Source organism: Allobosea massiliensis (assembly GCF_042655245.1).
In the GTDB taxonomy this organism is placed as follows: domain Bacteria; phylum Pseudomonadota; class Alphaproteobacteria; order Rhizobiales; family Beijerinckiaceae; genus Allobosea; species Allobosea massiliensis.
The window spans coordinates 1-56512 of the sequence record NZ_JBHSLU010000046.1 but is presented as its reverse complement, the minus strand read 5'-3'; the positions used below and the strand labels follow the sequence as shown (position 1 = coordinate 56512).

50 protein-coding genes and 2 tRNA genes (1 of these 52 cut by a window edge) are annotated in these 56512 nt (G+C 68.0%); 21 read left to right on the top strand and 31 right to left on the bottom strand.

Annotated elements, in window-relative coordinates; all coding sequences use genetic code 11:
• Window positions 1–1063: the 3' portion of a UbiH/UbiF family hydroxylase gene (locus ACFPN9_RS15220; protein ID WP_377817220.1), read on the top strand. It extends 95 nt beyond the left edge of the window; only the last 1063 of its 1158 coding nucleotides appear in the window; its start codon lies beyond the left edge, outside the window; its stop codon occupies window positions 1061–1063.
• 5 nt (window positions 1064–1068) lie between these two features.
• Here ACFPN9_RS15220 and ACFPN9_RS15215 read toward each other — a convergent pair whose 3' ends face one another.
• Together ACFPN9_RS15215 and ACFPN9_RS15210 are read right to left on the bottom strand one after the other, a co-directional pair.
• Window positions 1069–2184: a CaiB/BaiF CoA transferase family protein gene (locus ACFPN9_RS15215; protein ID WP_066718336.1), complete on the bottom strand. Its 1116-nt coding sequence runs from the start codon at window positions 2182–2184 to the stop codon at window positions 1069–1071.
• A gap of 33 nt (window positions 2185–2217) precedes the next feature.
• Window positions 2218–3189, bottom strand: a complete 972-nt coding sequence (locus ACFPN9_RS15210) for an AEC family transporter (protein ID WP_066718333.1) — start codon at window positions 3187–3189, stop codon at window positions 2218–2220.
• Window positions 3190–3449: 260 nt separating this feature from the next.
• Here ACFPN9_RS15210 and ACFPN9_RS15205 point away from each other — a divergent pair, with 260 nt between their 5' ends.
• Both ACFPN9_RS15205 and hspQ read left to right on the top strand, forming a co-directional pair.
• Window positions 3450–4499: an HpcH/HpaI aldolase/citrate lyase family protein gene (locus ACFPN9_RS15205; RefSeq protein WP_066718329.1), complete on the top strand. Its 1050-nt coding sequence runs from the start codon at window positions 3450–3452 to the stop codon at window positions 4497–4499.
• Between the two features lie 105 nt (window positions 4500–4604).
• Window positions 4605–4934, top strand: a complete 330-nt coding sequence (gene hspQ, locus ACFPN9_RS15200) for a heat shock protein HspQ (protein WP_066718326.1) — start codon at window positions 4605–4607, stop codon at window positions 4932–4934.
• Between the two features lie 84 nt (window positions 4935–5018).
• On the opposite strand, the gene ACFPN9_RS15195 is transcribed toward hspQ, so the two are convergent.
• The gene (locus ACFPN9_RS15195; RefSeq protein WP_066718324.1) at window positions 5019–5783 is read right to left on the bottom strand and encodes an invasion associated locus B family protein; all 765 of its coding nucleotides are present in this window, start codon (window positions 5781–5783) and stop codon (window positions 5019–5021) included.
• Between the two features lie 242 nt (window positions 5784–6025).
• On the opposite strand from ACFPN9_RS15195, the gene ACFPN9_RS15190 reads away from it, so the two are divergent.
• Both ACFPN9_RS15190 and ACFPN9_RS15185 read left to right on the top strand, forming a co-directional pair.
• Window positions 6026–7879 carry an extracellular solute-binding protein gene (locus ACFPN9_RS15190; RefSeq protein WP_066718321.1) on the top strand — a complete coding sequence of 618 codons (1854 nt, stop codon included), beginning with the start codon at window positions 6026–6028 and terminating at the stop codon, window positions 7877–7879.
• 11 nt (window positions 7880–7890) lie between these two features.
• The gene (locus ACFPN9_RS15185; RefSeq protein WP_066718319.1) at window positions 7891–8907 is read left to right on the top strand and encodes an AMP-binding protein; all 1017 of its coding nucleotides are present in this window, start codon (window positions 7891–7893) and stop codon (window positions 8905–8907) included.
• A 12-nt stretch (window positions 8908–8919) separates the two neighbouring features.
• On the opposite strand, the gene mfd is transcribed toward ACFPN9_RS15185, so the two are convergent.
• Together mfd and ACFPN9_RS15175 are read right to left on the bottom strand one after the other, a co-directional pair.
• Window positions 8920–12468: a transcription-repair coupling factor gene (mfd, locus tag ACFPN9_RS15180; protein ID WP_066718316.1), complete on the bottom strand. Its 3549-nt coding sequence runs from the start codon at window positions 12466–12468 to the stop codon at window positions 8920–8922.
• A gap of 119 nt (window positions 12469–12587) precedes the next feature.
• Entirely contained in the window at window positions 12588–12884 is a 297-nt protein-coding gene (locus ACFPN9_RS15175) for an FAD assembly factor SdhE (protein ID WP_066718313.1), read from the bottom strand.
• A gap of 160 nt (window positions 12885–13044) precedes the next feature.
• On the opposite strand from ACFPN9_RS15175, the gene recG reads away from it, so the two are divergent.
• Window positions 13045–15147, top strand: a complete 2103-nt coding sequence (recG, locus tag ACFPN9_RS15170; RefSeq protein ID WP_066718309.1) for an ATP-dependent DNA helicase RecG — start codon at window positions 13045–13047, stop codon at window positions 15145–15147.
• Window positions 15148–15153: 6 nt separating this feature from the next.
• On the opposite strand, the gene ACFPN9_RS15165 is transcribed toward recG, so the two are convergent.
• The 3 genes from ACFPN9_RS15165 to ACFPN9_RS15155 form a co-directional block, all read right to left on the bottom strand.
• Window positions 15154–15675, bottom strand: coding sequence for a hypothetical protein (locus tag ACFPN9_RS15165; protein WP_066718306.1), 522 nt, complete (start codon window positions 15673–15675; stop codon window positions 15154–15156).
• A 23-nt stretch (window positions 15676–15698) separates the two neighbouring features.
• The gene (locus tag ACFPN9_RS15160; RefSeq protein ID WP_066718303.1) at window positions 15699–16274 is read right to left on the bottom strand and encodes a hypothetical protein; all 576 of its coding nucleotides are present in this window, start codon (window positions 16272–16274) and stop codon (window positions 15699–15701) included.
• Between the two features lie 81 nt (window positions 16275–16355).
• Window positions 16356–17069: a DUF502 domain-containing protein gene (locus tag ACFPN9_RS15155; RefSeq protein WP_066718300.1), complete on the bottom strand. Its 714-nt coding sequence runs from the start codon at window positions 17067–17069 to the stop codon at window positions 16356–16358.
• A gap of 179 nt (window positions 17070–17248) precedes the next feature.
• Between ACFPN9_RS15155 and ACFPN9_RS15150 the strand changes: the two genes are divergently transcribed.
• Entirely contained in the window at window positions 17249–17623 is a 375-nt protein-coding gene (locus ACFPN9_RS15150) for a YbaN family protein (protein ID WP_066718296.1), read from the top strand.
• Window positions 17624–17635: 12 nt separating this feature from the next.
• On the opposite strand, the gene glmS is transcribed toward ACFPN9_RS15150, so the two are convergent.
• Together glmS and glmU are read right to left on the bottom strand one after the other, a co-directional pair.
• The gene (glmS, locus tag ACFPN9_RS15145) at window positions 17636–19462 is read right to left on the bottom strand and encodes a glutamine--fructose-6-phosphate transaminase (isomerizing) (RefSeq protein ID WP_066718293.1); all 1827 of its coding nucleotides are present in this window, start codon (window positions 19460–19462) and stop codon (window positions 17636–17638) included.
• 114 nt (window positions 19463–19576) lie between these two features.
• Window positions 19577–20941, bottom strand: a complete 1365-nt coding sequence (gene glmU / locus ACFPN9_RS15140; protein ID WP_156446456.1) for a bifunctional UDP-N-acetylglucosamine diphosphorylase/glucosamine-1-phosphate N-acetyltransferase GlmU — start codon at window positions 20939–20941, stop codon at window positions 19577–19579.
• A gap of 264 nt (window positions 20942–21205) precedes the next feature.
• On the opposite strand from glmU, the gene ACFPN9_RS15135 reads away from it, so the two are divergent.
• On the top strand, window positions 21206–22768 hold the full coding sequence (locus tag ACFPN9_RS15135) for an OpgD/OpgG family glucan biosynthesis protein (RefSeq protein WP_082734996.1): 1563 nt from the start codon (window positions 21206–21208) through the stop codon (window positions 22766–22768).
• On the top strand, window positions 22756–24939 hold the full coding sequence (gene mdoH, locus ACFPN9_RS15130; protein WP_066718288.1) for a glucans biosynthesis glucosyltransferase MdoH: 2184 nt from the start codon (window positions 22756–22758) through the stop codon (window positions 24937–24939). The genes ACFPN9_RS15135 and mdoH overlap by 13 nt, the downstream gene beginning before the upstream one ends.
• 19 nt (window positions 24940–24958) lie before the next feature.
• Here mdoH and ACFPN9_RS15125 read toward each other — a convergent pair whose 3' ends face one another.
• The 9 genes from ACFPN9_RS15125 to tpiA all read right to left on the bottom strand — a co-directional run bounded on the left by ACFPN9_RS15125 (window position 24959) and on the right by tpiA (window position 33822).
• The gene (locus ACFPN9_RS15125) at window positions 24959–25363 is read right to left on the bottom strand and encodes a DUF350 domain-containing protein (protein ID WP_066718286.1); all 405 of its coding nucleotides are present in this window, start codon (window positions 25361–25363) and stop codon (window positions 24959–24961) included.
• A gap of 43 nt (window positions 25364–25406) precedes the next feature.
• Window positions 25407–26306 (bottom strand): VOC family protein, encoded by a 900-nt coding sequence (locus ACFPN9_RS15120; protein WP_066718283.1) that lies wholly within the window; start codon window positions 26304–26306, stop codon window positions 25407–25409.
• Between the two features lie 90 nt (window positions 26307–26396).
• Complete coding sequence (locus ACFPN9_RS15115) at window positions 26397–27566, bottom strand: glutathionylspermidine synthase family protein (RefSeq protein ID WP_066718281.1); 1170 nt, start codon at window positions 27564–27566, stop codon at window positions 26397–26399.
• Between the two features lies 1 nt (window position 27567).
• Window positions 27568–28188, bottom strand: coding sequence for a DUF1190 domain-containing protein (locus ACFPN9_RS15110; protein ID WP_066718278.1), 621 nt, complete (start codon window positions 28186–28188; stop codon window positions 27568–27570).
• 10 nt (window positions 28189–28198) lie between these two features.
• Window positions 28199–28600, bottom strand: a complete 402-nt coding sequence (locus ACFPN9_RS15105) for a DUF350 domain-containing protein (RefSeq protein ID WP_066718276.1) — start codon at window positions 28598–28600, stop codon at window positions 28199–28201.
• Between the two features lie 733 nt (window positions 28601–29333).
• Window positions 29334–30308, bottom strand: coding sequence for an N-acetyl-gamma-glutamyl-phosphate reductase (gene argC, locus ACFPN9_RS15100; protein ID WP_377817219.1), 975 nt, complete (start codon window positions 30306–30308; stop codon window positions 29334–29336).
• A gap of 327 nt (window positions 30309–30635) precedes the next feature.
• Entirely contained in the window at window positions 30636–32264 is a 1629-nt protein-coding gene (locus ACFPN9_RS15095) for a CTP synthase (RefSeq protein WP_066719333.1), read from the bottom strand.
• Window positions 32265–32475: 211 nt separating this feature from the next.
• On the bottom strand, window positions 32476–32877 hold the full coding sequence (gene secG, locus ACFPN9_RS15090; protein WP_066719342.1) for a preprotein translocase subunit SecG: 402 nt from the start codon (window positions 32875–32877) through the stop codon (window positions 32476–32478).
• A gap of 183 nt (window positions 32878–33060) precedes the next feature.
• Window positions 33061–33822, bottom strand: coding sequence for a triose-phosphate isomerase (tpiA, locus tag ACFPN9_RS15085; protein ID WP_066719339.1), 762 nt, complete (start codon window positions 33820–33822; stop codon window positions 33061–33063).
• 197 nt (window positions 33823–34019) lie between these two features.
• On the opposite strand from tpiA, the gene ACFPN9_RS15080 reads away from it, so the two are divergent.
• Together ACFPN9_RS15080 and trpE are read left to right on the top strand one after the other, a co-directional pair.
• Window positions 34020–35933, top strand: a complete 1914-nt coding sequence (locus ACFPN9_RS15080; RefSeq protein ID WP_245282351.1) for a peptidylprolyl isomerase — start codon at window positions 34020–34022, stop codon at window positions 35931–35933.
• 2 nt (window positions 35934–35935) lie between these two features.
• Window positions 35936–37465: an anthranilate synthase component I gene (gene trpE, locus ACFPN9_RS15075; RefSeq protein WP_066719331.1), complete on the top strand. Its 1530-nt coding sequence runs from the start codon at window positions 35936–35938 to the stop codon at window positions 37463–37465.
• A gap of 37 nt (window positions 37466–37502) precedes the next feature.
• Here the strand turns inward: trpE and ACFPN9_RS15070 are convergent, their stop codons facing one another.
• Entirely contained in the window at window positions 37503–38093 is a 591-nt protein-coding gene (locus tag ACFPN9_RS15070) for a TIGR00645 family protein (RefSeq protein ID WP_066719329.1), read from the bottom strand.
• 243 nt (window positions 38094–38336) lie between these two features.
• Here ACFPN9_RS15070 and ACFPN9_RS15065 point away from each other — a divergent pair, with 243 nt between their 5' ends.
• The 4 genes from ACFPN9_RS15065 (at window position 38337) to xth (ending at window position 40833) form a co-directional block, all read left to right on the top strand.
• Window positions 38337–38828 carry a BA14K family protein gene (locus ACFPN9_RS15065; RefSeq protein ID WP_066719326.1) on the top strand — a complete coding sequence of 164 codons (492 nt, stop codon included), beginning with the start codon at window positions 38337–38339 and terminating at the stop codon, window positions 38826–38828.
• A gap of 107 nt (window positions 38829–38935) precedes the next feature.
• Window positions 38936–39307 (top strand): CidA/LrgA family protein, encoded by a 372-nt coding sequence (locus ACFPN9_RS15060; protein ID WP_066719323.1) that lies wholly within the window; start codon window positions 38936–38938, stop codon window positions 39305–39307.
• Window positions 39304–40032 carry an LrgB family protein gene (locus ACFPN9_RS15055; RefSeq protein WP_377817218.1) on the top strand — a complete coding sequence of 243 codons (729 nt, stop codon included), beginning with the start codon at window positions 39304–39306 and terminating at the stop codon, window positions 40030–40032. Before ACFPN9_RS15060 ends, ACFPN9_RS15055 begins: the two co-directional genes overlap by 4 nt.
• Window positions 40033–40047: 15 nt before the next feature.
• Window positions 40048–40833, top strand: a complete 786-nt coding sequence (gene xth, locus ACFPN9_RS15050) for an exodeoxyribonuclease III (RefSeq protein WP_066719318.1) — start codon at window positions 40048–40050, stop codon at window positions 40831–40833.
• Window positions 40834–40848: 15 nt separating this feature from the next.
• Here xth and ACFPN9_RS15045 read toward each other — a convergent pair whose 3' ends face one another.
• The 6 genes from ACFPN9_RS15045 to ACFPN9_RS15020 form a co-directional block, all read right to left on the bottom strand.
• Window positions 40849–41211 carry a hypothetical protein gene (locus ACFPN9_RS15045; protein ID WP_066719315.1) on the bottom strand — a complete coding sequence of 121 codons (363 nt, stop codon included), beginning with the start codon at window positions 41209–41211 and terminating at the stop codon, window positions 40849–40851.
• Window positions 41212–41291: 80 nt separating this feature from the next.
• A complete protein-coding gene (locus ACFPN9_RS15040; protein WP_245282350.1) occupies window positions 41292–42239 on the bottom strand; it encodes a tetratricopeptide repeat protein in 948 nt (315 codons plus the stop codon).
• Window positions 42226–43956, bottom strand: a complete 1731-nt coding sequence (gene ilvD / locus ACFPN9_RS15035) for a dihydroxy-acid dehydratase (RefSeq protein WP_066725726.1) — start codon at window positions 43954–43956, stop codon at window positions 42226–42228. The genes ACFPN9_RS15040 and ilvD overlap by 14 nt, the downstream gene beginning before the upstream one ends.
• Window positions 43957–44250: 294 nt before the next feature.
• The gene (locus ACFPN9_RS15030; protein ID WP_066725721.1) at window positions 44251–44832 is read right to left on the bottom strand and encodes a YqaA family protein; all 582 of its coding nucleotides are present in this window, start codon (window positions 44830–44832) and stop codon (window positions 44251–44253) included.
• A complete protein-coding gene (locus tag ACFPN9_RS15025) occupies window positions 44813–46573 on the bottom strand; it encodes an alkaline phosphatase D family protein (protein ID WP_377817217.1) in 1761 nt (586 codons plus the stop codon). Before ACFPN9_RS15025 ends, ACFPN9_RS15030 begins: the two co-directional genes overlap by 20 nt.
• A gap of 90 nt (window positions 46574–46663) precedes the next feature.
• A complete protein-coding gene (locus tag ACFPN9_RS15020) occupies window positions 46664–49531 on the bottom strand; it encodes a valine--tRNA ligase (protein ID WP_066725718.1) in 2868 nt (955 codons plus the stop codon).
• Window positions 49532–49717: 186 nt separating this feature from the next.
• Between ACFPN9_RS15020 and ACFPN9_RS15015 the strand changes: the two genes are divergently transcribed.
• Window positions 49718–50203 (top strand): pyridoxamine 5'-phosphate oxidase family protein, encoded by a 486-nt coding sequence (locus tag ACFPN9_RS15015; protein ID WP_066725717.1) that lies wholly within the window; start codon window positions 49718–49720, stop codon window positions 50201–50203.
• Window positions 50203–50433 carry a hypothetical protein gene (locus ACFPN9_RS15010; protein ID WP_066725716.1) on the top strand — a complete coding sequence of 77 codons (231 nt, stop codon included), beginning with the start codon at window positions 50203–50205 and terminating at the stop codon, window positions 50431–50433. The genes ACFPN9_RS15015 and ACFPN9_RS15010 overlap by 1 nt, the downstream gene beginning before the upstream one ends.
• A gap of 21 nt (window positions 50434–50454) precedes the next feature.
• Here ACFPN9_RS15010 and ACFPN9_RS30325 read toward each other — a convergent pair whose 3' ends face one another.
• The 3 genes from ACFPN9_RS30325 to ACFPN9_RS14995 form a co-directional block, all read right to left on the bottom strand.
• Window positions 50455–51003 (bottom strand): DUF2497 domain-containing protein, encoded by a 549-nt coding sequence (locus ACFPN9_RS30325; RefSeq protein ID WP_066725781.1) that lies wholly within the window; start codon window positions 51001–51003, stop codon window positions 50455–50457.
• Between the two features lie 206 nt (window positions 51004–51209).
• On the bottom strand, window positions 51210–52607 hold the full coding sequence (locus ACFPN9_RS15000) for a TolC family outer membrane protein (RefSeq protein ID WP_066725715.1): 1398 nt from the start codon (window positions 52605–52607) through the stop codon (window positions 51210–51212).
• A 163-nt stretch (window positions 52608–52770) separates the two neighbouring features.
• On the bottom strand, window positions 52771–53409 hold the full coding sequence (locus tag ACFPN9_RS14995) for a protein-L-isoaspartate O-methyltransferase family protein (RefSeq protein WP_066725713.1): 639 nt from the start codon (window positions 53407–53409) through the stop codon (window positions 52771–52773).
• A gap of 315 nt (window positions 53410–53724) precedes the next feature.
• On the opposite strand from ACFPN9_RS14995, the gene ACFPN9_RS14990 reads away from it, so the two are divergent.
• Complete coding sequence (locus ACFPN9_RS14990; protein WP_156446674.1) at window positions 53725–54453, top strand: hypothetical protein; 729 nt, start codon at window positions 53725–53727, stop codon at window positions 54451–54453.
• A gap of 53 nt (window positions 54454–54506) precedes the next feature.
• Here the strand turns inward: ACFPN9_RS14990 and ACFPN9_RS14985 are convergent.
• Window positions 54507–54580, bottom strand: a tRNA-Cys gene (locus tag ACFPN9_RS14985).
• A gap of 163 nt (window positions 54581–54743) precedes the next feature.
• Here ACFPN9_RS14985 and ACFPN9_RS14980 point away from each other — a divergent pair.
• Together ACFPN9_RS14980 and ACFPN9_RS14975 are read left to right on the top strand one after the other, a co-directional pair.
• A tRNA-Asn gene (locus tag ACFPN9_RS14980) sits at window positions 54744–54818 on the top strand.
• A gap of 134 nt (window positions 54819–54952) precedes the next feature.
• A complete protein-coding gene (locus ACFPN9_RS14975; RefSeq protein ID WP_377817216.1) occupies window positions 54953–55435 on the top strand; it encodes a hypothetical protein in 483 nt (160 codons plus the stop codon).
• A gap of 104 nt (window positions 55436–55539) precedes the next feature.
• Here ACFPN9_RS14975 and ACFPN9_RS14970 read toward each other — a convergent pair whose 3' ends face one another.
• Window positions 55540–55875 (bottom strand): hypothetical protein, encoded by a 336-nt coding sequence (locus ACFPN9_RS14970; protein ID WP_377817215.1) that lies wholly within the window; start codon window positions 55873–55875, stop codon window positions 55540–55542.
• Window positions 55876–56009: 134 nt separating this feature from the next.
• On the opposite strand from ACFPN9_RS14970, the gene ACFPN9_RS14965 reads away from it, so the two are divergent.
• Window positions 56010–56393, top strand: coding sequence for a DUF2513 domain-containing protein (locus tag ACFPN9_RS14965; protein ID WP_377817214.1), 384 nt, complete (start codon window positions 56010–56012; stop codon window positions 56391–56393).
• Window positions 56394–56512: the final 119 nt, after the last annotated feature.

Below are 56512 nucleotides of genomic sequence, written 5' to 3'. Positions count from 1 at the left end.
CGGCCCCATCCCGACCCATCGCGATGGCCGCACCGTCGCCCTGCTCGACGGCTCCTGGCGGCTGCTCGGCGAGCTCGGCCTGCATGACGCGCTGGCCGACAAGGCCGCACCGCTGGCCGTGATGCGCCTCGTCGACGACACCGGCAGCCTGTTCCGCCAGCCCCCGGTCGAGTTCCGCGCCTCCGAGGTCGGCCTGCCGGCCTTCGGCTGGAATGTCGAGAATGCCGAGCTGGTCGCAGCGCTGGCGGCCAGGCTCACCACCACCGCCGGTATCCGCCACGAGCCCGGCCTGGTCTCCGGCATCACGCCCGACGAGGACGGCGTCGTGCTGTCGGGCGAGGGCTTTTCGCTGCGGGCCAGGCTCGTCATCGGCGCCGACGGGCGCCGCTCGCGGGTGCGCGAGGCGGCCGGCATCGCCGGCCGCGACTGGGATTATCCGCAGAGCGCTCTGACCGCGATCTTCGCCCATGCCCGCGACCATCGCGACGTCTCGACCGAATTTCATACCCGCAAGGGTCCCTTCACCCTCGTCCCCCTGCCCGGCCGCCGATCCTCGCTGGTCTGGCTGCTCGATCCCGCCGAGGCAGACGGGGTCGCGGCGCTCGACGACGCCGCCTTCGCCCGCCGCGTCGAGCGGCAGGCGCATTCCCTGCTGGGCACGATGCGGCTCGACGGGCCGCGCGGCCGCGTGCCGATGGGCGGGCTCTCGGTCGAACGTTTCGGCGCCGATCGCATGGTCCTCGTCGGCGAGGCCGCCCATGTCTTCCCGCCGATCGGCGCGCAGGGCCTCAATCTCGGCCTGCGCGACGTGACGGCGCTGCGCGATGCGGTGGACGAAACCTCCGATCCCGGCGCGCCGGCGGCGGTCGCGGCCTATGACCGGGCCCGGCAGGCCGATGTGCGCCTGCGCACCGGCGCGGTCGACACGCTCAACCGCACGCTGCTGACCGATCTCATGCCGGCGGATCTGCTGCGCGGCGCCGGTCTCCTGGCGCTGTCCCGCATCGGCCCGTTGCGGCGGCTGGTGATGCGGCAGGGGCTCGCCGGCGGGATGGCGCGGTAGCGCCCCTACCCCAGCAGGCTCTCAGTATCCGCTCCGCTGGCCGCGACCTCGCGCAAGGCCATCGCCTGCTCGCGGAACACCGGCGCCAGCGGCAGCGGCGTCGAGACCAGCCGGCGACCGCCAGGCTCCTGGACCTGCGTGTCGAACAGCCCGCGCGCCGTCAGATGCGGATCGGCCACCGCCTCCTCCAGCGTGCGCACCACCGTGCAGCAGCAGTCACGCGGCTCCAGCGTTTCGCGCCAGTGAGCGGCGGGCCGGCCGGCGATGATCGCCGCAATGCCGGCACGCGTGGCCTCGGGATCGGCGCGGTCGTCGCGCAGGGCGGGCGCGAGCCCGATCGCCTCGCTGAAGGTGTCCCAGAATTTCGGCTCCAGCGCCCCCACCGCCAGGAACCAGCCGTCCTGCGTCGCATAGAGGCCGTAGCGCGGGCTCGCTCCGGTCAGCAGCCCCTCCCCGCCCTCCGGGTAGCTGCCGCTCGCCTGGCCCTGCGCCAGCCCGTACCAGGCGAAGGCCGGCATCGCATCAGTCATGGCGATGTCGAGATGGCAGCCCTGTCCGCTGCGCTCGCGCTGGCGCAGCGCGAGCAGGATGTTGAGCACGGCCGGCATGGTGCCACCGGCGATGTCGGCGACCAGCGGCGGCGGCAGGGGAGCCGCCGCGCCGGCCCGCAGCGACTGGCCGAGCAGCCCGCCGACCGCCTGGTAGTTGATGTCGTGCCCGGCCTCCTGCGCGCGCGGGCCGAACTGGCCGTAACCGCTGATCGAACAGTAGATCAGCCGGGGATTGATCGCCGCAAGCGCCGCAGGACCAAACCCGAGCCGCTCCATCACGCCCGGCCGGAACTGCTCGATCAGGATGTCGGCGGCCTCGATCAGCGGCGTCAGCCGCGCCAGCGCGTCCGGTGCCTTCAAATCGATCTCGACGCTCGCCTTGCCGCGGTTGAGCACGGCATAGGGGGCCGACGTCTCGCCGAAGCGCGGCGGAAAGCGGCGCATCTCCTCCCCGCCCGGCCGCTCGACGCGGATGACCCGCGCGCCGGCCTCGGCCAGGAACAGGCTCGCCATCGGCCCCGGTAGCAGGGTGGAGAAATCGAGGACCGTGAGGTCGTCCAGCGGCAGCATCGGCAATCCGGCGCGGGGCCGGCGGACCGGCGATCAGGGGAAGAGGTCGGCCGCCATCCTGCCCGTCTTCACCAGCCACAGGAAGCCCGTCAGCGACACCATCGAGACGACGGTGCCGATCAGGATGCAGGCCGAGGCGCGGTCGATGCCGACGCGGTACTGCGTCGAGATCATGAAGATGTTCAGCGCCGGCGGCAGCGCCGCCATGATCACGCCGGTGAAGATCCAGATGTCGGGGAAATTGCCGATCGCCGAGAGCAGCAGCCAGATCAGCAGCGGGTGCAGCACGAGCTTGATCGCGACCAGCACCGGCACCTCGGCCGGCAGCGTCTTCATCGGCCGCAGCGCCACGGTGACGCCGAGCAGGAAGAGCGCACAGGGCGCGGCCGCCTGCGACAGCCACAGCGTCATCTTGTCGAGCACCGAGGGCAGCTCGAAATGGGTCGCGCTGGCGAGGATGCCGAGCAGCGTCGCGACGTTGAAAGGATGCGTCGCGACCTGCCAGGCGACCTGCCGGGCGGTATCGAGCGGGCTCTTCTTCTCGACGCCCGCCAGCGCCATCAGAAAGGGGATGATCGAGAACAGCAGCAGGCTGTCGAAGACGAAGATCAGCACGAGCGGCGCGCTCGCAGCCGGCCCCAGCGCCGCCAGCAGCAGGGGCGGACCCATATAGCCGATGTTGGAATAGGAGCCGGCGACGCCCTGCATCACCGCCTGCGGCAGGTCGCCTCGCGTCGCCCGCAGGCCGACCGCAAGCGACAGCATGAAGACCAGGAAGGTCGACAGCGTCGTCGCCAGGATGAAGCGGCCATTGGCCAGTTCCGTCACCGGCTTGTCGGCGATCAGCCGGTAGAACAGCGGCGGCAGCGCGACATAGATCAGGAAGAACTGCAGCCAGACCAGCCCCGCCTCTGGCAGGCGCTTCCACCGGCCGATGACGAAGCCGAGCAGGATCAACCCGAAGAAGGGCGCGACGAGATTGGCGATGGTGGCGAGATCGGCCATGCGGTCGACAGTCCCAGCGGAGGCGCCGACCGCGAGAGGGATCGACCTGCCCGGCGCTGTTTAGCCGGTGCCGGCCCGCACGCAAGACGCAAGGACGCCGGGGCGTCCAGCGAAGGATGCGGGCAAGACTGAATACCTAGGAATAAATAGACGGATTATCGTCCTAGGCATTCTGTCTCCGCTATCTCTCCCACCCAAGGGAGGATGGACGCGCCCTTCCCGCTCCGCCACATTCGCTGCACCGCAGCAGGGAGTGCCCGATGACCACCAAGACGCCGCGCCAGTTCTTCCGGCCTCTCGCGATCGGCGCGCCCGAGCCCTTTCGGGAGCTGCCGCTGCGGCTCGAGCGGATGATCCATTTCGTGCCTCCGCATCTGGAGAAGGTTCGCGCCAAGGTCGGCGACCTCGCGCCTACCGTCGACATCGTGCTCGGCAATCTCGAGGATGCGATCCCCGTCGAGGCCAAGCAGGCGGCGCGGGACGGCTTCATCGCCATGGGCCAGGCGGTGGATTTCGGAAAGACCGGGCTGTGGACGCGGGTGAATGCGCTGAACTCGCCCTGGTTTCTCGACGACATCACCGCGATCATGGGCCAGATCGGCGGCAAGCTCGACGTCGTGATGGTGCCCAAGGTCGAGGGCCCCTGGGACATCCATTATGTCGACCAGCTGCTCGCCCAGTTCGAGGCGAAGTATTGTCTGCCCAAGCCGATCCTGATCCACGCCATCCTTGAGACGGCCGAAGGCGTCAAGAACGTCGAGACCATCGCCACCGCCTCGCCGCGCATGCACGGCATGAGCCTGGGCCCGGCCGATCTCGCCGCCTCCAGGGCGATGAAGACGACGCGCGTCGGCGGCGGTCATCCCGAATACAAGGTCATCGCCGATCCCACATCCGATGGCGCGCCGCGCGCCGTCGCGCAGCAGGACCTCTGGCACTACACGCTGGCGAAGATGGTCGATGCCTGCGCGGCGGCCGGCATCAAGCCCTTCTACGGCCCCTTCGGGGATTTTGCGGACGAGGCCGCCTGCGAGGCCCAGTTCCGCAATGCCTTCCTGCTCGGCTGCGCCGGCGCCTGGACGCTGCACCCCTCGCAGATCGCCATCGCCAAGCGCGTCTTCAGCCCGGATCCGGCCGAGGTCGCCTTCGCGAAGCGCATCCTTGAGGCGATGCCCGACGGCTCGGGCGCGGTGATGATCGACGGCAAGATGCAGGACGACGCCACCTGGAAACAGGCCAAGATCATCGTCGATCTCGCGAGGCAGGTCGCGGCGCGCGATCCGCAGCTCGCCGCGCATTACGGCATGTGATGGGGCGCAGCGCGAAAAGCGGTTGATTTCGACCTATTTGCGACGCAATTCTCACGCAAGCGCAAGGGTTCACCCTGCTCTTCCGTACCGATGGATCGATCAGAGATGCAAGCACGTTCCGCCAAGTTCAGGATCGGCCAGGTCGTCAAGCACCGGGTCTACCCGTTCCGGGGCGTGATCTTCGACGTCGACCCGGTCTTCTCCAACACCGAGGAATGGTGGCTGGCGATCCCCGAGCATTTGCGCCCGTCCAAGGACCAGCCCTTCTACCACCTCTTCGCCGAGAACGAGGAGACGGAATACGTCGCCTATGTCTCGGAGCAGAACCTCGTCATCGACGACACCGGCCGCCCCGTGCGCCATCCGCAGGCGAAGGAATTCTTCCGCCGCGACCGCAAGGGCCGCTACCAGATCGACCGCGCCGGGCTGAACTGACCGGCAAGCCGGCTCCCGAGCCCCTGAAGCGAAACAGGCCGCCCTCCCGGGCGGCCTGTCTGCTTTTGAGGCGGTGAAACCTGCTCAGGGCTTCGGCGGGGTCGCCGGAGCGGCACCCGGAGCCGGAGCGGCGCCCGGCGCCGCATTGGCCCCGCCGCCGCCGAGCCGCTGGCGCAATTCCTCCTGGCGCTTGGCCAGTTCGTCCTGGAGCTGCTTCTGCTGCTCTTCCAGCACCTTCGGGTCGATCGCCGGGCCGTCGAAGCCCTTGGCGAAATCCGTCAGCGGGATCGAGAAGGAGACCTCTCGGGCGCCCTGGTTCTGCACGCTGACGCTGAGATTGTTGCCCTTCTTCATCGCGTTGATGAAGTCGTCCTTCACCTGCGCCTCGGCGAAGCAGCCATTCGGGAAGCAGATCGCGTAGCGCCCGGCGGTCGGCTGGGCGGTGTCGACGCCGAAGCGGATGCCGGGCTGCAGCAGCAGGCCGAGCGGCATCAGGAAGCGCACGATCTTGTTGGGGTCGCCCTTGACGTCGTAGATCGCGACGGCGAGCACCGGCTGGCCCTGATCCGAGACGAAGTCGCGGGTGGTGTAGCAGATTTCCTTGTTGGCGGCCTCGTCCTTGCCGCAGACCTTGGTCCAGCTCGTCTGCGAGGGCTCCGGCTTGACCTGAACGACGGTCGGCCCGCTCGCCTGACCCTGGGCCGGCTGGGCGGGAGCCGGCTGCGCCGGGCGCGGATTGGCGGGACGCGGTTGCGCCTGCTGCGCGAAGGAGGCCATCGGCGCGAGGCCGATCGCGGTGCTGAGTGCAACGCTCAGGGCGCGAGCGGACAGGCGAAACGAAGCGGACATGGCACTTTCCTTAAATCACGCGAATTCGGGATCACGACTTCGCAAGCCGCGCGCGTCACCACCGACAGCCCCATCGCATATCCGCGCCGGCTATCGCAAGCCGTGCACTTCAGGGGCGAATGCGGCGTGAGCATGACGTATCGGCTCCGGCTTTAGCGAGTTCCGCCAAGGGATTCCAGCCCGAATAGCTGCCCGGCGCCGGCCCCGTCGTGATATCGTCGGCCCGAGAATCAGGTCGGACGATGCTTTTGCTTGACGCGGCCCGGGCGGCCTCACGCGCCGCGGCCTTTACCCTGACGGTCCTGTCGGCGCTCATCCTGGGGATGGCGGCGGCGGCGCGCGCCGAATCGCCCGCGATCGACCACGCCATTGCGATGCATGGCGAGCCAGCCCTGCCGCGCGGCTTCGCGCATCTGCCCTATGCCGATCCGAAGGCGCCCAAGGGCGGGCGCATCGTCTTCGGCCAGCAGGGCACCTTCGACAGCCTGAACCCGCTGGTCGTGCTCGGCGTCGCGCCCGACGCCGTCCCGCGCTATGTCCAGCAGAGCCTGCTCTTCCGCTCGGCCGACGAACCCTTCACAGCCTATGGGCTGCTCGCCTCGCGGGTGGAGCTGAACGAGGCCCGCACCCGGCTGGCCTTCGAGATCGACGAGCGCGCCCGCTTCTCCGACGGCACGCCGGTGACCGCGCAGGACGTGGTCTTCACCTTCGAGATGCTGAAGACGAAGGGCAAGCCCTTCCACCGCTCCAGCCTCGGCCGCGTCACCCGGGTCGAGGCCCCCTCGCCGCGCCGGGTCGAGTTCGAGCTGGGCGACGGCAGCAATCGCGAGCTGCCGCTGGTCATCGGCGCCATGCCGATCTTCGCCAAGCATGCGACAAATGCCGAGACCTTCGGCGAGACCAGCTTCAAGCCGGCGCTGGGCTCGGGCCCCTATGTCGTCTCCGATCTCGTTCCGGGCGCGACCATCACCCTGAAGCGGCGCAGCGACTTCTGGGCCGAGGATCATCCGCTGACCCGCGGCCTCTATAACGCCGACGAGATCCGCTACGATTTCTATCGCGACGCAAACGCCCTGTTCGAGGCCTTTAAGGCCGGGCTCTACGATGTCCGCATCGAGCCGGATCCAACGCGCTGGATGACCGGCTACGACATCCCCGCCGTCCGCGACGGGCGCATCGTGAGAGAAACGCTGCGCTTCGAGGCGCCCAAGGGCATGACCGGGCTCGTCTTCAACACGCGCCGCCCGCTCTTCGCCGACATCCGCGTGCGCGAGGCGCTGGCGATGATGTTCGATTTCGAATGGGTCAACCGCAATCTCTTCCACGGGGTCTATCGGCGCGCCGGCAGCTTCTTCTCGGACTCGGAGCTCTCGGCGCTCGGCCAGCCGGCGGGGCCGCGCGAGCAAGCCCTGCTCGCCGCCTTCCCCGGCGCCGTCAGGCCCGACATCCTGGCGGGCACCTGGGTCCCATCGGCCACCGACGGCTCGGGCCGCGACCGCGAGCAGGCCCGCCGTGCGCTCGATCTGCTCAACAAGACGGGCTACGGCCTCGTCGACGGCGTGCTGCGGACGATGAAGGGCGGCGATCCGCTCGCCTTCGAGATCACCGTCACCAACCGCCCGCAGGAGCGTCTGGCACTGAACTACGCCCAGTCGCTCGGCCGCCTCGGCATCCGCGTCGATGTCCGGCTGATCGACGACGTGCAGTACTGGCGCCGGCTCTCGGCCTTCGACTTCGACATGATCCAGTGGACCTGGCCGGTCTCCGCCTCCCCCGGCAACGAGCAGATCGGCCGCTGGGGCTCGGCCAATGCCGGCCGCAAGGGCTCACTGAACTATGCCGGTGTCGCCTCGCCGGCCGTCGACGCGACCCTGCAGGCGCTGTTGGCGGCCCGCGAGCGGGAGGACTTCGTCGCCGCCGCGCGCACGCTCGACCGGCTGCTGCTCTCGGGCTTCTACGTCGTGCCGCTCTACTACCTGCCGGACACCTGGATCGCCCATGGGCGCGACATCGTGCTGCCGGCGCGCAAGCCCGCCTTCTTCCTGTCCACCGAAGTCCTGGCGCGCCTCCCGGCGACGCCGGCCCCGGCCAATTGAGAGACGGCGCGATGCGGGCCGAACCGGACGAAGCCACCGCCCTGCTCGACGGCCTCCATTTCGACACGCTGCTCCAGGCGCTCGCGGCCGGGCGCGGCTATGAGCCAGCCCTGCGCGACCCGCCGGGCCGCCAGGGCTGGAGCGATGTCGTGCCGGGCTCGCTCAGCTTCGGCCAATTGCACGCCGCGACCGACCGTCTCGCCCGTCTCCTTTCGATCAACCGGGCCCAGCCCGGCGCCCGCGTCGCGATCCTGGCTCCGCTCGGCCCCGAAGCGGTGCTCTCCGTATTGGCCTGCCTGCGGGCCGGCCTCTCGCCGATGCTGATGCCGATGCACGGCAACGAGCTGGAATTGCTGCGGCTGATCGAAGCCACCGACGCGGTGATGGCGCTCGGCGTCGCCCGCGTCGGCCCACTGCGCCCGCTGCTGATGCTGCGGGAACTCGCGGTGCGCGCCTTCGGCACGCGCTTCGTCGGCGGCTTCGGCGCGGAGGTGCCGGACGGCATCGCCCCGCTCGACAGGCTGATGGACAGCGCGACCTTGCACCCGCTGCCGGAGGTCGAGCGGCGGGCCGGACTCCAGGTCGTCGACGGCGCGACGATGTCAGGCCCTGTCGAGATCAGCGAGCGCGACGTGCTCGGCAAGGCGCTGGAGATCTCCCGCCTGCTCAAGCCGATGGAATCTTCGCGGATCGTGACTACACTGGTCGGCGGCGATCTCGCTGCGCTCGCCAGCGGCCCCGCCATGGCGATGCTGACGGGTGTCGAGCTGCTGCCGCTCGGCCTGTTCAGCCTGGGCGACCTGCAGGCCTGCATCGAGGGCGGCCGCAACGTGCATCTGGTGCTGCCGGGCGCGATGGAGCCGGCCCTCGCGCAGTCACGCCTGGCGAGCCACCCCGCGCTGGCGAGCCTCGTCTTCGTCCAGCGCCCGGCCGGCAGCCGCGCCCTACCCGCCATCGACCGGCCAGACGTCGCGATCGTCGACATCGATGTCGCGGGCGCCGCCGAGATCTCCGTCAGCCGGCGCTGAGCTGCAGGCGCTTCACGCGGCCTTCTTGCGCTCGGCGATCCGCGCCAAATCGGTCAAAAGGCGCCGGGTCTCCTTCAGCCGGGCTTCCGCCGACTCCAGGTCGTCGATGAAGACGACGCGCATGTCCGGGCGCACCTTGGCGAGCGTCCCCATCTTCGCGACATAGGAGACGAGCCCTTCAGGGTTCGCGAACTCGTTGTCGCGGAAGGCAACGATGATGCCCTTGGGCCCGGCCTCGACCTTCTCGACATTGGCGCGCTTGCACAGCGCCTTGATCGCGACGATCTCGAGCAGCTGCTTGACCTCCTCCGGCAGTGGGCCGAAGCGGTCGACCAGTTCGGCCCCGAAGGACTGCAGCTCGCCGTCGTCGTCGAGGGTCGAAAGCCGCTTGTAGAGGGTCAGCCTCAGCGTCAGATCGGTGACGTAATGCTCGGGGATCATCACCGGCGCGCCGATCTGGATCGTCGGCGACCACTGCGTCTCGCTCTCGTACTCGACACCCGCCTTGAGGGCCGCCACCGCCTCTTCCAGCATCTGCTGGTAGAGCTCGTAGCCGACCTCCTTGATATGACCGGACTGCTCGTCGCCGAGCAGATTGCCGGCGCCGCGAATGTCGAGATCGTGGCTGGCGAGCTGGAAGCCGGCGCCGAGCGTATCCAGCGACTGCAGCACCTTGAGCCGCTTCTCGGCCTGGTCGGTCAGCTTGCGGGTCGCCGGCACCGTGAACAGCGCATAGGCGCGCACCTTGGAGCGACCGACGCGGCCGCGCAGCTGGTAGAGCTGGGCCAGGCCGAACATGTCGGCGCGGTGGATGATCAGCGTGTTGGCGGTCGGGATGTCGAGCCCGGATTCGACGATGGTGGTCGAGAGCAGCACGTCGTACTGGCCCTCGTAGAACGCCGTCATCACGTCCTCGAGCTGGCCGGCCGCCATCTGGCCATGGGCGATGCCGACCTTGGCCTCGGGCACCTGCTTGTCGAGGAAATCCTTGACCTCGGCGATGTCCTCGATCCGCGGGACCACGTAAAAGGAGCGCCCGCCGCGATAGCGCTCGCGCAGCAGCGCCTCGCGCACGATCAGCGGGTCGAACGGCGTCACGAAGGTCCGCACCGCGAGACGGTCGACCGGCGGCGTTGCGATGATCGAGAGCTCGCGCACCCCGGTCATGGCGAGCTGGAGCGTGCGCGGGATTGGCGTCGCCGTCAGCGTCAGCATATGCACCTCGGCGCGGAACTCCTTCAGCCGCTCCTTGTGGTTGACGCCGAAATGCTGCTCCTCATCGACGATGACGAGGCCGAGATCCTTGAACTCGACGCCCTTGCCGAGCAGCGCATGGGTGCCGACGACGATGTCCATCGTGCCGTCCTTGATGCCGGCCTTCACCGCTTTGAGGTCCTGTGCCGAGACGAAGCGCGAGGCCTGGCCGACATTCACAGGCAGGCCTTTGAAGCGCTCGGCGAAGTTGCGGTAATGCTGCCGCGCCAGCAGCGTGGTGGGCACCACCACCGCGACCTGCTTGCCGGCGAGCGCGCAGGCGAAGGCGGCGCGCAGCGCGACCTCCGTCTTGCCGAAGCCGACATCGCCGCAGACCAGCCGGTCCATCGGGCGGCCGGCTGCCATGTCGTCCAGCACGGCGTCGATGGTGTTCTGCTGGTCCTCGGTCTCCTCATAAGGAAAGCGGGCGCAGAACTCGTCATAGAGCCCTTCCTGCGGAATCAGCCGCGGCGCTTCCTTCAGCGCGCGCGCGGCGGCGATCGCGATGAGCTTGCCCGCCATCTCGCGGATACGCTGTTTCAGCTTGGCCTTGCGGGCCTGCCAGCCGCCGCCGCCGAGCCGGTCTAGCGCAACCTCGGTGTCTTCCGAGCCGTAGCGCGAAAGCAGCTCGATGTTCTCGACCGGCAGGAACAGCTTGGAATCGGCCGCGTAATGGATCTCGAGGCAGTCATGCGGCGCCCCGGCGGCTGCGATCGACTGCAGCCCGACGAAGCGCCCGATGCCGTGATCGACATGGACGACGAGGTCGCCCGGCGCGAGCGAGGAGAGCTCGGCGATGAAGTCCTGCGGCCGGCGCGTCTTCTTGCGCGGGCGCACCAGGCGGTCGCCGAGAATGTCCTGCTCGCCGATGACGGCGAGCTTGCCGGCCTCGAAGCCGGTCTCGAATCCCCAGACCGCGAGCGCCGTGGTGCCCGGCTTCAGATCGAAGGCGGCCCGCAACGAGCCCGTCATCTGCACGGTCTTGAGGCCGTGATCGGCCAGCACATGGGCCAGACGCTCGCGCGATCCCTCGGACCAGGCCGAGAGGATGACGCGCTTGCCGTCCTTCTCCAGCGCCTTCACATGCGCGACCGCTGCGTCGAAGACGCCGCCGGCATTGTCGGCACGCTCGGCGGCGAAGCTCCTGCCCTGCCTCGCACCCAGATCGACGATCAGCTTGCCGTCGCTGTCGGGCAGCTGGAAGGGCGTCAGCGTGGCGACGCCGGACTGGTCGACGATGCCGCGCCAGTCGGCCGGCGAGAGATAGAGCGCGTCCGGCTTCAGCGGCTTGTAGGGCACGCCGCCGGCGCTCGGCTGCTCCATCGCCGCCTTGCGGGCGTCGTAATAGTCCTTGATCAGGCTGATTCGTTCGCCGACCGCATCCTCGCCCTGATGGTCGAGCACCAGCGGCACATCCGGCAGATAGGTGAAGAGCGTGTCGAGCCGCTCCGCCAGCAGCGGCAGCCAGTGCTCGAGCCCGGCCGGACGGCGGCCTTCGCTGACGGCTTCGTAGAGGGTGTCGTCGCGACCCGGCGTGCCGAAAGTGGTGATGTAGCTCTGGCGGAAGCGCCGGATGCTCTCGCTCGTCATCTGCGCTTCGGACATCGGCACGAGGTCGAGGCCCCGCATCTGCCCGGTCGTGCGCTGCGTTTCCGGATCGAAGGTGCGGATCGATTCCAGCGTGTCGCCGAAGAAATCGAGCCGGATCGGCGCCGGCATCCCCGGCGGGAAGAGATCGACGATGCCACCCCGCACCGCGAATTCGCCGGTCTCGCGCACGGTCGAGGTGCGCAAGTACCCGTTCATGTCGAGCCAGCGCGCCAGTTGCTCGGTGTCGACCATGTTGCCCGGCGCCGCCGAAAAGCTCTCGGAGGCCACCTTGGAGAAGGCCGGCACGCGCTGCAGCGCGGCGCTGACCGTCGTCAGCAGCAGCCGCGGCTTGTCGCCGGACTTGGTCTTGGCCAGCCGTGACAGCGTCGTCATCCGGTGCGCGACGATCGAGGGCGCGGGCGAGACGCGGTCATAGGGCTGGCAGTCCCAGGCCGGGAACGTCATCACCTCGAGATCGGGCGCGACGAACTGCAGCGCGTTTTCGAGCACCTGCAATCGCTGGCCGTCGCGGGCGACGAAGACCAGCATCGCCGCGCCTTCCGCCTTCTTCGCCCGGGCCCGGGTCAGATCGGCGAGAACGACGGCATCGAACCCGTCCGGCACGCTGGCGAGCGTCGGCTTGTCGCCCCGATGGAGCGCATCGAGGATGCGGTCGCTCTGCAGCTTGGCGATCTGGGCGGGAGGCGGAATGCTCATGGAAGCGCGTCATTCTCGGGCTTGACCCGAGAATCTCGGGACGAGAGGGCAATGGATTCAGAGATGGTCGGGTCAAGCCCGACCATGACGGATGTGCTGACTTGCGTCCGGTTGGCGGCTCACACGTGGATCGGCCGCTCGTGATGGTGGAACGCTTTCAGCCGGCGGAAGACGGGGGTGTCGTAGTTCGAGGGGACCTCGGCCTCGCCGGTGATCCAGCTCAGGAGATCGCGGTCGAGCACCTCGATCAGCCGCTCGAACTCGTCCAGCTCGGCCTCCGTCAGCGTGCCGATATGCGCGTCCGCGAATCCGCCCATGATCAGATCGTTCTCGCGCATGCCGCGATGCCAGGCGCGGAACAGGATCTTGCGGCGGCGCGGATCGAGATCGGCGCTGGTGCGGGACGAACCACTCATCGAAACCTCGGCGGGACGGAAACCACGGGGATGGGCAATGGCGACGGGGCCGGCCCCATCGCGGAGCCTGCCGATGCGGGCTATATAGCCATCGCCTCCTGCGAAGTCAGCGGCCCGCCGGCGGCAAAACCTCACACTCCTGACAAAGCCGAGTTGCCGTTTGCGCCCGTCCCTGCTCGATCCCCTCTTCGCCCCGGTGACGACGCTGCCCGGCGTCGGACCCAAGACGGCGAAGGCGCTCGACAAGCTCCTGGGCGACGAAACCCGCGGCGCTCGTGTCGTCGACCTCCTCTTCCATCTGCCGGTGGGGGGGATCGACCGGCGCCCTAGCCCGACGATCATCGACGCCCCGATCGGCGGCATCGCCACCTTTTCGGCGCGGGTCACTGAGCATCGTCCGCCGCCACCCGGCAAAGGCAAGGCGCCCTATCGGATCCTCGTCGAGGACGAGACCGGCGACGTCACGCTCGTCTTCTTCCATGCCGATGTCCGCCATCTGCTGCAGACCCTGCCGATCGGCGCCTACCGCATCGTCTCCGGCAAGCTCGAGCTGTGGGAGGGCATGCGCCAGATGGTGCATCCCGACCGGCTGCTCGACCCCGCCCAAGCGGCGACCCTGCCGACGATCGAGCCGGTCTATGGACTGACCGAGGGCGTCGGCCCCCGAGTCATGGCGCGGATCGCCGCCGCCGCCGCCGAAAAATGCCCGGCTCTGCCGGAGTGGCAGGACCCCGCCTTCCTCGCCCGCAGCGGCTTTTTGCCCTTCCTCGAATCCGTGCAGGCCCTGCACCATCCCGCCGATCTCAAGGCCGTCGAGGGCGACACGATCGCCCGCCGCCGTGTCGCCTATGACGAGTTGCTGGCGAGCCAGGTCGCGCTCGCGCTGGTGCGCCGCCAGCAGAAGAAGAGTGCCGGCCGCGCCACGGCGGGCGATGGCCGCCTGCGCCATGCCATCGCCAGCGCCCTGCCCTTCACGCTCACCGACGGCCAGCGCCAGGCGCTCGCCGACATCCATGCCGACATGGAAAAGCCCGAGCGCATGCTGCGGCTCCTCCAGGGCGATGTCGGCTCCGGCAAGACCGTGGTGGCGCTGATGGCAATGGCCGCCGCCGCCGAGGCGGGCCGCCAATCCGTGCTGATGGCGCCGACCGAGATCCTGGCGCGCCAGCATGCCGAGAGATTGGCCCCGCTTGCCCAGAAGGCCGGGCTGAAGCTCGCTCTGCTCACGGGCCGTGAAAAGGGGCCGGGCCGGGCGCGCGTGCTGGGTGGCCTGGCGACCGGCGAAATCGACATCGCCGTCGGCACCCACGCGCTGTTCCAGGAGGGCGTCGCCTTCCGTGACCTCGCACTCGCCATCGTCGACGAGCAGCACCGCTTCGGCGTGCATCAGCGGCTGCTGCTCGGCTCCAAAGGCGAGGCGGTCGACATTCTGGTGATGACCGCGACGCCGATCCCGCGCACGCTGTCGCTGACCTGGTTCGGCGACATGGACATCTCGATTCTCGCCGAGAAGCCCGCCGGCCGGCAGCCGATCGTGACCAAGGCGATTTCCTCGGAACGCCATGACGAGGTCGTCGGCGCCGTTGGCCGCGCGGTCGACAAGGGCGCGCAGGTCTACTGGGTCTGCCCGCTGGTGCAGGAATCCGACACGCTCGATGTCGCCGCCGCGCAGGAGCGCTATGACGCCCTGCGCGAGGTCTTCGGCGACAGGGTCGGGCTGCTGCATGGCCAGATGCCCGGCCGCGACAAGGATGCCGCCATGGCCGCCTTCGTGGAAGGCAAGACCCGCATCCTGGTCTCGACCACGGTGATCGAGGTCGGCGTCGACGTGCCCAATGCCAGCGTCATGGTGATCGAGCATGCCGAGCGCTTCGGGCTGGCCCAGCTTCACCAGCTGCGCGGGCGCATCGGACGCGGATCGGCCGCCTCGACCTGCCTTTTGCTCTACAAGGGCCCGCTCGGCCCCGTCGCCGAAGCCCGCCTCACGATCATGCGCGAGACCGAGGACGGCTTCCGCATCGCCGAGGAGGATCTGCGCCTGCGTGGCGAGGGCGAGGTGCTCGGCACCAAGCAATCCGGTTCGCCGGACTGGCGCGTCGCCCGGCCCGAAACCGATGGCGACCTGCTGGCAGCGGCGCGCGACGATGCGCGCCTCCTGATCGAGCGCGACCCGCAGCTCGACAGCGAGCGCGGCCGGGCGATCCGCACGCTCCTCTACCTTTTCGAGCGCGATGTCGCGATCCGGCTGCTGCGAGCCGGTTGACCCGGCTCAGCGGCAGCGCGCGACCGGCATGCGCGTCAGGCGGAAAACCCGGTCGTCCGCCCCCTCGTTCAGGCTGCGCCCCTCGCCGCCGGCGCAGCCGCCCGAGGTCGTGAACCAGGCGCCCTCGCTGGCGTCGCCGATCAGCAGCGTGTCGCGATCCTCGATCCGCAGCCTGAAGCCGCCGCCGTCGCAACTGTCGGACGAGCAGCGGACGACGCCTTCCACCACGCGGCAGGACCCTGAGCCGACGAAACGGCGCGAGCCGCGGTCCCGATAGGTCACGATCAGGCGGAAATAGGCGCTCCGGCCCTCGCTGGCCTCTCGCTGCGCCTCGAGGCCGCGTTCGAGCCTGATCGTGGGAAAATCCCGCACCAGCCTGATCGAGCTCACCTTCTGCCGGGGATGGGCGCGCAGATGGGCGGCATCGTAGAACCGCGCATAGCAGACCGGCTCCAGCTTTGGCAGCGCCGCGTCCAGCGCTGTTTCTGCTGTCTGAGCGAACGCCGGCACGGCGAGGAGCGACACCATCGCAAGCCCTCCGAGCAGGCCCCTCACGGCCGGCACCGCGCCGCCGGGGCGCGCTCCAGCACGAACACCCGGTCGGCGGCCTTGTCCCCGAGCCAGACGACGTCGCTCTCGCGGGAGCAGGACCGGCCGATGCCGATGGCATGGGGAAGATGCTGGCCCTCGACCGTTCCGCCGATCCGCAGGACCAGACGGTTCGGGCCTTCGACAAGGATGTCGACATCGCCGCGCCCGCAGGCGGAGGCGCATTGCAGCCGCTCCCGCCCCCCCTCTCCGACCTCCCAGGCCCTTAAGCCGTGACAGTCCAGTGGCTCGGGCCCGACCCTTCCCGAGCCTCGCAGCCGTGCACTGACGGCGAGGGCCAGCTGGGGCGCCTCGGGACCGTCGATCGCCTCACGACGCAGCGCGGCGCGGTCCCGAGCAATGACGATCTCCGCGACGCTCTGGGCCGGGTTCGCTGCAAGATGCGTGCGGTCGTAGCGGCGGATGAAGCAGGCTTCGGTCTCTTCGGGAAAGGCAAGCCGATATTCGGTTGCCCCGGCCGACAGTGCTGAGGGAACCGAAAGCAGAGCCGCAAGGGCGGGACGACCGAATGTCCTCATCCAAGCCTCGCCATTTCGGCGGCGCCTGTAACCACCTTTAGCGCATCACACCCGCAATCGCGGCGCGATGCAATGGTTTCGTCAGGCTGGCGCCCCGCCGGGGGCGCGCAGCGTGGGCTTTGCCGCAGCCCCCGGCTGAATCAATCCGGCCGACATGATCAGCTTGGCGCCGTCCTCGACGGTGATCGACAGCTCCACCACCTCGCGGCGCGGCAGGTAGAAGAAGAAGCCCGTCGTCGGATTGGGCGTGCAGGGCAGGAAGACGCCGATCTGATCGTTCCCGTCCGGCAGGCGCCCGGCGATCTCGGGCGCCGCCTCCTGCGCGATGAAGACGATCGACCACATGCCGGGCTGCGGGAACTGCACCATGCCGACCTTGCGAAACGAGGTGCCCGATTGCGAGAAGATCGTCTCGAAGACTTGCTTCACGCCCTTGTAGAGCCCGCGGACGACCGGCATCCGGTTGAGGATCGCCTCGCCGGCGTCGATCAGCGTGCGGCCGACGAGGTTGGCGGTCATGAAGCCGAGCAGCGTCAGCCCGATCAGCCCGATGATCAATCCGAAGCCCGGCACCGGATAGGGCAGATGCGTATCGGGCCAATACGCCGCCGGGATCAGAGGCTTCACCAACCCGTCGACGAAATTGACGAACCACCACGTCACCGAGGCGGTGATGGCGAGCGGCGCCGCGATGACGAGTCCGGTCAGGAAGTAACGCCGCAGGCGTGTCCCGAAGGTCGGGTTCAGGAGATCCGCCTGCGCGACGAGGCGGGGATCCGGCGGGGTCGGCGTCATGCGAGCGATCCGATCAGTCTGGCAGGCGCGAGGCTGAACGCGCGATGCGACAGACGTGCCAGCGGCATCGGACGAATTCAAGGACCGGGTCGGAGTTCGCCGGCGGAGCGCTTGCGGGCTCCGCCGCGGCAGTGCTTTCGTGCGACTCACTTCGGCGAATCGGCGGGACCATTCCGAGAATGACGCGGTTCCACCGTTACCGCCGGCCTTTCCTGTTCGCAGCCGGCTGGGTCCTGACCGCAATCGGCGTGGTCGGCATGATTCTGCCGCTGATGCCGGGCACGGTCTTCCTGATCATGGCGGCCTGGTGCTTCTCGCGGTCCTCGCCCCGCTTCGAGGCCTGGCTGCTCGGCCATCCGCGGCTGGGCCCTCAGGTGCGGCGCTGGCGCGAATCCGGCACGATCGCCCGCCCGGTCAAGCTCGTCGCCTGCGCCTCGATGGTGCTGAGTTTTGGCATCCTGACGCGGACCAGCGCGCCGCCGATCGCCCTGTGGACGACGGGCGCCTGCCTGCTGGCGGCGGGACTCTATGTCGCCAGCCGCCCGGAGGCGTGACCCGCCGCCCGCTTACTCGACGGTCACGGATTTCGCCAGATTGCGCGGCTGATCGACGTCCTTACCCATGAAGACAGCCGTCTGATAGGCGATCATCTGGATCGGAAGCGCATAGACGATCGGTGCGAATGTCGGGTCCATGTCGGGCATGATGATCGTCGCTTCGGGCTCGATCCCGCAATGGGCGGCCCCCTTCGCGTCGGTGACGAGGATGATGCGGCCGCCACGGGCCGCGACCTCCTGCATATTGGAGGCCGTCTTCTCGAAAAGCGCGTCATGCGGCGCGACCACGATCACCGGCATGTCTGAGTCGATCAGCGCAATCGGACCGTGCTTGAGTTCTCCCGCCGGATAACCTTCTGCATGGATGTAGCTGATTTCCTTGAGCTTCAACGCAGCTTCCAGCGCCAGTGGATAGCTCGTGCCACGGCCGAGATAGAGCACGTCCCGGGCCTTCGACAGCTCGCGGGCGAGCGTCTCGATCTCGGGTTCGAGCTGCAGCGCCTTCGCCATCAGCCCTGGAAGGGCGATCAGGTGCTGCACATGCACGGCCTCGTCCTCGGCCGAGAGCGTGCCACGGGCGCGGGCTGCAGCGAGCGCAAGCGAGGCGAACACGGCAAGCTGGCAGACGAAGGCCTTGGTCGAGGCGACGCCGATCTCGGGACCGGCAAGCGTCGGCGCGACGGCGTCGCTTTCGCGTGCAATGGTCGAGGTCGGCACATTGACGACCGAGAGGATGACCTGCCCGTTCTCGCGGGCATAGCGCAGGCCGGCCAGCGTATCCGCGGTTTCGCCGGATTGCGACACGAAGAGCGCCAGACCCTGCTCCGGCAGCGGCGCCTCGCGATAGCGGAATTCCGACGCGACATCGATCTCGACCGGCAGCCGCGCCAGCTTCTCGAACCAGTACTTCGCGATGAGACCCGCATAGTAGGACGTGCCGCACGCGCTGATCGTCAGGCGCGACAGCCCCTTCCAGTCGATCTGGTCGCCGAAGGGCAGCCGGACCTGGCCTTTGGCCATGTCGAGATACTGCGTCAGCGTGTGGCCGACGACTTCCGGCTGCTCGTAGATCTCCTTCGCCATGAAGTGGCGGTGATTGCCCTTCTCGACGAGGAAGGCCCCCGCCGCGACGCGCTGGGCGCGGCGCTGCACGGGCTGGTTCGCCTTGTCGTAGAAGGTCGCGCCTTTGCGGTTGAGTACGACCCAGTCGCCCTCTTCCAGATAGGCGATGAGATTGGTGAAGGGGGCGAGCGCCAGCGCATCCGAGCCGAGATACATCTCACCGTCGCCGATGCCGACCGCGAGCGGCGAGCCCTTGCGGGCGCCGATCAGCAGATCGTCCTGCCCCTCGAACAGGAAGGCCAGCGCGAAGGCGCCGTGCAGGCGCGGCAGGCTAGTGGCGACGGCATCGACCGGCGTCTTGCCGCGGTCGAGCTCACGGGTAACGAGATGGGCGACGATCTCGGTGTCGGTCTCCGTCTCGAAGACATAGCCATCGGCCTGGAGCTCTGCCCGCAGCTCGCGGAAATTCTCGATGATGCCATTATGAACGACGGCGAGCTTGGGCGTGGCGTGCGGATGCGCATTCGTCTCGTTGGGCTTGCCATGCGTCGCCCAGCGCGTGTGGCCGATGCCGATCAGCCCTTCCAGCGGCTCGCTCGACAGCCGGACCTCGAGATTCTTGAGCTTGCCCTCGGCGCGGCGACGGGTGAGTTGCCCGCGCTCGAGCGTCGCGACGCCGGCAGAATCGTAGCCGCGATATTCGAGCCGCCGCAGCGCCTCGACCACCTGGCCCGCAACCGCTTCCTTGCCCAGAATCCCGACGATGCCGCACATGCGCATACCTCTTCAGCCGTTGCCGTTCGCGATCCGCTTAGCGGCTTCGCGCCACAAGGCAAAATCACTCTAAATGTCCAACTATGAACGGCCGCTTGCGCCGTTTCTCCGGATTCAGGGCTTTCTGGCCGCGGCCTTGCGCGCGAGTGCAGCCTCGCGGAAGCTCTTCGCCCAGCCATCCTTGACGATCTGACGCCCCCGCCCGAGCGCCAGCGCATCGGCCGCGACATCCTCCGTCACCACCGAGCCGGAGCCGACGATCGCGCCCGCGCCGATCGTCACCGGCGCGACGAGGGAGGAGTTGGAGCCGACGAAGGCGCCGGCTCCGATGGTCGTGCGATATTTGAAGAAGCCGTCGTAATTGCAGGTGATCGTGCCGGCCCCGATATTGGCCTCGGCGCCGACGGAGGCGTCACCGATATAGGTGAGGTGGCTGACCTTGGCGCCCGCGCCGATCTCGGCGGCCTTGATCTCCACGAAGTTGCCGACCTTGGCCTTGTCGGCGAGCCGGGCCCCGGGCCGCAGCCGCGCATAGGGCCCGACGCTGGCCTGCGGCCCGACATCGGCGCCCTCCAGATGGGAGAAGGCGTGAATGACCGCGCCGTCCGCCACGCTGACGCCGAGACCGAACACGACATGCGGCTCGATCACCACGTCGCGGCCAATCTGCGTGTCGTGGCTGAAGAACACCGTCTCGGGTGCGATCAGCGTCGCCCCCTCCGCCATCACCTCCCGCCGTCGGCGACGCTGGAACTCGGCCTCGGCAGAGGCGAGCTGGATGCGATCATTGACCCCCTGGACCTCGCTCTCGGGAGCGGCGATCGCCCGCGCCTCGAGCCCCCGCCCCCGCGCGAGCGCCACCGCATCCGGCAGATAGTACTCCGATTGCGCGTTGTCGTTGCCGATGGCCTCCAGCAGGCTCAGGGCTTGATGCCCCTCCAGCGCCATCAGCCCGGCATTGCAGAAGCGGACAGCCCGCTGCTCCGGCGTCGCGTCCTTGTGCTCGACGATCGCCTCCAGCGCGCCATCATGCAGCAGCAGGCGGCCATAGCCGGTCGGGTCCTGCGCCTCGAAACCCAGCGCCACGACGCCGGCGCCCCGCGCCAGTTCCGCCCGCAGCGCGCCAAAGGTGTCCGGCCTGATCAGCGGCGTGTCGGCGAAGGCGACGATGACGTCGTCGAAGCCCGCGGCCAGCGCCTCATGGGCGGCGAGCGCTGCATGGGCGGTGCCGCGCCGCTCGGCCTGCACGGCGATCGTAACCTCCGGTAGCAGGCGGCGCGCCGCATCGGCCACGTCCTCCCGCCCGGGACCGACAACGACAACGATCCTGTCCGCGCCCGCCGTCGCCAGCGCCGTCAGCGCATGGCCCAGCAACGAGCGCCCGCCGATCTCGTGCAGCACCTTCGGCCGCGCCGACCGCATCCTCGTCCCTTCGCCTGCGGCCAGGAGAATTGCGAGGCAGGACCGGGCAGGCTGCATTTCCGTCATGATTGTCGGTTCCTTTGCCGCCGCGCCAAGGCTTTTCCGGTCGCGGTGACGCATAGTGGTGTTGCAACGGCCGTGGATAGCCGATCCCACTGTCATTTGCCAAAGTCGAACAGCCAATTGTGGGTTACGTCTGTTGCCCGCACCCAGGAGACGAGTCATCGGCCAGATTTCGCCGGCCCTGCCGCTTTTCATGTCACCCGGAAATGCTCTAGAAGCGCGCGAGGACGAGGGCGTCGTCCGCGCATGTTGGGTCTGATGTCGAAACCTTTGAATCGTCGGCAGTTTCTCGAAGGTTCCGGCAGCGCTGCGGCAGCCTCGCTGCTCGCGGCGGGACAGGCTTCGGCCCAGGCGCCGACCGCGCTCGCCGCGATCAACCAGTCCTTCCTGTTCGAGGGCAAGACCTTCGATCCTGCCCTCGTGGTCGATGCGGCGCGCATCCTGGCACAGCGACCTGTCGTGCCGCTCGTCGCGACGGATCTGCCCGACGGCTACGCCACCCTGCCCTTCGATCTCTATTCGGGCATCCGAGCCCAGCCCGGCGCGCTGATCTGGGCCGGGGAGAATCGCGGCTTCACCGTCGAGCCGCTTCACCGAGGCTATGTCTTCTCGAATCCCGTGAGCCTCTTCACGATCGAGGACGGCACGGTCCGCCGCGTCGCCTTCGACCGCTCCAAGTTCGATTACGGCCGCGTGCCGCCGCCGCCGGCGAATGCCGACCTCCAGTTCTCCGGCATGCGGATCGCCACCGGGCTCGAGCGGCCCTTCGAGGTCGCCATGTTCCAGGGGGCGACCTTCTTCCGGTCTCTGGCGCGCGGCCAGAATTTTGGCGCCCTCGCCCGCGCCCTGATCCTGCGGCCGGGCGAGACGCGCGGCGAGGAGATCCCCTTCTTCCGTGCCTTCTGGATCGAGCGGCCGAGCCCCGCTTCGGGCCTGCTCGTCATCCATGCCCTGCTCGATTCAGAGAGCCTGACGGGTGCGCTTCGGATGACGTTGCGCCCTGGGGACGTCACGCTGATCGACGTCGAGATGACGCTGTTCGCCCGCCAAGTGCTCGATCATATCGGCTTCGGCTGCACGATGGGCACCTTCCTGTCCGGCCCGCAGAGCCGCCGCGGCTTCGACGATGTCCGCCCGGCCGTCCACGAGATCTCCGGCGTGCAGATGCGCTCCGGCACGGGCGAGTGGATCTACCGGCCGGTGAGCAATCCGGCGACGCTCCAGGTCTCGTCCTTCATGGACAGCAATCCGAAGGGGTTCGGCCTGGTCCAGCGCGAGCGCGACCCGGCCGCCTTCATGGATGACGACCAGCGCTTCGAATTGCGGCCGAGCGTCTGGATGGAGCCGCTCGGAGACTGGGGCGCCGGCTCGGTCCAGCTCATCGAGATCCCGAGCGAATCCGACATCAACGACAATGTCATCATGTACTGGCGTCCGCGGCAGCCCCTGGCAGCCGGCAGTGAAACCTCGATCGCCTATCGTCAGGCCTGGTGCTGGCAGCCGCCCGAACGGCCGGGCCTGGCTCTCGCGACGCGGATGCGCCAGGGCCGTGGCTCGCAGGGCCGGCGCCGGCGCTTTCTCGTCGACTTCACGGGCGACCGGCTGGCCGATGCAGGAACCGTCGCCGCGACACGCGCCCATATCAGCACGACGCCCGGCCAGATCCATAACATCCGGCTCTGGCCCTTCCCCGAGCGCAAGCTGATGCGCGTCGGCTTCGAGGTCGATCCCGGCACCGATTCGCTCTGCGAGCTGCGGCTCGTCCTGCAGTCGGGCGGACAGCCCGTATCAGAGACCTGGTTGAACCGATGGACGTGGTGACCGCGGCCCGCCCCGGCGAGGTCACGGCGCCGGATCACAGGGCTGCGGCGCGTCCGCTGCCCGCGACCCCGCCCGAGAACCGCCTGATCATGCCGGTTCAGTCCTTCCGGAGCTGGAAGGACGAGGACCGCCGCAGGCCGGTCGCGCCGCGCGCCTGGAAGACGCCGTGGCTGAAGCGCTTGCTCGTCTTTGGCGGCGGCCTCGCGCTCACCGCCTATGGCGCGTGGGAAATGTACAACGTCGTGTCGGTCAGCCGCACGACCTCGCTGCAGTACGTCCTACTCGTCCTCTTCACGGTCAATTTCTCCTGGATCGCGCTCGCCTTCACCAGCGCCGTCCTCGGCTTCTTCGGGCTGCTCTTCGACCGCACGCGCCCGGTCCATGTCGACAGCCTGCAGCATCGCACCGTCGTGGTGATGCCGATCTACAACGAATCGACCGCCCGCACCTTCGCGGCCCTGGCGGCGATCCGGGAATCGGTCGAGGCGACGGGCCTCGGCAGCCATTTCGACTATTTCATCGTCTCGGACACCACCAATCCGGATGTCTGGATCGCCGAGGAGCGCGCCTTCCTGGCACTGCGCGAGCGGCTTGGCCCCGAGGCGCGCGTCTATTACCGGCACCGGCCGAAGAACCATCACCGCAAGGCCGGCAATATCGCCGACTTCGTCACCCGCTGGGGCGGGCACTACGAGCACATGGTCGTGCTCGACGCCGACAGCCTGATGACCGGCACCTGCATCGTGCGCCTCGCCGCCGCGATGGAGGCCGATCCGGATGCCGGCATCATCCAGTCGCTGCCGCTGATCATCAACCGCAACACCTTCTTCGCGCGGCTTCAGCAATTCGCGGCCCGCGTCTACGGCCCCGTGATCGCGACCGGGCTCGCCATGTGGTCCGGCCGCGACGGCAATTACTGGGGCCACAACGCGATCATCCGCACCAAAGCCTTCGCCGACCATTGCGGCCTGCCGGACCTCAAGGGCAAGCCGCCCTTCGGTGGCCATGTGCTGAGCCACGACTTCGTCGAGGCCGCCCTGATCCGCCGCGCCGGCTGGTCGGTCTACATGCTGCCCGACCTGACGGGCTCCTATGAGGAAAGCCCGCCCTCGCTGATCGACGTCTCGGTGCGCGACCGGCGCTGGTGCCAGGGCAATCTGCAGCATTCGCGCATCATCGGCGCCAAGGGCTTTGTCGCGCCGACGCGGCAGCACTTCGCCACCGGCATCATGGGCTATCTCGCCTCGCCGCTCTGGCTGATGCAACTCGTGGTCGGCATCCTGATCGTGCTCCAAGTCAGCTATGCGCGCCCTGAGTACTTTACCCAGGAATTCACGCTCTTCCCGGTCTGGCCGCGCTTCGACCCCGAGCGCGCGCTCAACCTCTTCGCCCTGACCATGGCGATCCTGCTCGCGCCGAAGCTCTTCGGGCTGCTGCTGACGCTGTTCAACGGGAAACTCCGGCGCGCCGGCGGCGGCGCGATCCGTCTCATCGTCTCGGCGTTGATCGAGGTGCTGTTCTCGGCCTTCTTCGCGCCGATCATGATGCTGATCCAGTCGGGTTCGGTCTTCCAGATCCTGCTCGGCCGCGACACGGGCTGGAACCCGCAGCGCCGCGACGACGGTTCGATCCCGCTCAAGGACATCATCCGTCGGCACCGCATGCACACGCTGCTGGGGCTGGTCACCGGCATCTCGGCCTTTCTGATCGCGACCTCGCTCTTCGCCTGGATGTCGCCGACGATCGTCGGTCTCGTGCTGGCGATCCCGCTGTCCTGGGCTTCCGGCCAGCTCGCGATCGGGCTCTGGCTGAAGCGGCGCAAGCTGCTCTACACGCCCGAGGAAGGCGATCCGCCGGCGGTGGCGCTGCGGGCCAATGCGCTCCAGGCCGAGTTCGCGGCGGCGGGCTATGACGACGCGGACGGGCTGCGCGCGCTCCATGCCGAGCCGGCGCTGCGCGAGGCCCATGAGGCGATGCTGCCCGAGGCGCCGCCGCGCCGCCGCGGCGAGATCGAGGCCGACCGCGCCGTCGCGCAGGCCAAGCTCGTCGATGCCGAGACGATCGACGATGCCGCGATCTGGCTGAAGCCGAAGGAGCGCATGGTGGTGCTGCACGACCGGGCGCTGGTGGCGCTGCTGGCCTCGCTGCCGGCCGAGCGCCCGGCCACCTGAACGTCTGCCTGCGGGCGCCTCAGAAGCTCATCGCCGCCGCGTTGATGACGCCGGCCGCCAGCGAGGCGGCGCCGAGGAACAGCGCGGCGGCGAGTTCGCCCGCCGCGATCCGGGCCGAGAGATTCGGCAGGACGATCCGGACCAGCACATAGACGATCAACTGGACGACGATCGCGACCACGCCCCACACCAGCAGATCGGCGATGGTGGTCGAATGCACCACCGCGCTCGACAGCGGCAGCGCGAAGCCGGTAAGGCTCAGCCCCAGCGAGAGCGCCGCGGCGATGTTGTTCTGCCGGATCAGCCCGAACTCGTTATGCGAGGTCGCCACCGTGTAGACGAGCAGGTAGACGCCGACCAACGCCAGCGACACCGAGAAGAACAGGGCGAAATCGGGAAGCTTCAGCAGCGCCTGGGCGATCATGTCGGTTTCGAATCCATCAGAAGGAGCGGACCGATCCTGACGCTCATCCCCGCTCGAAGGCAATCACGCAGCCCATCGCCGCCTCGGCCGGAACCACGATTCGGTCCTCGCCTTGCCCGAAGGCGATCTCCGCCGCCTCGAGCCGGCTCGCGACGGCGTCGAGATCCGGCACGGTGACGCAGAAGCCGAGGAAGCGCGCCGGCGTCGGATCCGGCTCGACATGGTAGATCGCCTGCGCGGCCTCGGGGTCGAGCACGTCGAGACGCCCGCGCGGCAGGCCGAGCACATAATCGGCATTGCCCTCCAGCACCTCGGGGAAGCCGGCGAAGGCCGTGAGGAAGCCGCGATGCGTCGCCGGACCGTCCGTCACCATCACCGCAGCCGAGAGCGCGCTCACGCCATTCGCATGCTGCTGGAAGGCCGGGTTCCAGAAATTCTGCGGCTCGTGCTGTTGGCAGACGAAGAAGCCGCATTCCGGCGCCAGCGGGTCGGCGGCGAAGGCGAGCGAAAACGCGACGCGTACCGTGCTGCCATCCGGCCGCTTCGCCTGGCGCTCGAAGAAGAACGGCTCGAAATCGCCAATCCCCGCCGTCTGGAACGCAGCCGCATCGGCCTTGGCGTCCGTGCTTTCGAGAACCAGCATCGACAGCCCCTCGCCTCGCCCGAGCGCCTCGCGCACGAAATGGCCGAAGGAGAACTGGCGCGGCGCCGGCGGCACGACCGCTGTCGCATCGCCGATCGTGATCAGCTCCAGGAACGAGCCCGGGAACTGCACGATGCGGTTTTCGGTGCCCCAGGGATGGCGGTTGCGGGCGCCAACGGTGAAGCCGAGCCGCTCGTAGAAGGCTCCGGCCGCGTCGAGATCGCGCACTCCGATCACGAGATGGTCGAGGCCGCGCGGGGCGGCGGCGAGGATCGTGCGGGGCTGGGTCGTTTCAGGCATGGGCTGGCTCGCTTGCGGCAGGCTCGGGCGCTCAGGTCTAGCAGGTTGCCCGGGCGCGGTCATGCGCGGCGGCGGTCAAGCGCCGCCCGCTCAGGCCTCGATGTAATGCGGCACGAAGCGCGAGGTGTTGCGCGTGATCGGCGAGACGTCCTCACGCAGGCACAGCCCGCAGGCCTGCGAGGCGACCAGCCAGGAGCCGAGCACGGCATAATGCCCATCAGCCTGGAACAGATTGAGCGCGGCATCCTGCAGCACGAAGCCCTCGGCGCCATAGGGGCCGTCATCGCTGTCGAGCACTTGGCCACGCTCCGTCAGGGTGACATTGGCTCCCTCGCGCGAATAGAGCGGCTTGCGCACCCGGCGCGGCGAGAGCGAGGCGCAGCGCGGATCGTTCTCGAAAAAGGCCGGCAGCAGATTGGGATGGCCCGGCTCCATCTCCCACAAACAGGCCAGCAGGCCCTTGTTCGAGAGCAACGCCTTCCAGGGCGGTTCGACGAACTGGCAGCGCGACGTGGCAAGGTTGGCGGCATAGCCCTCGCGGAACAGCCACTCCCAGGGGTAGAGCTTGAACAGCGTCTCGATCGGCTGGTTGGCGCCGTCGCAGAAGCGCCCGTCCGAGAGCAGGCCGATTTCCTCGACATAGGTGAAGCGCGCATCGAGCCCGGCCTGAACGGCGCAGTCCATCAGATAATCGACCGTGCCCTTGTCCTCGGCGCTCGACTGGACGCAGGCGAGATGCAGCCGATAGGGCGAGGGCGCGCGCAATTGGGCGAAGGCTGCGATCAGCCTCTCATGCAGCGAGTTGAACTGGTCGCAGCCCGGCCCCAGCACGCCGCGCGCCATCCCCTGCTCCAGCCAATCCCACTGGACCACGGCCGATTCGAACAGCGCCGTCGGCGTATCGGCATTGTACTCCAGCAGCTTGGCGGGCCCGCTGCCGTCATAGGCGAGGTCGAGCCGGCCATAGAGATTGCGGTCGCCGCGTCGCCAGCTCTCGCGGATGAAATCCCACTGGGCCGCGGGAATCGCCAGCCGCGCCAGCACCGCATCGTCGTCGATGGCGCGCTCGATGAAGGCGAAGCAGAGCTGCTCGATCGCCTCGGTCGGCGCCTCGATGTCGCGCTCGATCTCGTCGAGCGTGAAGGCATAGGCCACGCTCTCGTCCCAATAGGTTTCGCCATCGAGCGTGTGGAAGGCGAATCCCAGCCGCTCGACCTGCGCCTGCCAATCCAGACGCGGCGTGAGAGAGACTCGGCGCATCTCAGGAGGACGATGACGAGGAGAAGGAGCGTGCCGTCGATCCGAAGCCACCGCGCGAGGTCGTGCTGGTGGTCGTCACGACGCCGGGAGAGCTGCCGCTGCGCGCCACCACCGCGGCGCCCGAGGTCGTCGAGTAGGCGCGCGAGGAGGATGAACTGCCGCGGCCACCATAGCCGCCACCGCTGCTGCCGGAGGAGGATGAGCGCGCCTGCTGACATTCGGGGGCGGCGCTCCCTGGGGGGCAGGCTTCCCGCGTCGGCGGCAGCAAGGGCTGCGCCGCGCCCCCACCCTGCGCGAGGCTGCGCGCCAGCATGAACCCGGCCAGCGCGGGGACCACCACGGAAGCGCCGTTCCAGACCGCCGAACGGCAGGAGCCCGAACCGTACTCGGCCTCGCAGGCGCTGGTGCTGGAGAACTTCTTGGCGTCCCGCAGATGGTTGGCGGTCGCCTCGTTGAAGCGCTGCTCGCATTGCGTCGAGGTCAGCTGGCCGCCGGCGCGACAATCGGCGAGGCTGTTGTAGACGAGGCTGTCCTCCGTCGCCTCCTCGCGCCCGCTGCCCCAGATCGTCGCGACGAGCACGACGCCCGCTGCTGCGAGGCCGATCTGGGTCGAGCGCTTCATCGCCGCCTCCTCAGACCGTCATGCTGGCAGCCGCCAGCGTGCCCGAGATCACCGCGATCACGGCCAGCATCGCCGCCGAGGGCAACCGGTCCTCCTCGATCTTGCGCGACAGCTCGGGAATCAGCAGGCGCGCCAGCCCATAGGCGCCGAACTGGATGATCATGGCGACAATAGCCCAGAGCACAAGGTCGGGAATGCTGCTGGCCTGCGCGATCGCCTTTTCGAGCGGAACGGAAAACCCCGTGACATTGCCGCCGAGCGCGACGGCGGCGGACAGGTTGCCGCCGCGGATCAAGGCGAGTTCATCATGGGCGGTGAGGCGCAGATACACGGCCGTGAAACAGCCGATCAGCGCCGCGCCGACGACGAAATAGAGCAGGAAGGCGGGCAGACCCGCCATCGAGATCGCCATGTCCCTGCCCCCGGCATCCGTGACTCTCGGTCGATCAGACCATCGGCTTCCCGACAGGTCAACGCATCCGCCAAATGCATGATGACGGCGCGCGGCTACGTCCGCCCGCGCTCGCACGCGGGCGTCGTCATGAGGGGCAGCGGAGCGCCGCGAGGCGCATTGGGTAACAAGCCACATCCATTGAGCCAGGATGCGGCGCGGATGGATTGAGCCACCATCCGCACGCCCCGTGGCGCTCCGCTTGTCGGCGATTATGGGCTCCGGGCCGCGCTTATGAGGTCGAAGGCCAGCCTCCGCCGCGAGCCCTTTCGACGCCAGTTCAGCTCATCGCCTTGTCGCGTCTAGTCGGGCATGGGACGAAGGCATGATGCCAGCCACCGTTCCAGCGAGCTCCTCGCACAGGGGCCGTAGTACCCCCAGGGCGGTGCCCCGAAGCCTCCCGAGTGCGGGGTGCAAACCCGCCCGCAGGCGCCGCCCCCATCCCCACCAACGGCTTGCCTTCCGGATGGCTGCCACTCGGGGATGAGGTGATGGCAGGATAGGGTGAGAAGGGAGCAGTGGGGATTAGTTTTCCGATCCTCCCCGTCATGGTCGGCCTTGTGCCGACCATCCACGTCTTCACGCGGGAACGATTGACGCCGCGCTTCTACAGAGCGACTCGCCGGCCAGCAGCGCCTCAAGACGTGGATGGTCGCCACAAGGGCGACCATGACGGCCCGCAGACCCGCTGCCGTCAGGGCCAGACCGGCACGCCGTCCAGCCCGGCCGTCTCCGGCAGGCCGCAGATCAGGTTGGCGTTCTGGACCGCCTGCCCGGCCGCGCCCTTGCCGAGATTGTCGACCACGCCTATCGCGATCACGAGGTTGCGCTCCGGGTCGGCCGCATAGCTGATGAAGGCGAGGTTCGATCCGGTCGCCCATTTGGTCTGCGGCGGCCTGTCGGTGACGCGGACGAAGGAGCGCCCGGCATAGAAGCGCCGGGCCGCATTGAGGCACTGCCCCGTGGTGGCGCTGCCGCGACAATAGATCGTGGCGAGAATGCCCCGCGTCATCGGCACCAGATGCGGCGTAAACACCAGCCCGGCCGCACTGCCACCGCTCAGCTGCTCGATCGTCCTGGCGATCTCCGGCATATGGACATGCTTGAGGAGGCCATAGGGCACGAGATTTTCGTTGCTCTCGGCATAGCCGAACGTGCTGTCGCCGCCACGGCCGGCACCGGAGATGCCCGTTTTGACGTCGATCACGATGTTGCCGGGCTCGATCAGCTTGTCCGCCAGCAGCGGCGCCAGCGCCGTCAGTGTCGCGGCGGGGAAGCAGCCGGGATTGGCGACGCGGACCTGACCTTGGATCCGGTCCGGCCAGATGTCGGCCAGGCCATAGGCCCAGCCCTCGACAGAGCGATGGTCGCCGCCGAGATCGACGATCTTCACTGCCTTGGGGACGCGGGCCAAAGCTTCGGCCGAGGCGCCCGTGGGCAGTGACGCGAACAGCACGTCGAGCGGCGGCAGGGTCTCGGGGTCCCATTTCGCGATCACGAGCTCGGCCAGCCGGGCCGGCACGCCGGGGAAGCGATCCACGAGGCGGCTGCCCGCGCTGCTCTCGCCCGCGGCGTAGACCAGTTCGAAGACCGGATGGCTGGCGATCAGGCGCAGCGCCTCGCCGCCGCCAAAACCGCTGATTCCGACAATGCCGACACGAATGCTCATGGTGATGTCCTTCTGTTTCCGGGCAAAAGAAAAACCCCCGGAGCCGGGGGCTGCGGGGGTTCGAGACTGCGGGCCGAAGGCCTCTTCGGAGACTGAGCCTAAGCAGAGGCTGCCATCATGCCAAAGGACGCCAATCGACGCGCAGCTGCGCGAGCCGCCGCAGGGGTGCAGCAGCGTCGGCGTCGATCGAAAAGGGTCGTATTCGGCAGCATGATCCGCGACGCGTGCCGCAAAGCGAATCCGTCGTCAAGCCGGATGTCCCGCAGTCTACCCACGGGAACTATTGACCGGCGCCGCATCAGGCTGCGCCGGCCGTCACCACCCGCCTCAGACCAGCCGGCTCTGCACCATCGCGGCCTGGACGAAGCTCGCAAACAGCGGATGCGGCTCGAAGGGGCGCGATTTCAGCTCGGGGTGATACTGCACGCCGATGAACCAGGGATGGTCCGGATACTCGATCGTCTCGGGCAGAAGACCATCCGGCGACAGGCCGCAGAAGCTCATGCCTTTCGCCTCGAGCCGGTCGCGATAGCTCATATTGACCTCGTAGCGGTGGCGATGCCGCTCGGAGATCTCGGTCGTGCCGTAGATCTGCGCGATCTTGGAACCCGCCGCCAGCGTCGAGGCATAGGCGCCGAGCCGCATGGTGCCGCCGAGATTGCCGTCGGCCGCGCGCTGCTCGAGTTCGTTGCCGCGCATCCACTCGGTCATCAGGCCGACGACGGGCTCGGTCGTGGGGCCGAACTCGGTCGAGTTTGCGTCGGTGATGCCGGCGAGCGAGCGCGCGGCCTCGATCACCGCCATCTGCATGCCGAAGCAGATGCCGAAATAGGGCACCTTGCGCTGCCGGGCGAAGGTCGCCGCCCTGATCTTGCCCTCGGCGCCGCGATGGCCGAAGCCGCCCGGCACCAGGATGCCGTGGACATGCTCGAGGAAGGGCGCCGGATCCTCCTTCTCGAAGACCTCGGACTCGATCCAGTCGAGATTGACCTTGACGCGATTGGCGATGCCGCCATGCATCAGCGCCTCGATCAGGGACTTATAGGCGTCCTTCATCCCGGTATATTTGCCGACGATGGCGATGGTGACCTCGCCCTCGGGGTTCTTCACCCGCTCGGAGATCCGGCGCCAGTTGGAAACGTCGGGCTCGCCGCCCGCATCCATGCCGAAGGCCGCCAGAACCTCGTTGTCGAGCCCTTCCGCATGATAGGACAGCGGCACGTCGTAGATCGAGGCGACGTCGCGGGCCTCGATCACGGCCGTCTCGCGGACATTGCAGAACAGCGCGAGCTTGCGGCGCTCCTCGCGCGGGATCTCGCGGTCAGTGCGGCAGAGCAGGATGTCGGGCTGGATGCCGATCGAGCGCAGCTCGGCGACCGAGTGCTGCGTCGGCTTGGTCTTCAGCTCGCCGGCCGTCGGGATATAGGGCAGCAGCGTCAGGTGGATGAAGATGCACTGCCCGCGCGGCAGCTGCTGGTTCACCTGCCGGATCGCCTCGAGGAAGGGCAGGCTCTCGATGTCGCCGACCGTGCCGCCGATCTCGACCAGGGTGAAGTCGTAGTCCTCATTGCCGTCGAGGATGAACTCCTTGATGGCGTTGGTGACATGCGGCACGACCTGGATCGTCGCGCCGAGATAGTCGCCGCGACGCTCCTTGGTCAGGATGTCCATGTAGATGCGGCCGGTGGTGATGTTGTCGCCCTTGTTGCAGGGCCGGCCGGTGAAGCGCTCGTAATGGCCGAGATCGAGATCGGTCTCCGCGCCGTCGTCGGTGACGAAGACCTCGCCATGCTGATACGGGCTCATCGTGCCCGGATCGACGTTGAGATAAGGATCGAGCTTGCGCAGGCGGACCGTGTGGCCGCGCGCCTGCAGGAGGGCGGCGAGCGCCGCCGCCGCCAGGCCCTTGCCCAGCGAAGACACCACGCCGCCGGTGATGAAGACATACCGCGTCATGGGAGGACACCTCTAAAGCGACGGGCGCGATTCGCTAAGTCCAGGCGTGCAGCCCCGTCTTGCCCTGCACGCTTGTCCACAGGCACGCCCGGCCGACCGGCCCGCGCACCCCACACAAAAGAGAAGGGCCGGTTGCCCGGCCCCTGCCCAGACTTTCTCGGGCGCGTCCTGAACATCAAAGCGCGAGGCGCTTTTACGGGACGTGCCGGCCTTACTGCTGCGGCGCTGGCGCCGCCGGGGTCGGCGGCTGCGGTGCGCCGCTCGGTGCCTGCATCTGCCGGAGCTGATCCAGAACGCCACCGGCGTTCGGGGCGCTCGGCCCAGTCGGCGTGGCGGGCGCGCTCTGGGTCGGCGCGCCATCGATGATCGAGCGCTGGACGCGGCCGCGCGTCGCCATCACCGCCAGGATGATCGAGGTCAGGAAGAAGGCCCCGGCCAGGATCGCCGTCGCCCGCGTCAGCGCATTGGCCTGGCCGCGGCCGGTCATGAAGCCGCCCGCCCCGCCACCGCCGGAGCCCATGCCGAGCCCGCCGCCCTCGGAGCGCTGCAGCAGGACCACGCCGACGAGCGCGACCACGATGATCAGGTGGATGACGATGATGACGTTCTGCATGTTCTCGACAGACTGAGCCAGGCTCACCAAATGGGTCCGGAGCGGGCCGCCGCCAAGGGCCACCCGCACCTCATGCCGCCGCAGGCCGGAGCCGGCCAGCGGGGTCGGCGCGGCCCATAGCACGCAAGCGACGGCCACACCACCCCGGCGATCGCCGCCCGACGCGGTTTTGCTTCGCGCCGCTCAGGCGCAGGCGCGCGCGATCGCGAGGAAGTCCTCGGCCTTGAGGCTCGCCCCGCCGACCAGAGCGCCATCGACATGGGCAACATTCATCAATTCGGCCGCGTTGGACGGTTTCACCGAGCCGCCATAGAGCAGGCGCACGCCCGCAGCCGCCGCCTTGCCGAGCATGCGGCCGAGCTCGCCGCGGATCGCCTCGTGCATCTCCGCGACATCGGCCGCGGTGGGGGTGAGCCCGGTGCCGATCGCCCAGACCGGCTCATAGGCCACCACGAGCGTCGCCGCCGTGGAGCCCTCCGGCACGGAGCCGCGCAGCTGCTTGCGGACGACCGCGACCGCCTTGCCCGCCTCGCGCTCGGCTTTGGTCTCGCCGACGCAGACGATCGGCACCAGCAGCGCTCTTTGCGCAGCCTCGGCCTTCGCCTTCACGGTCGCGTTGGTCTCGCCATGGAGCGTGCGCCGCTCGGAATGGCCGACGATGGCGAAGGTGGCCCCGGCATCGGCGAGCATCGCGGCGGAGACTTCGCCAGTGAAGGCGCCCGCCTCCTGCATGCTGCAATCCTGGCCGCCGGTCGCGATCCGCGTGCCGACCAGAGCCGCGCTCGCCAGATAGAGCAGGCTGGCGGGCGGGCAGATCGCCAGATCGACCGCGCTCTTCAGGGCGCGATCATAGCCCTTGGCCACTTCGGAGCCGATGGCGAGATCCGCCTTCAGCCCGTTCATCTTCCAGTTGCCGGCCACCAGGGGCCTGATGCTGCGCGTCACCTGCATCCTCCTGTTCGTTGGCCCGGCTCTAGCAACCGCGGGCGCGCCCCGCAATCGCGCGGCGCGCCGTCGTGCAGCCACGACACGAATCCGCGCGGGCGATTGCGGCAACGCCTCGCGGTTCCTATAAGCGGCACCGACGAAAACCGGCAGGGACGTTCCACGCGCCCCGCCAGGCCAGGGAAAGACCGACTTCCATGATGATGACGGGCATCCGCAAGGCGGGCCAGAGCTTCCTCGGCAAGCTCGTGATCTTCGTCCTGTTCGGCTTCCTGATCTTCTCCTTCGCGATCTGGGGCATCGGCGACATTTTCCAGGGTTATGGTCGCAACTCCGTGGCCCGCGTCGGCAAGGCCGAGATCGGGCTGGAGCAGGTCCGCACGGCCTTCCAGAACGATGTCCAGCAGCTGACTCGCCAGCAGCGCCGCCAGATCACCCCCGAGATGGCGCGTGCGCTCGGTCTCGACCGGCAGGTCCTATCCCGCCTCATCACGGAATCGGTGCTCGACCAGACGGCGCGCTCCATGCGTCTCGCCGTGTCCGACGACACCATCCGCAACCTGATCTTCGAGGACCCCGCTTTCCGCGACGCCTCCGGCAATTTCTCCGCCGCCCGCTTCAACGAGCTGCTGCGCGCCAACGGCTTCACCGAACAGGCCTATGTCCGCGAGCAGCGCGCCACGATCCTGCGCCAGCAGATCGGCGAGATGGTCGTCGGCGCGGTCACCTCCCCCGTCGCGCTTCAGGAACTCGGCCACCGCCTGCGCAACGAGCGCCGCGATATCACCCTCGTCCGCCTCGCCCCCGCCTTCGCCGGCGAGATCCCGGCTCCGACCGAGGCGCAGCTCAAGACCTTCTATGACGAGCGCAAGAGCGCCTTCCGCGCGCCGGAGCGGCGCACCGCCGATCTGCTCGCGCTCACCGCCGAGAGCCTGGCCGATGCCGGAACCGTCAGCGAGGCGGATGCCCGTGCGCGCTATGAGGAGGTCAAGGCCCAGCGCTTCACCACGCCCGAAACCCGGACCATCCAGCAGATCGCGTTCCCGACCGCGGAAGAAGCCCAGGCCGCCCGCGCGCGCATCGAGGCCGGCGAAACCTTCGATGCCGTCGCGGCCGCCCGCAACGTCGCCGCCGCCGATCTGACGCTGGGCACCTTCACGCGGACCCAGGTCTTCGATCCGGCCGTGCGCGAGGCCGCCTTCGCGCTGGCGGAGGGCACAGTCAGCCCCCCGGTCACCAGCGCCTTCGGCCCCGTCCTGCTGCGGGTCACCGCGATCGTGCCGGAAGCGGTACGTCCCTTCGACGAGGTCGCCGCCGAAATGCGCAGCGACGTCGCGACCCGCCGGGCGGCGAGCCGCATCACCGAGATCCATGATCGGATCGAGGATCAGCGTGCCGCCGCCAAGCCGCTGGCCGAGATCGCCAAGGAGTTCAACCTGCCCCTGCGCAGCGTCGGACCGATCGATGCGAGCCTGCGCCGGGCCGATGGCGGCACCGAACCGGCCTTGCCCGGCGGCGACGCGACCATCCAGGGGATCTTCCGCTCGGAGCCCGGCGTGGACAACGAGGCGGTCCGGCTGCCGCGCGATGCCGGCTATGTCTGGTACGACGTCAAGAAGATCGATCCCTCGCGCGAACAGGGCTTCGACGAGGTCAAGGCGCAGGTCGAGGCGCAGTGGCGTGCGGACGAGGTCGCGACCCGCCTCGCCGCCAAGGCGCGCGAACTCGTCGAACGGATCGACAAGGGCGAGGCCTTCGATGCGGTCGCGGCTTCGGCCGGCCTCACCATCGAGCAGGCGGCCGGCCTCAGCCGCCAGGAGCAGCGCCCCGACCTGCCGGCCAATGTGATCAACCTGATCTTCGGGACACCGGCCGGCAAGAGTGCCTCCGCCGCCATCGCCGATGGCGGGCGCATCCTGTTCAAGGTCGATGCCGCCACGGTGCCGAGCTATGCCCGCACGACGCAGGAGGCGGAAAACTTCGCCCGCACCCTGGCGGCCAGCGTCAGCGAGGACATCCTCACGCAGTATGTCGCGCAGCGGCAGACTGAGCTGGGCGTCTCGATCAACGAGACCGCCTTCCGCAATGCCACGGGCGGGAACCAGAACTGACCATGGCGGAGGCGCAGGATCAGGAGGCCTTCGCCGCCGCCTATGAAGCCGGCACCCCGCAATTGCTGCGGCAGGTGCTGGTCGGCGATTGCGAGACCCCCGTCGCCGCCTTCCTGAAGCTGCGCCACGCCACGACCGGGCCGGCCTTCCTGCTCGAATCGGTCGAGGGCGGCGCGGTGCGGGGACGCTACTCGATGATCGGCCTCGAGCCCGATCTGATCTGGCGCTGCCATCGCGGCCAGGCTTCGCTCTGCCGCCCGGCGCTGGGCGACGGCTTCCTCGCCGATCCCCGCCCGGCCTTCGAAAGCCTGCGGGCGCTGCTGGAAGAGAGCGCCATTCCTGACGCCGACGCGCCGGGGAGCGGCGAACTGCCGCCGATGGCGGCGGGCGTCTTCGGCTATCTCGGCTACGACATGGTGCGCCTGATGGAGCGCCTGCCGGAGCCCAAGGAAACCGGCACGGGCGTGCCCGACGCGATCCTGACCCGGCCCACCCTGATGGTCGTGTTCGATTCGGTGCGCGACGAGATCCATGTCGTGACGCCGGTGCGCCACCAGCCCGGCGTTCCCGCCCGCGCCGCGCATGAGCGGGCGCTGGAGCGGCTCGATGCGGTGGTGTGCGCGCTCGAAGGTCCGCTGCCGCCGGACGCCGCGACCGACATCGCCGCTCTGCCGGAGCCGGCGATCATGTCGAACACCAGCGAGGAGCGCTTCCACGAGATGGTGGCGGCCGCGCAGGACTATATCCGCGCCGGCGACATCTTCCAGGTCGTGCTGTCGCAGCGCTTCGAGGCCCCGTTCCAGCTGCCGCCCTTCGCGCTCTACCGGGCGCTGCGGCGCGTCAATCCGGCGCCTTTCCTGTGCTATCTCGACTTCACCGATTTCCAGATCGTCTGTTCGAGCCCCGAGATCCTGGTGCGGCTGCGCGACGACACGGTCACGATCCGCCCGATCGCCGGCACGCGCCGCCGTGGCGCCACTCCGGCCGAGGACGAGGCCCTGGCTCAGGAGTTGCTGGCCGATCCCAAGGAGCGCGCCGAGCATCTGATGCTGCTCGATCTCGGCCGCAACGATGTTGGCCGAGTCGCGCAGATCGGCTCGGTCAAGGTCACCGATTCCTTTTTCATCGAGCGCTACAGCCAGGTCATGCACATCGTCTCCAATGTCGAGGGGACGATCGATCCGCGCCATGACGCGCTGGCGGCGCTGTCAGCGGGCTTTCCGGCTGGCACGGTCTCCGGCGCGCCGAAGGTGCGGGCGATGGAGATCATCGACGAGCTCGAACACGACGCGCGCGGCGCCTATGGCGGCTGCATCGGCTATTTCGGCGCCAATGGTGAGATGGACACCTGCATCGTGCTGCGCACGGCGGTGGTCAAGGACGGGCGCATGCATGTCCAGGCCGGCGCGGGCATCGTCTACGATTCGAATCCCGCCTCCGAGCAGGCGGAATGCGTGAACAAGGCCAAAGCCCTGTTCCGTGCCGCCGAGGAGGCGATCCGCTTCGCCGCGCGGGCCGGACGGGGGCAGTAGCCCCCGCCTGCGCTGAGCCGCCGCGCTGCCTTGCGCGTCAGTGCGCCTTGCTCGCAGCCGCAGCGGTCACCGTCATCCGGTCGACCCAGGCGATGCCGATCGCCGAGACGATGAAGATCGTGTGGATCACGGTTTGCAGGATGATGCCGGTCTCGGTGTAGTCGGTGGTGCGGTTGGCGCTGCCGATGTTGCCGGCCTCGATGAAGGTCCGCAGCAGATGGATCGACGAGATGCCGATGATCGCCATGGCGAGCTTAATCTTCAGCACGCTGGCGTTGACATGGCTCAGCCATTCGGGCTGGTCGGGATGCCCCTGGAGGTTCAGCCGCGAGACGAAGGTCTCGTATCCGCCGACGATGACCATCACCAGCAGGTTCGAGATCATCACCACGTCGATCAGGCCCAGCACGACCAGCATGATCTGCTGCTCGCTGAAATCCGTCGCGTGCTGTACGAGATGCACCAGTTCCTTGAGAAACTTGAAGACATAGACGCACTGCGCCACGATCAGCCCGAGATAGAGCGGCAGCTGCAGCCAGCGCGAACCGAAGATGATCTTCGACATGAGGCTGAGCTGCGAGGTCGGCAGCGCCGGCTTCTGATGAGGGCTTTCGCCAGCTTGAGACATGATCGGCCTCGTATCCTTGCAACGGATGATGCAGTGCAAAATCAGCCGCTGCGATATGGAATGCAATTCGAACGCGCGCAAGCGCTTCCGCCGCGTCAGCGATGTCGGTCTACACGCGCGAGGACGACGAAATTTTGACGCGATCCTGTGACACGCTTTCCGAATACGAGCGTCCGCGTTACGCTCGGTGACCCTTCGGAGGACGCGCAAGCTTCCTCTCGCTCCAGAAGAGAGGATCTGTCCATGATCAAGACCTTCAGCCTCGCGGCTGCGCTGGTCGGTACGGCCCTGATCGCCACTCCGGCCTCCGCCGCGCCGATCATGGCGACGGCGAACCCTGCCCTCGCGACCGCTGCAGCGGCCGGCGATCTCGTCGAGACGGTTCAGTATCGTCGCTATGGCTATTATGGGCCGCGCTACGGCTATCGCGGGGGCTATTACCGGGGCGGCCGCGGAGCGGCGGTCGGCGCCGGCATCGCTGCCGGTGTGATCGGCGGTGCGCTCGCCGCCGGCGCCCTCGCCGGCCCGCGCTATGTCGAGCCTGCCCCGGTCTATGTCGCGCCCGCGCCGGTCTATGCCGCCCCGGCGCCGGTCTACGGGGCTCCCGTGCGCGCCTATGGCTACAGCGAGGCCGACGTCGATGCGGTGGCCTATTGCTCGCGCCGCTTCAAGTCTTACGATCCCGAGACCGGCACCTATATCGCCAAGGGCGGCGTCGTGCGCGCCTGCCCCTGACCTATTGCGACCGTCCGGTCGTCTACACCTCCCCGCAGCGATGCGGGGAGGTTTTTTGTTGATGGAACGAAGGCGCGATAGGCTGGACCCCTCCCGGAGCATTCCGCATGATCGTCGCTCTCACCCTGCTGCTCACCTGCCAGCTCGTCGGCGAAGCGCTGGCGCGACTTCTCGCGCTGCCGGTGCCTGGGCCGGTCATCGGTCTCGTATTGCTCTTTCTCGGCCTGCGCTGGCGGCCCTCGGCAGCTCTGGATGGCGCGCCATTGGCGACGGTGGCGGGCGTGCTGCTCGCTCATCTCTCCCTGCTGTTCGTTCCGGCCGGAACCGGGATCGTCCGCCACGCCGGCGCGCTGCTCGCCTATGGTCCAGGCCTGCTGACCGCACTCGTCCTCTCGACCGCGCTGACGCTGGCCGTCACCGCCTTCGTCTTCGTCAAGGTCGCCGCGCTGGTTGGCAGTCGACCGGACCCCACCCCGTGACGGCGCCGGATCTGACGCGCGTCGAGACGCTCTGGGTCTATCTCGCCGCCGACCCGCTTCTCTGGCTGACGGTGACGCTGGCGGCCTATGTCGTCGCAGATCGGATCTCCGCCCGTTTCGGGCGCCACCCGCTCGCCAACCCCGTGCTGATCGCCGTCGCCCTTCTCGCCGCGATCCTGACGGCGACGCGCACGCCCTTCGAAACCTATTTCCAGGGCGCGCAATTCGTCCATTTTCTGCTCGGCCCGGCCACTGTCGCGCTCGCTCTCCCCCTGCACCGTCACTGGCCACTGGTGCGCAAGGCTGTGCTGCCGATTCTGGCCGCGCTCCTCGCCGGCGCCCTGACCGCTGTGGTCAGCGCCGTCGGCGTCGCCGCCGCCTTCGGGATCCCGCAGCCGATGCTGGCCGCCCTCGCGCCGAAGTCGGTCACGGCGGCGATCGCCATGGGCATTTCCCGAGAGATCGGCGGCGAGCCCTCGCTGACGGCGACGCTGGTGATTGCGACCGGCATCCTCGGCGCCGTGATGGTGACGCCGCTGATGGTCGCCCTCCGCTGCACCGACTGGCGCGCACGCGGCTTCGCAGCGGGGCTTGCGGCGCATGGCATCGGCACGGCACGCGCCTTCCAGGTCAATCCTGTGGCCGGCGCTTTCGCCGCCATCGCGATGGGGCTGAACGGGCTTGTCACGGCGGCGCTCGTGCCGCTTATCCTGCGTCTCTTCTGATCCGGAGCCTTTCCTTTGCGCATCGCCACCTGGAACGTGAACTCGGTCCGCCAGCGGCTCGGCCACCTGCTGGATTTCCTGAAGGAGGCGCAGCCCGATGCGCTCTGCCTACAGGAGATCAAATGCGTCGATGCCGATTTCCCGCGCCGTGAGATCGAGGAGGCCGGCTGGCAGGTCGAGACCCACGGCCAGAAGACCTTCAACGGCGTCGCGATCCTGTCGCGGGCGAAGCTCGAGGACGTCCGCCGCGGGCTGCCGGGCGACGATTCCGACGAGCAGGCGCGCTATCTCGAGGGCGTTCTGCCGCTCGGCAGCGGCGTCGTGCGGCTGGCCTCGATCTATCTGCCGAACGGCAACCCGCCGAACACCGAGAAGTATCCCTACAAGCTCGGCTGGATGAAGCGGCTCGCCGCCCATACGCGGATGCTGCTCGCCCATGAGGAGCCGCTGGTGCTGGCCGGCGACTACAATGTGATCCCCGAGCCGCGTGACGCGCGCGACCCCGCCGCCTGGGTCTCGGACGCACTCTTCCTGCCGCAGACCCGCTCGGCCTTTCGCGACCTGATCAATCTCGGCCTCACCGAGGCCCTGCGCGCCACCACCGACGACGCCGGACTGTACACATTCTGGGACTATCAGGCCGGCGCTTGGCAGCGGAACAACGGCATCCGCATCGACCATCTTTTGCTCTCGCCGCAGGCGGCCGACAGGCTGGATGGAGTCCAAATCGCCAAACATGTCCGCGGTTGGGACAAGCCTTCGGACCATGTGCCCGTGATGGTGGAGCTGCGTGCGGCGTGACGCGCACCCGCCGTTCTACTCGGCCGTGCCCCGTTTCACGCCAGCTTTGATGAACACCTTGAACGGCGTGGTGCCGGAGGCATCGCTGTCGAGCGACCGCCACTGTCCGTTGGTGCAGAGAATGCCGCCCTGGGTCTCGACCGCGTCAAAAACGATGGCGTTGCGATAGACGGTGCCGTTCGGCTCGATCGCACGGAAGTTCGTGCTGCAGCGCCCATCGGCAACGACCGGATCGTAGTCATGGATCATGATGCCGCCCCCGCCCGTGCTCGGGAAGGGATCGGTCAGGACCGGCCAGTTCTCATAGGCGACATCGCCCAGGCTCGGAGCACTCGGCAGCGCGAGAAGCGCGGCGAGGATGGCGGCGGGGATGCGCATGGAACGACACTCCGGTTGACGGAGCCGTTACGCGGCGTTCGCGCGGCCGGATGCGACTGGCGTCCGAAAAATGGGGTCAGTCAGCGCTGTGGCGCGCGCGCGCCGGCGACCTGCTGACGCTCGATCAGGGCGAGCGCCGCCGTGCGGTCGCTGGCGGAAGCCGTCGAGAACGCGGTGTCGTGGCGCTCGATGATCCAGGTCTCGCGGTCGGGATCGGCGCTCTCCCGCGCGAGCGACAACCACATCAACCCGAGCACCGGCTGCCGCGGCACGCCCTCGGCCCCGCGCAACAGCATGTCGCCGAAGACGGCACGAGCAGGCGCATAGCCCTTCTCGGCCGAAAGCTTCATCCAGCGCGCCGCCTGGCGGGCGTCGCGACGCGTGCCCTGCCCGTTCATGTAGAGCCGGCCGAGATTGTACTGGCCTTCCGGGTCGCCGAAATAGGAGGCCGCGTAATGGAACATGTCGAAGGCGCGGTCGATGTTCGGGCGGACATAGCTGCCCTTGATGCCGTCCATGAAATAGCCACCGAGCGCGACGAAGGCGCTGCCGACGATGCGGCCATTGGCAGTGCCGGGAATCGCATCGGCGTTCTCGTCCGCGATCTTCGAGAAATACTCGAAGGCCTTGAGATCGTTGGCGGGTACACCCTCGCCGCCGGCATACATCCGGCCAAGCTTGAACTGTGCCGTCAGATGGCCCTGCGCGGCCGCATATTCGAGCGCGCGTACGGCACCGGCCTGATTGCCGGCGGTGGAGTCGCGCATCCAGGCCCGGATCGCATCGCGCGCACTGCTGAAGGGCACGAGCGGCAGCGCCGTATGGGCGGCCGGGGCATCGGGAGACGGAGCGAGGCTCGCGGCGCCCGCGGAGGGCGCGTCGAGGGCGCCGGGCTCGGGAAGCGCGACGCCGGGAATCGGCCGGGGCGGAACCGGACCACGAGCGCCCATGGCGTCCTGCGCCCAGGCGGCCTGCTGGCCGCCCAGGACGAGGAGCAATGCTGCGATCGTGGTCTCAGATATCCGCATAGCAATGGGTCTCGGCGGCGCCGCCCGGATGGGTCACGGCCCCTCCCTTGGCGGAGCCGACGGTCTGCGCGTATTTCCAGAGGGCACCGGAGTTGTAGTCCGTCTTGCGCGGCACCCAGCTCTTACGACGCTCCTCAAGTTCGGCATCAGAAAGGCGGACTGCGAGCTTTCCTGTGATCGCGTCGAGCTCGATGATGTCGCCGTCGCGGATCAGGCCGATCGGTCCGCCGACGGCGGCCTCAGGCCCGACATGGCCGACGCAGAAGCCGCGCGTGGCGCCCGAGAAGCGCCCGTCGGTGATGAGCGCGACCTTGTCGCCCATGCCCTGTCCGTAGAGGGCAGCAGTGGTCGACAGCATCTCGCGCATGCCGGGACCGCCCTTCGGCCCCTCATAGCGGATCACCAGAACGTCGCCGACATTGTAGCCGCGCTGGCTGACGCAGGCGAAGGCGTCCTCCTCGCAGTCGAAGCAGCGAGCCGGGCCAGTGAAGGTCAATTGCTCGGTCGTCATGCCGGCGATCTTCACGATCGCACCCTCGGGCGCGAGGTTGCCCTGCAGTCCGACGACGCCACCATTGTCAGACAGCGGCTTGTTGGCGGGACGGATCACGTCCTGCTCGTCGTTCCACTTCACGCTTGCCAGGTTCTCGGCGATCGTCCGGCCGGTGACGGTCATGCAGTCGCCGTGCAGGAAGCCATGGTCGAGCAGTGTCTTCATCAGCAGAGGAATGCCGCCGACCTCGAACATGTCCTTGGCGACATATTTTCCGCCCGGCTTCAGATCGGCGATGTAGGGCGTCTTCTTGAAGATGTCGGCGACGGCGAAGAGATCGAAATCGATGCCGCATTCATGCGCGATCGCCGGCAGGTGCAGCGCGCCATTGGTCGAGCCGCCCGAAGCCGCAACGACCATCGCCGCATTCTCGAGCGCCTTGCGGGTGACGATGTCGCGCGGGCGGATGTTGCGGGCGATCAGCTCCATCACCATCTCGCCGGCGGTGTAGCAGAAGGTGTCGCGCACATCGTAAGGCGCCGGGGCGCCGCAGCTATAGGGCAGCGCCAGGCCGATCGCCTCGGCGACGGTCGCCATCGTGTTGGCAGTGAACTGCGCGCCGCAGGAGCCGGCCGACGGACAGGCCGCCTCTTCCAGTTCCTGCAGGTCCTCGTCCGACATCGCGCCGACGGAGTGCTTGCCGACGGCCTCGAACACGTCCTGGACGGTGACCGGCTTGCCCTTGAAGGTGCCGGGAAGGATCGAGCCGCCATAGATGAAGATCGAGGGCACGTTCAGGCGCACCATCGCCATCATCATGCCGGGCAGCGACTTGTCGCAGCCAGCGAGGCCGACCAGCGCGTCATAGCAATGGCCGCGCATCGTCAGCTCGACCGAGTCGGCGATGCATTCGCGTGAGGCGAGCGACGACTTCATGCCCTGGTGGCCCATGGCGATGCCGTCGGTGACGGTGATCGTGCAGAACTCGCGCGGCGTGCCGTTGGCCGAAGCCACGCCCTTCTTCACCGCCTGGGCCTGGCGCATCAGCGAAATGTTGCAGGGCGCGGCCTCGTTCCAGCAGGAGGCGACGCCGACGAAGGGCTGGGAAATCTGCCGGGCGGTCATGCCCATGGCGTAATAATAGGAGCGGTGCGGGGCGCGGGCCGGTCCCACGCTCACATGCCGGCTGGGGAGCCGGGACTTGTCGAAAACACGCGCATCCATCGTCTTTTTCCTCGTTCCACCCTGCGCTGTGACGCGCGCGGCAGATGTGCCACGCAGGCCAAGCCGGGCGCAACGCCGCCCTACCCCTCCAAAGACGCGCCGAGCCGCGTCCACCGCACCAGACACAGACTTTAATTCGTCTATATCTCAGAGACTTATCGCGTCTCTTAGCTGCGGGCGTTTTGTGGCGGGATCGCGGCGGTTCCCTCGGCAGCACGGGCAGTCGGCGCAATCCGTGGAACTGTTGCGCCGATGTCACAAACCGGCGTCCCCGCCGCTGCCGATCGCAGCTCTTCAGAGCACCATCGGCAGCACGAAGAAGCCGCCGACGATGACCACCACCAGCGCCAGCGCCGTCATCGGCAGGTGCTTTTCGATAAAGATGCGGATGTCGTCGCCATAATAGCGCAGCGCGATGGCGATCATGGCGAAGAAGGTGACGCGCGAAATGATCATACCGATCGTAAACTTCCACAGGTCGAAGTGCAGGAAGCCCGACATGATCGTCACGATCTTGAAGGGGATCGGCGTCAGACCCTTGGTCACCAGAACCCAGAACCAGAAATCCTGCGAGGTCGCGATCAGCTCGGCCGCCTTGTCCTGCAGGCCGTAGATGCTGATCAGCCAGGAGCCGAGCGAGTCGTAGAGCAGCGCGCCGATGGCATAGCCGAGATAGCCGCCGAGCACCGCCCCCAGCGAGCAGACGCCGGCATAGAACCAGGCGCGGTCCGGCCTCGCGATGCACATCGGAATCAGCAGTGGGATCGGCGGCAGCGGACTGACCGAACTCTCGACGAAGGTCAGGAAGAACAGCAGCCAAGGGGCGGCCGGATGGGAGGAATAGGCAACCAGCCCGTCATAGGCGCGCTTCAACATGGCGGAAGAACAACCGGTCTTGGGTTATCGGCGTCGAGATGCATGGCGGGCTTGCGCCCCACGCGCATCTAACCGTGTCACGGGAAGAATGCCAGAGATGTCTTGCAGTAACGTCAATTTGACGACGCCTGCGCGGCCGAAAACGGGCGCGACGCTCAGGCGGGGCGCAGGCCGCGCCGTCCCGCTTCGACGACGAAGCTCGCGGCCGTCGCGACGCCGGCGCCTTTCTCGCTGACACGGTCCAGCACGCGATAATCGGCCTGCCAGCGGTCCCGGCCGACCGAGTGGCGCAGATAGCCGCGCTGGTTGTTGAAATAGCGGATATGCGGGTTCTTCTGCAGACCGACCCGCCTGCACGGGTCATCGGCGCACCGTCGCCGCCGGAGCTGATCGACGTCGCGACGAACTCGACCCCGACAGTGGCCGAACCCGCATCGTCGAAATCGGCCTTTAGCTCGCCCGCCCAGTTCTGATGGATGTCCCCGGTGAGGACCACCGTGTTGACCACCCCCGCCTCGCCGAGCGCGTCGAACAGCCGCCGCCGCGCGGCCGCCGCGCCGTCCCACTTGTCCATGTGGTACCGGGCCGTTCCGATCTCGGGCGCACTGTCGAGGCGCATCATCATTACCTGCTGCGCCAGCACCGTCCAGCGCGGCGGCGGCAGGCGAAAACCATCGCGCAGCCACGCCTCCTGCGCAGGGCCGAGCATGGTGCGCTCGGGCGCCAGCGCCTCGGCACACCCCACCTGCCAGCCGTCGCCACAGGGCTGGTCGCTGCGGAACTGGCGCGTGTCGAGCACATCGATCCGGGCGAGTTCGCCATAGCGGAACCGCCGATAGGCCTGGATCGCCGGCCCGTTCGGCAAGGCGCTGCGCCGTAGCGGCATGTGCTCGTACCAGGCCTGGAAGCCCGCCGCCCGTCGCAGCGCGAAGATCTCAGGCGGCACGCCCGCCTCTTCGGAGATAGCACCGGCCCAGTTGTTGTCGATCTCGTGGTCGTCGAAGGAGACCAGCCACGGCGCCGAGGCATGGGCGGCCTGGAGGTCGGGGTCGAGCTTGTAGAGCGCGTAACGGCGGCGATAGTCGGACAGCGCGTAGATCTCGTCGGGATCGCCCGGCATCACGCGCGCCACCGTCAGCGGGCGGTCTCCCGGTCGGATCGTGCGGTATTCGTAGATGTAATCGCCGTAGTGGTAGATGAAGTCGAAGCGCTCCTCCGCCGCATGACGGAAGGCCGTGAAAAAGCCGTCCTCATAGCGCTGGCAGCCGACCACGCCGAAGCGCATCGCCTCGACCGCCGCCCCCGCCGCCGGAAAGGTGCGGGCGCGCCCAATCGGGCTGCGCACGCCGCCACAGGTGAAGCGATAGGCATAGAAGCGGTCAGGCTGCAGGCCGGTCACCTCGACATGCACCGCATGGCCCAGCTCCGGCCGCGCCAGCCCGGTGCCGCGCTGCAGGACCCGGGTGAAGCCCTCGTCCTCGGCCACCTCCCACGAGACCTCGACGCCCCGCATCGGCATGCCGCCATGCTCGGCCAGAGGTTCGGGTGCAAGCTTCGTCCAGATCACGAACCCGTCCTCGGCAGGATCGCCCGAGGCGACGCCGAGCGAAAACGGGTCGGCCGCGAAGACCGGGTTCGTCCAGAGCCGCTGCGCCAAGACCGGCGGAGCCGCCAGCAGCAGCCCTGACGCGGCGAGCCCCGTCAGCAGATGGCGGCGCGAGGGCGTGCCCCGCGCCGTCACGAAATCGTCGGGATCGAAGCGTCCGAAGGCGTCACGGCGGAACATGCTGGCCTCCCCGACCGAGCCACCGGCCCAAGCAGCACGGCGCCTCTACGACAACCGCGCCAGAGCCTCCGCGATCTTCAGCTTGCGCGCTTCCGCCGCCGCCTTGCGCTCGCGGTTCTCCTCGACGATCTCCTCGGGCGCCCGCGCCATGAAGTCCGGATTGCCGAGCTTCCGGTCGACGGTCGCGATGTCCTGATCGAGCTTCCCCAACTCCTTGGTCAGGCGGCTGCGCTCGACCTCGAGATCGATGATCCCGGCCAGCGGCAGCGCCGCGACCTCGCCGCGCACGATGATCTGCGCTGACTGCGCCGGCGAGACGCTCTCGAAGGCGATGTCGGACACCCGAGCGAGGCGCTGGATCATCGGGGCCCAGGCCTCGACCGTGGCACGCGTGGCCACCGAGGCGTTCACCAGTACCAGCGGCGCCTGCGTGCCGGCCGGCACATTGACCTCGGAGCGGACCGAGCGGATGTCGGAGATCAGGTCGACGACGAAGCCGATCTCGGCCTCCGCCGCAGCGTCCTTCAGCGCAGCGAGATCCGGCCAGCGGGTCAGGCAGACGAGCGACGCATCGCCTGCGGAGAGGACACGCGGAACCCCCTCGCCCGCCTTCTGTGCCCAGAGCTCCTCGGTGAGGAAGGGCATGAAGGGATGCAGCAACTGGCAGATCAGGTCGATGACATGCGCGACCGTCGCCTGCGTCTCGGCCTTCTCGGCCGGATCGACGCCCTCGCCCTGCAGCACCGGCTTCGCCAGCTCCAGATACCAGTCGCAGAACTGGTTCCAGACGAAGCGGTAGGCCGCGCCCGCCGCTTCGTTGAACTTGAAGCTCGGGATGCCCGCCGCGATGTCTTCGGCCGCGGTCGCCGCCTCGCTCAGGATCCAGCGGTTGAGCGGCAGCCTCACCTGCGCCGGGTCGAAGCCGGCAACGCGCGCGCAGCCATTCATCTCGGCGAAGCGTGCCGCGTTCCAGATCTTGGTCGCGAAGTTGCGGTAGCCCTCGACGCGCGCCGTCGCGAGCTTGATGTCGCGCCCCTGCGCCGCCATCGCCGCCAGCGTGAAGCGCAGCGCATCGGCCCCGTACTGATCGACCAGCGTCAGCGGGTCGATGACGTTGCCCTTCGACTTCGACATCTTCGCGCCCTTCTCGTCGCGAACGATGGCGTGGATGTAGACGTCCCTGAACGGCACCTCGTCCATGAAGTTGAGGCCCATCATCATCATCCGGGCGACCCAGAAGAAGATGATGTCGAAGGCGGTGACGAGCGTCGCCGTCGGGTAGTAGCGCTTCAGCTCGGCCGTATCCTCCGGCCAGCCCAGCGTCGAGAACGGCCAGAGCGCCGAGGAGAACCAGGTGTCGAGTACGTCCTCATCGCGCGTGAGCTGGACCGCCCCGCCATAATGGCCGATCGCCTTGGCCTGGGCCGCGGCCTCCGATTCCGCGACGAAACATTCGCCATCGGGTCCGTACCAGGCCGGAATCTGGTGGCCCCACCAGAGCTGGCGCGAGACGCACCAGGGCTCGATGTTCTCCAGCCAGTCGTAATAGACCTTGGTCCAGTTCTCGGGTGTGAACTTCGTCCGCCCGTCCTGCACCGCCTTGAGCGCGCGGTTCGCCAGCGGCTTGACGTCGACATACCACTGGTCGGTCAGCCAGGGCTCGATCACGACGTCCGAGCGGTCGCCATGCGGGACGGTGTTGGTGTTGGGCTCGATCTTGGCGAGATAGCCGCGTTCAGCCATCATCGCGACCACTGCTTTGCGCGCTGCAAAGCGGTCGAGACCGCGTAAATTCTCGGGAATTTGTTCGCTAGCCGAGTCCCCCACTATGGGTTCGTCCGCCAGTTGAACGTTCGCGCTCGATTTTTTGAAGCTGAAATCTTGCCAGAAGCTGGAAACAATCTTCGCCTCGCCGTCGAGGATGTTGATGACCGCGAGCTTGTGCCGCTTGCCGACCTCGAAATCATTGAAGTCGTGCGCCGGGGTGATCTTGACCGCGCCGGTGCCCTTCTCCGGATCGGCATAATCGTCGCCGACGATCGGGATGATGCGGCCGACCAGCGGCAATACGGCGTTTCGGCCGATCAGATGGCCGATCCGCTCGTTCTCCGGATGCACGGCGACGCCGGTGTCGCCCAGCATCGTCTCCGGCCGCGTCGTCGCGACCTGGATATAGGTCGAAGCGTCGTCGGCATCGTAGGTCACGCCTTCGAGCGGATAGTTGAAATAGTAGAGATGCCCGCCCGGGTCCTTGTTCAGAACCTTGTCGAGCTTGGCGGCGTCGAACGCATCCTCATTGCCGCGCTGCCATTTGAACGAGCCGGTCTTCTCGACCTGCACGACCTCGAGATCCGAAATCGCGGTCTGGAACTTCGGGTCCCAGTTCACCAGCCGCTTGGCGCGGTAGATGAGCCCCTGCTCGTGCAGGGCGACGAAGACCTTGAGGACGGCCTGGCTCAGCCCCTCATCCATGGTGAAGCGCTCGCGCGACCAGTCGCAGGAGGCCCCCAGACGCTTCAGCTGGTTGACGATCGTCCCGCCGGACTCCTCCTTCCACTTCCAGACCTCGGCCAGGAAGGCCTCGCGGCCCATCGTGCGGCGGTCGGTCTTGTTCTCGGCCGCGAGCCGGCGTTCGACGACCATCTGCGTCGCGATGCCGGCATGGTCGGTGCCCGGCTGCCAGAGCACATCCTTGCCGCGCATCCGCTCGAAGCGGCAGAGCACGTCCTGCAGCGTGTTGTTGAGCGCGTGGCCCATATGCAGCGAGCCGGTGACGTTGGGCGGCGGGATCACGATGCAGTAGGGCTCGGCGCCCGGCGCCGCGCCGCGCCCGGCGGCGAAGGCATTCGCCTCTTCCCAGGCCTTGCTGATCCGTGCCTCGACGGCGGCCGGCTCGAATGTCTTGTCCATCATCGCTTCGCTCGAACGGAAAACGGCCGGGGCTCGGCCCGGCCGGATAAATCTGAGGCCCGAAAGGTCGCCGGACTTAAGAGCGCAACCCGCCCCCCCGCGTCAACCGCTGGCGGCAACCGCGAGGTCGCGCCAAGGAACCAGCGCGGCCCCTGCCGGTTGAACCTGCAATCCAGCAGGAGCTTCACCATGACCCATCACACCGACCAGACTCAGGTCTGGGACCTTATCGACGATATCAAATTCGCCATGCTCGTGACCCATGACGGCGAGGGCGACGAGCTGCGCGCCCGCCCGATGCACGCCCATGGCGAGCGTGACGAGGACACGATCTACTTCCTCACCGATCGTCGCCACCACAAGGATGACGAGATCCGCATCAATGACAATGTCTGCGTCGCCTTCGCCGACAACAGCGGCATGCGCTACGTCTCCGTCACCGGCACGGCGACCGTGGTCGACGACCGCGCCAAGGTGAAGGAGTTGTGGGATCCGAGCAACAAGGCCTTCTGGGACAGCGAGGACGATCCGAACATCCGCGTGTTGCGCGTGCGCCCGTCCATGGCCGAGTTCTGGGCGAGCCCGGGCAAGATCGTCACCACGGTGAAGATGGCTGCGGCAGCCCTCACCGGCGCCAAGCCCGATCTCGGCGTCAACCGCAAGGTGGCCCTGTGATGAACCTGCTCGTCCACGCCGTCGGCGCCTGGATTGCGGCGGAAGCCGCCTCCGGTCGCTATCCCCGCCCCGTCGCAGTCGGTCTGTCGATGCTCGTGTCGCGCCTCGGCGCTCCGACGATGGCGATGACGGTCATGGCACTCGCGATCAAGCGGCTCAACGAGGCCGGCGCCTTCGAGCGCCTGAAGACGCCCGCGGTCGAAAGCCGGCAGCGCCTCGGCGACCGCTGAGACGGACGCGCGGCTGGTCGCTTAGTGACGGCCGCCGCGCGCGACCCGCTCGATCTCGGCACGCACCAGTCGCTCGACCATCGTCGGGAGGTTGTCATCGAGCCAGGTCTTGAGCATCGGCTTGAGCATGTCCTTGACGAGATCCTCGAGCGTTCGCGCATTGTTGGTCAGCACCGTATGCGCGAGCTGGCCGAAGGCGCTGGTCACGGCCGAGCTGGTCTGATCGGACAGCAGTTGCGCCATGTCGAAGGCGGGTGGCGGAGGCGCAGCCGCAAAGGAGGGGGCAGGCTCCGGCGCGGGGGGCGGAGGCGGTGGCACAATCGCCACGGGCTCCGGCTCCGGCGGCGGAGGCGGCTCCAGGAAGTCGACATCACCATCGGCTGGCGGGACGGCCTCCGGCTCCGGCGGCGGGACGAGCGCGGCTTCAGCGCCGAGATCGAGAACGTCATCCTCGATCGGAGGCGGCGGTGGTGGCTCCTCGGCGATCGGCGCGGCTTCGACGCCGGCTTCCGCCGGCTTGACCTCATCATCGGAGATGATCCGCCTGATGGAGGCGAGGATCTCCTCCATGGAGGGTTCGTTGGCCTTCGGTTGCGCGCTCATCTGATCCGGACCACTCGACTCCGGGCGCACCGACAGAATCAACGCCGCCCAGCCATCGAGTATTTCACGCAGGCGACGTCAGGCAAGGCGCAGGCCGGTTCAACCCACAGGGAAACCGCCCCTGTTGCGCGAATGTCGACAGGCGAGGCTGGAGCGCAGCGCTCCGGCCAGTCTTAGCGACCGGACGGAGTCTCGGTGCCCCAGAGCAATCCCTTGACCTGCTCGTAGTGGCGCCGCTCGTCATAGACCTCGGTCCGCAGCTTCAGCGTCGTCGCGGAGAGCCGTCCGATGGCCGACAGCACAGAATAGGACGCTACCACCCGATCGCGCTGGGCCGTCACCAGCGTCGAACGCGCGCTCACCAGTTCCTGCTGAGCGTTCAGCACGTCGAGCGTGGTACGCTGGCCGACCTTGGCCTCCTCGCGAACGCCGGCGAGCGCCGTTTCCGCCGCCTGAACCTGAGCCTGCGCCGCCACGATCTGCGCCTTGGCCGCCTCTAGGCTGCCCCAGGCCGAGACGACCGCGGCTCGCACCGTGTCGCGCTGGGTGTCGACCTCGATCCGCCGCTGGCCGGCGGTTTCCTTGGCCTGCCGCGTCCGCGAATAGACTTGGCCGCCCTCGTAGATCGGAATCGTCAGTGTGCCGACGACGCTGGCCGAGGCGCGGTTGTCGCCGAACTGGGTCGAATCGTAGCGCTGCTGCACGAGACCGCGCACGCCCAGAACAGGATAGAGGTCGGCCTCCGTGACCTTGACCTGCAGCTCCGCCGCATCGACGCCGTGCAGCGACGCGACGATCGCCGGATGGCCCGTCAGCGCCGTATCGAGCGCCGCCGGCAGCGACTTCGGGAGCAGATGCTCCACCGGCCTGCCGGGTGCTAGCTGCTTCGGCTCGGCGCCGACATTCTGGCGGTAGCGCGCGATCGACGTCTTCAGATTCGACTCGGCCAGGATCGCCTGGGACTGGGACTGCGACAGCCGTGCCTCGGCCTGCGCGACGTCGGTGCGTGTCACCTCGCCGACCTGAAAGCGGTCGCGGGTCTGGCGCAGCTGCTCTTCCAGCACCTCGACGTTGTTGCGGTTGAGCGTGAGGATCGCGGTGTCCCGCAGCACGTTCATGTAGGAGGTCGCCGCGTCGAGCAGCACGTTCTGCTCGGTATTGCGCAAGGTGGCGCGGGCACCGAGAACCTGCGACTCGGCCTGGCCAACCGAATTGCGGGTCTTGCCGCCGTCGAAGATGTTCTGATCGATCTGGACGCCGCCGCCGCGCGGAGCGAGCCGGGTCGTGGACGTCCGGCCGCCCGGCACATTGGCATCGGTGATGCTGGCGCCGATATCGGCGGAGGCCGTGACCCTCGGGCGATAGCCCGACAGCGCCTGCGGTACGTTCTCATTGGTCGCACGGAGCGAGGCGCGCTGCGCATTCAGCGTGGGATTGCCGGAGTAGGCGCGAGACAGTGCCGCTTCCATGGTCTGCGCCAACGCACCCGGGGCAACGCTCGATGCGAGCACCAGTCCGAGCGCGGCGAGCGAGAGCCTGCCGAATGTTCCGTTCTTAATCCGTCGTGTCACCGGACGCCTCATGTGCGGACTCGAGTCGCGCCCAGGCATCGCCCCAGCCTCGGCATACAAAGAGAGCGTTACATAGCCCGGCCCGGCCCGAGCGCCAACGCGCCGTTAGCGACCGCAGCACGAAGAGTGGGTCGGTGCCGCAAAAATGCGACACCGCGCGAATTTAGAAGACGAATGCCGGTTTCTTGCGGAACTCGGCCAGAGCGGGCGCTGCAGCGTCGAAAACCGGGCGTCCCGAAACGCCGCCGGACGTCTTCTGATAAAGCTTCACCCGTGCCGCTCGTCCGAGCCCCTCGACCACGATCAGCCGCCCGCCGTCGCGCAGCAGCGGGAAGAGCTCCTCCGGCGGAACCTCACAGGCGCCTGCGACGAGCACGGCGTCGAATCGATCATCGCCGGGCCCATCCGCCGTCATTGTGACGGCGAGACCGGCGGCCGCGACGGCTGCCTTCGCCAGATCGAGGGCGGCGGCATCGGTCTCCCAGAGGGTCGCGTCGGCGCCCATCTGCGCCATCAGCGCGGCGCCGTAGCCGCTGCCTCCGCCATATTCGAGCACCGCCTCGCCCGGCTGCACGTCCAGCACTTGGATCATCCGAGCCAGCACCATCGGCGTCATCAGCGCCCGGCTCGTTCCCGGCAGCGCCACCGTCTGGTCCAGATAGGCGAGATGGGAGAGAGAGGCGGGCAGGAACGCCTCGCGCGGCACGCTGTCGGCCGCAGCGAGCACGCTGCGATCCGTCACGTCATAGGTCCGCAGCTGGCAATCGACCATCATGCGGCGCAGCGCGGCGAAACTCTCCATGGCGCGAAATCTCCGTCCGCCGAAATCCTGAGTCCGGCCGGCGTTGGGAGGGCGCTCGCGCCCGTGCCGGCCGCCATGCCAGCCATCGCTGCTTTCTGTTCGAGCGCGCCGCAAAAGGCAAGACGCCGGGCTCGCCCGTCGTCCGCGCGGCAATCTCGCGCATAGCGCGCAAAGCCGCGTCGGCACCAAGCGCGCCGCCCTGTCCGGCAACGCGAACATGACCTAACGTCATGTCGATTCGGTTGGGTGGATGTGATGTTCGATACGAAGTCGCTGTGCGTGGCCGTTGTGGAACGAGCGGATGTGGCGACGGCCTTGACGAGCACCGGCCACTCGGGAGCGCGCTATCTTGCGGCCAACAATGGCTATCTCGCCCTGACGGAACGTGTCTGGGGTGAGCTTGAGGGCCGTTCGCCGATCAGCGCCGGCGCGGCGATCGGCGACCCCGATCGCGACCGCCGCCTGTGGCTGCTGGACCGCAATGGCTACTATGACTGCGAGCAGGCGGTCATCGGCGCAGCCTCCGGCCGCCGCGTGCCGGTCGAGATCAGCGCACAGCGCGTCTGGTGCAGCGGCATCGCCTGCGACCTCGAATTTTTCCGGCCGCTGGCGCTGCCGCAGACGGGCGCGGCCATGGCCCCGCCCGGTCCGCGCGCGGCCTTCCTGCCCGAGCTCGAAACCAATCTGCGAAAGCTGACGCCCTTCGACCGGACGATCCTGATCCGGCGGATGCTGACAGCCGTGGCCGAAGGCGGAATCCTGATTGCGCGAGTCGATCCGAACCCGGCCATCACGCGTTATTCCGACACGCTGCGCGGCAGGCTTGCGGCCTATATCGCGCCGGGCCGGAGCGAGATCGCGGTGAAGCTGGATTTTTCGGCGTTGGACGAGGCGGCCGCCGAGCGGCATCTGCTGGAATTGGCGGCGGAAATCTGGAGCCTGATCCGCTTCACCAAGGATCCCGAGACAGCTGGCATGCTGGAGAGGCTGGTCGCCCCCTATACGCTGCCGACATCGCCCGTCGTCGCCCGGCTGGGCGACTGACCCGGCATGGACACGGCGTCGATCAGGGTAACGATCACGGTATCGGGGGATTTTGGAGGCCTCGCCCGGAATCGAACCGGGGTGCAAGGATTTGCAGTCCTCTGCGTAACCACTCCGCCACGAGGCCTTCCGTCGGCGCCGCGCTGCGACGTCGATGGCCGCAATAACCATAAGCCGCGGCGCGCTGCAACAGCCAAGCATCATGCACAGGCCCGACGTCGCCTTTCCGTCATCGATCGACGGAAAGGGGTTGCGTCCCCCGGACGGCGTCGCTATACGCCGCCCACCGATCCCGGATAGCTCAGCGGTAGAGCAATCGACTGTTAATCGATTGGTCGCAGGTTCGAATCCTGCTCCGGGAGCCAGGAATTTCAAGGGCCTAGGCGCGAAACGCCTGGGCCCTTTTGCTTGATTAGGTACGCGATAGGTACGTGAATCGGGCGACCCATCGGCGATGCAGCCGGTTCACGTCGCACGCGTGGCACAGGAGGACACGGGCATGACAGCGTCGCTGCCCCTTTGGGGCCTCTGGCTTCAAGCCCTGGGTCCAACGTGCGTCGCTGGAGCGGTTGCGTTCATAGCATGGCGGCAATGGAAAACCGCGAAGGAGAAGCTGACCCTGGATCTCTTCAAGGAGCGTTTCGACGTATACATCCAGATCGCCGACGCTGTGGAACTGTCGAGATGGGAGAAGACTGCAGCGATCGACGCCTGCGATCGGATTTTTGCAGCAAAGCGGCGTTGCCGGTTCCTATTCGGAGACGACGTCACGTCCATCGTCGACGAAATTGCCGGGCTCGCTTTCGACGTTAAAGCGTTTGTCGAACTGCGAGACAATGAAGCTTTCCGAGAGGGCGCCGCGGAATTTGTGCGAGAGCGCGGGATTGAGATCGCTCAACATCCGATTGCCATGAGGAAATCACTCGACCGTCTGGCCGTCGCCTGTGAGAGCTACATGCGGATCACCTCGAAGGCAGCATGATCGCGTCGTAGTCCGGGGACAGAGTGTCGCGTTGAGCGATCGGTGGCGCTGAGGCACGCTCGCCCAGCCCGCAGCCTTTGCCCCCCAGACGCACGGGCCGGCCGTCAGCGGAATGGAGCGATCCGGCCCGCTGGCGGCTGTGAACCTCTCGGCGTGCCCCCATAGCCCATCCCCGTGCGCTCGCGCAGCACGTCGTAATGGTCGATCACGCTCGGCCTGGACGACAGATTGCGCCCGCCGCACCTCGAGCACCGGAAGCGCAGGCAGAGATCGGGAACGGGCGCGTCCGCGGGGAAGCGGTCGATCGCCACCTCCGCATGATGGTGGCACCCATTGCACCAGATCTCGGCCCGGCCGATGCCGGCCGCCAGCAAGCCGCCGACCGTCTCCGGTGCAACCTCCCGGCCTTGGGCGTCATAGCAGCGGCGGGGATTCCTCATCTGGCGACGCTAGGGGCGCGCGGACAGCGCCTGCAAGTCCCTGTAGCGATGGACCCCCGCGCTGAAACGTGATGCGATGCTCTCCCGTCCAGATTCCGCCACATCCTTACCGGACCCGACCGATGCAGCGAGACATGGAGATCATCAGGACGCTTTTGCTGAAGCTCGAGCAGATGGAAATGGACCCCGGCTCGATGCGCGGGCTGTCGTGCTATCGCGATGAATTGAAGATCGAAGGCGTCACCGGCGAGGCGATCGGCCACCACCTCGAGATGATGATCGATGCGGGGCTGATCCATGTCGACAAGGGCCGGATGATCAACGGCCATGAGATCTATTTTCAGCGGGTTTCGTGGCAGGGGCACGAGTTCATCGCATCGATCCGCGATCAAGAGGTCTGGAAGCAGACCAAAGAGGTAGCGAGAAAGGGCGGCGTTGAAGCGATTGCGGCAGTTTGGGACATCGCAAAGGCGATCGGTAAGGCTGAACTGAAACGCCGGACCGGGCTCGACATATGACTTCCAAGTTTCGGAGCGTGACCGCCCGCGCCGATACATCCACGGTCGCGGGCGGCGCTCTGCGGCGTCACGTGGTGGCGCCGGCAGTCTCAGGCAGGAACGCGGCCGGGTCGGCGCCG

Coding starts and splice junctions, on each gene's coding strand:
- ACFPN9_RS15160 (WP_066718303.1), bottom strand. CDS start 16,274: ATGAGGACATTCGGTCGTCCCGCCCTTGCGGCTCTGCTTTCGGTTCCC.
- ACFPN9_RS15065 (WP_066719326.1), top strand. CDS start 38,337: ATGATCAAGACCTTCAGCCTCGCGGCTGCGCTGGTCGGTACGGCCCTG.
- mfd (WP_066718316.1), bottom strand. CDS start 12,468: ATGAGCATTCCGCCTCCCGCCCAGATCGCCAAGCTGCAGAGCGACCGC.
- ACFPN9_RS15095 (WP_066719333.1), bottom strand. CDS start 32,264: ATGACGCGGTATGTCTTCATCACCGGCGGCGTGGTGTCTTCGCTGGGC.
- ACFPN9_RS15015 (WP_066725717.1), top strand. CDS start 49,718: ATGACCCATCACACCGACCAGACTCAGGTCTGGGACCTTATCGACGAT.
- argC (WP_377817219.1), bottom strand. CDS start 30,308: ATGAGCATTCGTGTCGGCATTGTCGGAATCAGCGGTTTTGGCGGCGGC.
- ACFPN9_RS14970 (WP_377817215.1), bottom strand. CDS start 55,875: ATGAGGAATCCCCGCCGCTGCTATGACGCCCAAGGCCGGGAGGTTGCA.
- ACFPN9_RS15040 (WP_245282350.1), bottom strand. CDS start 42,239: ATGCGGATATCTGAGACCACGATCGCAGCATTGCTCCTCGTCCTGGGC.
- ACFPN9_RS15155 (WP_066718300.1), bottom strand. CDS start 17,069: ATGACGCCGACCCCGCCGGATCCCCGCCTCGTCGCGCAGGCGGATCTC.
- ACFPN9_RS15190 (WP_066718321.1), top strand. CDS start 6,026: ATGCTTTTGCTTGACGCGGCCCGGGCGGCCTCACGCGCCGCGGCCTTT.
- ACFPN9_RS15150 (WP_066718296.1), top strand. CDS start 17,249: ATGACGCGGTTCCACCGTTACCGCCGGCCTTTCCTGTTCGCAGCCGGC.
- ACFPN9_RS15060 (WP_066719323.1), top strand. CDS start 38,936: ATGATCGTCGCTCTCACCCTGCTGCTCACCTGCCAGCTCGTCGGCGAA.
- ACFPN9_RS30325 (WP_066725781.1), bottom strand. CDS start 51,003: ATGGAGGAGATCCTCGCCTCCATCAGGCGGATCATCTCCGATGATGAG.
- secG (WP_066719342.1), bottom strand. CDS start 32,877: ATGCAGAACGTCATCATCGTCATCCACCTGATCATCGTGGTCGCGCTC.
- ilvD (WP_066725726.1), bottom strand. CDS start 43,956: ATGGATGCGCGTGTTTTCGACAAGTCCCGGCTCCCCAGCCGGCATGTG.
- glmS (WP_066718293.1), bottom strand. CDS start 19,462: ATGTGCGGCATCGTCGGGATTCTGGGCAAGGAAGCGGTTGCGGGCCAG.
- ACFPN9_RS15070 (WP_066719329.1), bottom strand. CDS start 38,093: ATGTCTCAAGCTGGCGAAAGCCCTCATCAGAAGCCGGCGCTGCCGACC.
- ACFPN9_RS15020 (WP_066725718.1), bottom strand. CDS start 49,531: ATGATGGACAAGACATTCGAGCCGGCCGCCGTCGAGGCACGGATCAGC.
- glmU (WP_156446456.1), bottom strand. CDS start 20,941: ATGCAGCCTGCCCGGTCCTGCCTCGCAATTCTCCTGGCCGCAGGCGAA.
- ACFPN9_RS15215 (WP_066718336.1), bottom strand. CDS start 2,184: ATGCTGCCGCTGGACGACCTCACGGTCCTCGATTTCTCCACCCTGCTA.
- ACFPN9_RS14975 (WP_377817216.1), top strand. CDS start 54,953: ATGACAGCGTCGCTGCCCCTTTGGGGCCTCTGGCTTCAAGCCCTGGGT.
- hspQ (WP_066718326.1), top strand. CDS start 4,605: ATGCAAGCACGTTCCGCCAAGTTCAGGATCGGCCAGGTCGTCAAGCAC.
- mdoH (WP_066718288.1), top strand. CDS start 22,756: ATGGACGTGGTGACCGCGGCCCGCCCCGGCGAGGTCACGGCGCCGGAT.
- ACFPN9_RS15110 (WP_066718278.1), bottom strand. CDS start 28,188: ATGAAGCGCTCGACCCAGATCGGCCTCGCAGCAGCGGGCGTCGTGCTC.
- ACFPN9_RS15210 (WP_066718333.1), bottom strand. CDS start 3,189: ATGGCCGATCTCGCCACCATCGCCAATCTCGTCGCGCCCTTCTTCGGG.
- ACFPN9_RS15105 (WP_066718276.1), bottom strand. CDS start 28,600: ATGGCGATCTCGATGGCGGGTCTGCCCGCCTTCCTGCTCTATTTCGTC.
- ACFPN9_RS15205 (WP_066718329.1), top strand. CDS start 3,450: ATGACCACCAAGACGCCGCGCCAGTTCTTCCGGCCTCTCGCGATCGGC.
- ACFPN9_RS15165 (WP_066718306.1), bottom strand. CDS start 15,675: ATGGTGTCGCTCCTCGCCGTGCCGGCGTTCGCTCAGACAGCAGAAACA.
- ACFPN9_RS15185 (WP_066718319.1), top strand. CDS start 7,891: ATGCGGGCCGAACCGGACGAAGCCACCGCCCTGCTCGACGGCCTCCAT.
- ACFPN9_RS15115 (WP_066718281.1), bottom strand. CDS start 27,566: ATGCGCCGAGTCTCTCTCACGCCGCGTCTGGATTGGCAGGCGCAGGTC.
- trpE (WP_066719331.1), top strand. CDS start 35,936: ATGGCGGAGGCGCAGGATCAGGAGGCCTTCGCCGCCGCCTATGAAGCC.
- ACFPN9_RS15175 (WP_066718313.1), bottom strand. CDS start 12,884: ATGAGTGGTTCGTCCCGCACCAGCGCCGATCTCGATCCGCGCCGCCGC.
- ACFPN9_RS15080 (WP_245282351.1), top strand. CDS start 34,020: ATGATGATGACGGGCATCCGCAAGGCGGGCCAGAGCTTCCTCGGCAAG.
- ACFPN9_RS15045 (WP_066719315.1), bottom strand. CDS start 41,211: ATGCGCATCCCCGCCGCCATCCTCGCCGCGCTTCTCGCGCTGCCGAGT.
- ACFPN9_RS15195 (WP_066718324.1), bottom strand. CDS start 5,783: ATGTCCGCTTCGTTTCGCCTGTCCGCTCGCGCCCTGAGCGTTGCACTC.
- ACFPN9_RS15120 (WP_066718283.1), bottom strand. CDS start 26,306: ATGCCTGAAACGACCCAGCCCCGCACGATCCTCGCCGCCGCCCCGCGC.
- ACFPN9_RS14995 (WP_066725713.1), bottom strand. CDS start 53,409: ATGGAGAGTTTCGCCGCGCTGCGCCGCATGATGGTCGATTGCCAGCTG.
- ACFPN9_RS15135 (WP_082734996.1), top strand. CDS start 21,206: ATGTCGAAACCTTTGAATCGTCGGCAGTTTCTCGAAGGTTCCGGCAGC.
- ACFPN9_RS14965 (WP_377817214.1), top strand. CDS start 56,010: ATGGAGATCATCAGGACGCTTTTGCTGAAGCTCGAGCAGATGGAAATG.
- ACFPN9_RS15125 (WP_066718286.1), bottom strand. CDS start 25,363: ATGATCGCCCAGGCGCTGCTGAAGCTTCCCGATTTCGCCCTGTTCTTC.
- ACFPN9_RS15010 (WP_066725716.1), top strand. CDS start 50,203: ATGAACCTGCTCGTCCACGCCGTCGGCGCCTGGATTGCGGCGGAAGCC.
- ACFPN9_RS15030 (WP_066725721.1), bottom strand. CDS start 44,832: ATGTTGAAGCGCGCCTATGACGGGCTGGTTGCCTATTCCTCCCATCCG.